Annotated in this window: 54 protein-coding genes (2 of these 54 only partly in view); 33 read left to right on the forward strand and 21 right to left on the reverse strand. The window is 64.5% G+C overall.

Going from position 1 to position 57,043, the window contains the following annotated elements:
• On the forward strand, positions 1–199 hold the 3' end of the coding sequence (locus U5782_RS08720) for an ABC-F family ATPase (protein ID WP_322043405.1). The gene continues 1,394 nt to the left of window position 1, outside the view; 199 of the gene's 1,593 nt are visible here — the last part of the coding sequence; its start codon lies off the left edge, out of view; the stop codon is at positions 197–199.
• Between the two features lie 101 nt (positions 200–300).
• On the opposite strand, the gene U5782_RS08725 is transcribed toward U5782_RS08720, so the two are convergent.
• Positions 301–1,044 carry a hypothetical protein gene (locus U5782_RS08725; protein WP_322043406.1) on the reverse strand — a complete coding sequence of 248 codons (744 nt, stop codon included), beginning with the start codon at positions 1,042–1,044 and terminating at the stop codon, positions 301–303.
• 183 nt (positions 1,045–1,227) lie between these two features.
• Between U5782_RS08725 and U5782_RS08730 the strand changes: the two genes are divergently transcribed.
• From U5782_RS08730 to U5782_RS08740, 3 genes are all read left to right on the forward strand, one after another.
• A complete protein-coding gene (locus U5782_RS08730) occupies positions 1,228–2,661 on the forward strand; it encodes an aldehyde dehydrogenase family protein (RefSeq protein ID WP_322043407.1) in 1,434 nt (477 codons plus the stop codon).
• A 171-nt stretch (positions 2,662–2,832) separates the two neighbouring features.
• Entirely contained in the window at positions 2,833–4,023 is a 1,191-nt protein-coding gene (locus U5782_RS08735) for a nitronate monooxygenase family protein (protein ID WP_322043408.1), read from the forward strand.
• A gap of 84 nt (positions 4,024–4,107) precedes the next feature.
• Positions 4,108–4,767 (forward strand): OmpW/AlkL family protein, encoded by a 660-nt coding sequence (locus tag U5782_RS08740; protein WP_322043409.1) that lies wholly within the window; start codon positions 4,108–4,110, stop codon positions 4,765–4,767.
• Positions 4,768–4,877: 110 nt separating this feature from the next.
• On the opposite strand, the gene U5782_RS08745 is transcribed toward U5782_RS08740, so the two are convergent.
• On the reverse strand, positions 4,878–5,081 hold the full coding sequence (locus tag U5782_RS08745) for a DUF1289 domain-containing protein (RefSeq protein WP_322043576.1): 204 nt from the start codon (positions 5,079–5,081) through the stop codon (positions 4,878–4,880).
• A gap of 620 nt (positions 5,082–5,701) precedes the next feature.
• Here U5782_RS08745 and U5782_RS08750 point away from each other — a divergent pair.
• The 4 genes from U5782_RS08750 to U5782_RS08765 all read left to right on the forward strand — a co-directional run bounded on the left by U5782_RS08750 (position 5,702) and on the right by U5782_RS08765 (position 9,845).
• Positions 5,702–6,802: a polyamine ABC transporter substrate-binding protein gene (locus tag U5782_RS08750; protein WP_322043410.1), complete on the forward strand. Its 1,101-nt coding sequence runs from the start codon at positions 5,702–5,704 to the stop codon at positions 6,800–6,802.
• A 135-nt stretch (positions 6,803–6,937) separates the two neighbouring features.
• Positions 6,938–8,098, forward strand: coding sequence for an ABC transporter ATP-binding protein (locus tag U5782_RS08755; protein WP_322043411.1), 1,161 nt, complete (start codon positions 6,938–6,940; stop codon positions 8,096–8,098).
• Positions 8,095–9,030 (forward strand): ABC transporter permease subunit, encoded by a 936-nt coding sequence (locus tag U5782_RS08760; RefSeq protein WP_322043412.1) that lies wholly within the window; start codon positions 8,095–8,097, stop codon positions 9,028–9,030. Before U5782_RS08755 ends, U5782_RS08760 begins: the two co-directional genes overlap by 4 nt.
• A complete protein-coding gene (locus U5782_RS08765) occupies positions 9,027–9,845 on the forward strand; it encodes an ABC transporter permease subunit (protein WP_322043413.1) in 819 nt (272 codons plus the stop codon). The genes U5782_RS08760 and U5782_RS08765 overlap by 4 nt, the downstream gene beginning before the upstream one ends.
• An 88-nt stretch (positions 9,846–9,933) precedes the next feature.
• Here the strand turns inward: U5782_RS08765 and U5782_RS08770 are convergent, their stop codons facing one another.
• Entirely contained in the window at positions 9,934–11,352 is a 1,419-nt protein-coding gene (locus tag U5782_RS08770; protein WP_415914274.1) for a methyl-accepting chemotaxis protein, read from the reverse strand.
• Positions 11,353–11,567: 215 nt separating this feature from the next.
• Here U5782_RS08770 and U5782_RS08775 point away from each other — a divergent pair, with 215 nt between their 5' ends.
• Entirely contained in the window at positions 11,568–11,705 is a 138-nt protein-coding gene (locus U5782_RS08775) for a hypothetical protein (RefSeq protein WP_322043414.1), read from the forward strand.
• A 92-nt stretch (positions 11,706–11,797) separates the two neighbouring features.
• The gene (locus U5782_RS08780) at positions 11,798–12,568 is read left to right on the forward strand and encodes a class I SAM-dependent methyltransferase (RefSeq protein WP_322043415.1); all 771 of its coding nucleotides are present in this window, start codon (positions 11,798–11,800) and stop codon (positions 12,566–12,568) included.
• Between the two features lie 21 nt (positions 12,569–12,589).
• Here U5782_RS08780 and U5782_RS08785 read toward each other — a convergent pair whose 3' ends face one another.
• From U5782_RS08785 to U5782_RS08800, 4 genes are all read right to left on the reverse strand, one after another.
• A complete protein-coding gene (locus U5782_RS08785; RefSeq protein ID WP_322043416.1) occupies positions 12,590–14,068 on the reverse strand; it encodes an NAD(P)/FAD-dependent oxidoreductase in 1,479 nt (492 codons plus the stop codon).
• 117 nt (positions 14,069–14,185) lie between these two features.
• Positions 14,186–15,370 carry a tetratricopeptide repeat protein gene (locus U5782_RS08790; RefSeq protein WP_322043417.1) on the reverse strand — a complete coding sequence of 395 codons (1,185 nt, stop codon included), beginning with the start codon at positions 15,368–15,370 and terminating at the stop codon, positions 14,186–14,188.
• Positions 15,371–15,473: 103 nt separating this feature from the next.
• Positions 15,474–16,154, reverse strand: coding sequence for a PspA/IM30 family protein (locus U5782_RS08795; protein WP_322043418.1), 681 nt, complete (start codon positions 16,152–16,154; stop codon positions 15,474–15,476).
• 388 nt (positions 16,155–16,542) lie between these two features.
• Positions 16,543–17,139, reverse strand: a complete 597-nt coding sequence (locus U5782_RS08800; RefSeq protein WP_322043419.1) for a hypothetical protein — start codon at positions 17,137–17,139, stop codon at positions 16,543–16,545.
• 659 nt (positions 17,140–17,798) lie between these two features.
• Between U5782_RS08800 and U5782_RS08805 the strand changes: the two genes are divergently transcribed.
• Complete coding sequence (locus U5782_RS08805; protein ID WP_322043420.1) at positions 17,799–20,312, forward strand: penicillin-binding protein 1A; 2,514 nt, start codon at positions 17,799–17,801, stop codon at positions 20,310–20,312.
• 386 nt (positions 20,313–20,698) lie between these two features.
• Here U5782_RS08805 and U5782_RS08810 read toward each other — a convergent pair whose 3' ends face one another.
• Positions 20,699–20,902, reverse strand: a complete 204-nt coding sequence (locus U5782_RS08810; RefSeq protein WP_322043421.1) for a hypothetical protein — start codon at positions 20,900–20,902, stop codon at positions 20,699–20,701.
• Between the two features lie 35 nt (positions 20,903–20,937).
• On the opposite strand from U5782_RS08810, the gene U5782_RS08815 reads away from it, so the two are divergent.
• Genes U5782_RS08815 through U5782_RS08825 form a run of 3 tightly spaced genes read left to right on the forward strand, consistent with a single transcriptional unit; the run spans position 20,938 to position 21,996 of the window.
• Positions 20,938–21,102 (forward strand): hypothetical protein, encoded by a 165-nt coding sequence (locus tag U5782_RS08815; RefSeq protein ID WP_322043422.1) that lies wholly within the window; start codon positions 20,938–20,940, stop codon positions 21,100–21,102.
• A gap of 7 nt (positions 21,103–21,109) precedes the next feature.
• A complete protein-coding gene (locus U5782_RS08820) occupies positions 21,110–21,286 on the forward strand; it encodes a hypothetical protein (protein ID WP_322043423.1) in 177 nt (58 codons plus the stop codon).
• On the forward strand, positions 21,283–21,996 hold the full coding sequence (locus U5782_RS08825) for an Imm52 family immunity protein (protein ID WP_322043424.1): 714 nt from the start codon (positions 21,283–21,285) through the stop codon (positions 21,994–21,996). The genes U5782_RS08820 and U5782_RS08825 overlap by 4 nt, the downstream gene beginning before the upstream one ends.
• 414 nt (positions 21,997–22,410) lie before the next feature.
• On the opposite strand, the gene U5782_RS08830 is transcribed toward U5782_RS08825, so the two are convergent.
• The 4 genes from U5782_RS08830 to U5782_RS08845 all read right to left on the reverse strand — a co-directional run bounded on the left by U5782_RS08830 (position 22,411) and on the right by U5782_RS08845 (position 28,908).
• On the reverse strand, positions 22,411–22,833 hold the full coding sequence (locus U5782_RS08830) for a hypothetical protein (RefSeq protein ID WP_322043425.1): 423 nt from the start codon (positions 22,831–22,833) through the stop codon (positions 22,411–22,413).
• Between the two features lie 281 nt (positions 22,834–23,114).
• Complete coding sequence (locus tag U5782_RS08835) at positions 23,115–24,650, reverse strand: efflux transporter outer membrane subunit (protein ID WP_415914275.1); 1,536 nt, start codon at positions 24,648–24,650, stop codon at positions 23,115–23,117.
• The gene (locus U5782_RS08840; RefSeq protein WP_322043426.1) at positions 24,647–27,805 is read right to left on the reverse strand and encodes an efflux RND transporter permease subunit; all 3,159 of its coding nucleotides are present in this window, start codon (positions 27,803–27,805) and stop codon (positions 24,647–24,649) included. The genes U5782_RS08835 and U5782_RS08840 overlap by 4 nt, the downstream gene beginning before the upstream one ends.
• Complete coding sequence (locus U5782_RS08845) at positions 27,802–28,908, reverse strand: efflux RND transporter periplasmic adaptor subunit (RefSeq protein ID WP_322043427.1); 1,107 nt, start codon at positions 28,906–28,908, stop codon at positions 27,802–27,804. Before U5782_RS08845 ends, U5782_RS08840 begins: the two co-directional genes overlap by 4 nt.
• Before the next feature lie 414 nt (positions 28,909–29,322).
• Here U5782_RS08845 and U5782_RS08850 point away from each other — a divergent pair, with 414 nt between their 5' ends.
• A complete protein-coding gene (locus U5782_RS08850) occupies positions 29,323–29,955 on the forward strand; it encodes a TetR/AcrR family transcriptional regulator (RefSeq protein ID WP_322043579.1) in 633 nt (210 codons plus the stop codon).
• A 19-nt stretch (positions 29,956–29,974) separates the two neighbouring features.
• Here the strand turns inward: U5782_RS08850 and U5782_RS08855 are convergent, their stop codons facing one another.
• The 5 genes from U5782_RS08855 to U5782_RS08875 all read right to left on the reverse strand — a co-directional run bounded on the left by U5782_RS08855 (position 29,975) and on the right by U5782_RS08875 (position 34,855).
• A complete protein-coding gene (locus U5782_RS08855) occupies positions 29,975–30,196 on the reverse strand; it encodes a DUF2795 domain-containing protein (protein ID WP_322043428.1) in 222 nt (73 codons plus the stop codon).
• A gap of 177 nt (positions 30,197–30,373) precedes the next feature.
• A complete protein-coding gene (locus U5782_RS08860; protein ID WP_322043429.1) occupies positions 30,374–30,634 on the reverse strand; it encodes a hypothetical protein in 261 nt (86 codons plus the stop codon).
• 302 nt (positions 30,635–30,936) lie between these two features.
• Positions 30,937–32,682, reverse strand: a complete 1,746-nt coding sequence (locus U5782_RS08865) for a ClcB-like voltage-gated chloride channel protein (protein ID WP_322043430.1) — start codon at positions 32,680–32,682, stop codon at positions 30,937–30,939.
• 154 nt (positions 32,683–32,836) lie between these two features.
• Positions 32,837–33,571: a glutathione S-transferase gene (locus U5782_RS08870; protein WP_322043431.1), complete on the reverse strand. Its 735-nt coding sequence runs from the start codon at positions 33,569–33,571 to the stop codon at positions 32,837–32,839.
• 210 nt (positions 33,572–33,781) lie between these two features.
• Entirely contained in the window at positions 33,782–34,855 is a 1,074-nt protein-coding gene (locus U5782_RS08875) for a YeiH family protein (RefSeq protein WP_322043432.1), read from the reverse strand.
• A 112-nt stretch (positions 34,856–34,967) separates the two neighbouring features.
• Between U5782_RS08875 and U5782_RS08880 the strand changes: the two genes are divergently transcribed.
• The 8 genes from U5782_RS08880 (at position 34,968) to U5782_RS08915 (ending at position 42,869) form a co-directional block, all read left to right on the forward strand.
• On the forward strand, positions 34,968–35,936 hold the full coding sequence (locus tag U5782_RS08880) for a LysR family transcriptional regulator (RefSeq protein ID WP_322043433.1): 969 nt from the start codon (positions 34,968–34,970) through the stop codon (positions 35,934–35,936).
• A gap of 160 nt (positions 35,937–36,096) precedes the next feature.
• Positions 36,097–36,891, forward strand: coding sequence for a TIM barrel protein (locus tag U5782_RS08885; protein ID WP_322043434.1), 795 nt, complete (start codon positions 36,097–36,099; stop codon positions 36,889–36,891).
• Positions 36,892–36,952: 61 nt separating this feature from the next.
• On the forward strand, positions 36,953–37,930 hold the full coding sequence (locus tag U5782_RS08890; protein WP_322043435.1) for a sugar kinase: 978 nt from the start codon (positions 36,953–36,955) through the stop codon (positions 37,928–37,930).
• 121 nt (positions 37,931–38,051) lie between these two features.
• Positions 38,052–39,335 (forward strand): MFS transporter, encoded by a 1,284-nt coding sequence (locus U5782_RS08895; RefSeq protein ID WP_322043436.1) that lies wholly within the window; start codon positions 38,052–38,054, stop codon positions 39,333–39,335.
• A 40-nt stretch (positions 39,336–39,375) separates the two neighbouring features.
• The gene (locus U5782_RS08900; protein WP_322043437.1) at positions 39,376–40,341 is read left to right on the forward strand and encodes a D-glycerate dehydrogenase; all 966 of its coding nucleotides are present in this window, start codon (positions 39,376–39,378) and stop codon (positions 40,339–40,341) included.
• Entirely contained in the window at positions 40,338–41,399 is a 1,062-nt protein-coding gene (locus U5782_RS08905; protein ID WP_322043438.1) for a substrate-binding domain-containing protein, read from the forward strand. The genes U5782_RS08900 and U5782_RS08905 overlap by 4 nt, the downstream gene beginning before the upstream one ends.
• 144 nt (positions 41,400–41,543) lie before the next feature.
• Complete coding sequence (locus tag U5782_RS08910; RefSeq protein ID WP_322043439.1) at positions 41,544–42,353, forward strand: YhfC family intramembrane metalloprotease; 810 nt, start codon at positions 41,544–41,546, stop codon at positions 42,351–42,353.
• Between the two features lie 150 nt (positions 42,354–42,503).
• Positions 42,504–42,869, forward strand: coding sequence for a DUF3022 domain-containing protein (locus U5782_RS08915; RefSeq protein ID WP_322043440.1), 366 nt, complete (start codon positions 42,504–42,506; stop codon positions 42,867–42,869).
• A gap of 64 nt (positions 42,870–42,933) precedes the next feature.
• On the opposite strand, the gene U5782_RS08920 is transcribed toward U5782_RS08915, so the two are convergent.
• Together U5782_RS08920 and U5782_RS08925 are read right to left on the reverse strand one after the other, a co-directional pair.
• On the reverse strand, positions 42,934–43,368 hold the full coding sequence (locus U5782_RS08920) for a PGDYG domain-containing protein (RefSeq protein ID WP_322043441.1): 435 nt from the start codon (positions 43,366–43,368) through the stop codon (positions 42,934–42,936).
• 212 nt (positions 43,369–43,580) lie between these two features.
• Positions 43,581–44,138 (reverse strand): Spy/CpxP family protein refolding chaperone, encoded by a 558-nt coding sequence (locus tag U5782_RS08925; RefSeq protein ID WP_322043442.1) that lies wholly within the window; start codon positions 44,136–44,138, stop codon positions 43,581–43,583.
• A 246-nt stretch (positions 44,139–44,384) separates the two neighbouring features.
• On the opposite strand from U5782_RS08925, the gene U5782_RS08930 reads away from it, so the two are divergent.
• Positions 44,385–44,849, forward strand: a complete 465-nt coding sequence (locus tag U5782_RS08930) for an Lrp/AsnC family transcriptional regulator (protein ID WP_322043443.1) — start codon at positions 44,385–44,387, stop codon at positions 44,847–44,849.
• 199 nt (positions 44,850–45,048) lie between these two features.
• Positions 45,049–46,164: a saccharopine dehydrogenase family protein gene (locus U5782_RS08935; protein WP_322043444.1), complete on the forward strand. Its 1,116-nt coding sequence runs from the start codon at positions 45,049–45,051 to the stop codon at positions 46,162–46,164.
• Between the two features lie 10 nt (positions 46,165–46,174).
• Here U5782_RS08935 and U5782_RS08940 read toward each other — a convergent pair whose 3' ends face one another.
• Positions 46,175–46,759: an AAA family ATPase gene (locus U5782_RS08940; RefSeq protein ID WP_322043445.1), complete on the reverse strand. Its 585-nt coding sequence runs from the start codon at positions 46,757–46,759 to the stop codon at positions 46,175–46,177.
• Positions 46,756–46,899 carry a cytochrome bd-I oxidase subunit CydX gene (gene cydX, locus U5782_RS08945; protein WP_322043446.1) on the reverse strand — a complete coding sequence of 48 codons (144 nt, stop codon included), beginning with the start codon at positions 46,897–46,899 and terminating at the stop codon, positions 46,756–46,758. Before cydX ends, U5782_RS08940 begins: the two co-directional genes overlap by 4 nt.
• 257 nt (positions 46,900–47,156) lie before the next feature.
• Here cydX and U5782_RS08950 point away from each other — a divergent pair, with 257 nt between their 5' ends.
• The 8 genes from U5782_RS08950 to U5782_RS08985 all read left to right on the forward strand — a co-directional run.
• On the forward strand, positions 47,157–47,627 hold the full coding sequence (locus tag U5782_RS08950) for a hypothetical protein (protein ID WP_322043447.1): 471 nt from the start codon (positions 47,157–47,159) through the stop codon (positions 47,625–47,627).
• Between the two features lie 257 nt (positions 47,628–47,884).
• Complete coding sequence (corA, locus tag U5782_RS08955; protein WP_322043448.1) at positions 47,885–48,862, forward strand: magnesium/cobalt transporter CorA; 978 nt, start codon at positions 47,885–47,887, stop codon at positions 48,860–48,862.
• A 158-nt stretch (positions 48,863–49,020) separates the two neighbouring features.
• A complete protein-coding gene (locus U5782_RS08960; protein WP_322043449.1) occupies positions 49,021–49,986 on the forward strand; it encodes a sugar ABC transporter substrate-binding protein in 966 nt (321 codons plus the stop codon).
• A gap of 334 nt (positions 49,987–50,320) precedes the next feature.
• Positions 50,321–51,976, forward strand: a complete 1,656-nt coding sequence (locus tag U5782_RS08965; RefSeq protein WP_322043450.1) for a sugar ABC transporter ATP-binding protein — start codon at positions 50,321–50,323, stop codon at positions 51,974–51,976.
• The gene (locus U5782_RS08970; RefSeq protein ID WP_322043451.1) at positions 51,973–53,010 is read left to right on the forward strand and encodes an ABC transporter permease; all 1,038 of its coding nucleotides are present in this window, start codon (positions 51,973–51,975) and stop codon (positions 53,008–53,010) included. Before U5782_RS08965 ends, U5782_RS08970 begins: the two co-directional genes overlap by 4 nt.
• 190 nt (positions 53,011–53,200) lie before the next feature.
• Positions 53,201–54,250, forward strand: coding sequence for a LacI family DNA-binding transcriptional regulator (locus U5782_RS08975; protein WP_322043452.1), 1,050 nt, complete (start codon positions 53,201–53,203; stop codon positions 54,248–54,250).
• 146 nt (positions 54,251–54,396) lie between these two features.
• Entirely contained in the window at positions 54,397–55,296 is a 900-nt protein-coding gene (rbsK, locus tag U5782_RS08980) for a ribokinase (RefSeq protein ID WP_322043580.1), read from the forward strand.
• Between the two features lie 213 nt (positions 55,297–55,509).
• On the forward strand, positions 55,510–57,043 hold the 5' portion of the coding sequence (locus U5782_RS08985; protein ID WP_322043453.1) for a methyl-accepting chemotaxis protein. Its footprint extends 245 nt past the window's final position; the window shows 1,534 of its 1,779 coding nt (coding positions 1–1,534); its start codon is at positions 55,510–55,512; its stop codon lies off the right edge, out of view.

A 57,043-nucleotide genomic window follows, 5' to 3' on the forward strand; every position in this document is an offset into this window, starting at 1 on the left:
CAACCACATGGACATGGAATCGATCGAGTCGCTGCAGATCGCACTCGAAAAGTTCGAAGGCACGCTGATTTTCGTGTCGCACGACCGTGAGTTCGTGAACGGTCTGGCTAACCGCGTGATCGAGGTGAAGACCAACGGCACGATCAACGACTACAGCGGCAACTACGAGGACTTCCTCGCGAGCCAAGGGCTGCAGTGATTGGCGCTTGGCTGATCCACGTGATCGGAGCGTGAAATGAAAATGGGCGACGCGAAAGCGTTGCCCGTTTTGTTTTGGTACGCCCGCGTGGGCGCGTTAGCTCAGTCGGTGTACTGCATGCTCTTGGGTACACTGTACTTGCCGTTCTTGTATTCGAGCGTGAAGCTCGCACGTTTCGCCGACTTGGAGATGTCGTACTTGCAGTCCCCGTTCTGGACCACATTGACGCTCTGCGAGGATTTTTCCGTACCCTTCAGAACAACAAAGCCATCCTTGCCGGCAGTTCCCAGGTCGAGCGAGCGCGTCGTGTTGCTGAAGGTGCCTTCGCAATTGCCGTCCCACTCGCCGCCCGAATCTTCCACGATCAGACGATCGACGACCGTACGCAGGCTCTGGCCATCGATCACGTAAAGGCTCAGTGCCGTTTGCCCGAACGGATTCACGCGCGACGAGTTTTCATGTGACACGCGCACGCCGAACGCACGATTCTGCGGCGTGAGTTGATAGCGCGCGGTGTCGATCGTCAGGCCGGAGAATCGAACAGCGTCGTAGGTAAAGGCCGACTTCTGGAACTGATGCGCGATGACCGTGCCGCTTGCCGTATCGGCGACCAACACTTCGAGATCGTCGGTGCCCGTGTCGTCGTTGTTGCCCTTCTGCGGCAACGGGAGTGCGGCGATCGTCAGCGCCTCGTTCGCGGGCCAGACCTTGCAGGCCGCGTGCTCCGTATCGAGCGTGCGGCCCGGATGCAGTTGCGTGGTCCACTTCTGGAGGTTGTCTTCGCAACCTGCGTGCGCGAAGAGCGGCGTAAGACCAACGGCGAGACAAAGCAGGGTGCGTTTCATGGAGCACGAAGGCGAGTAAAGGAGCGCGTGAGTATAAGGGTGCGACCAAAACCGCCGCGCGAACCTGCTCAAAACCTTCCGTAAGCGTCAAGCACGCTAGAATGGTCGATCACCGCGTCCCCTGGCCGAATAGCTGGAATCGACGCCCGGACGCCTACACACACGGAGACAGGAGCACCACGCATGAAACAGTACGACCAGCTCTATATCAACGGCCAATGGGTCGCGCCGCAGGGTAAGGGCACGATCGACGTATTCGACTCGGGCACGGAAGCGGTGATGGGCCGCATCCCCGAAGGCAATGAAGCCGATGCCGAAGCCGCCATCGTCGCCGCGCGCGCCGCATTCGGCGCATGGGCCGCGACGCCCGCTGCCGAGCGTGGCGCGTATCTGCAAAAAATCGCCGACAACCTCAAGGCCCGCACCGACGAACTCTCGCAATTGATCGCGGGCGAAGTGGGCATGCCGCTCAAGCTCGCACGCGCGATCCAGGTGGGCGGCCCGGTCTACAACTGGAGCGCCTACGCGAAGCTCGCGAGCGAATTCCAGTACGAGGAGCGGGTTGGCAACTCGCTCGTCGTGCGCGAGCCGGTGGGCGTCGTCGCGGCCATCACGCCGTGGAACTATCCGCTCAACCAGATCACGCTCAAGGTCGCCGCCGCGCTCGCCGCAGGCTGCACCGTCGTGCTCAAGCCGTCCGAGATCGCGCCGCTCAATGCCTTCGTGCTGGCCGAAGCGATCCACGAAGCAGGCTTGCCCGCCGGTGTCTTCAACCTGGTGAGCGGCTACGGACCGGTCGTGGGCGAACTGATGTCGCGCCATCCCGAAGTCGACATGGTGTCGTTCACGGGCTCGACCCGCGCGGGCAAGCGCGTCTCGGAAGTGGCCTCGGCGACCGTCAAGCGCGTGGCGCTGGAGTTGGGGGGCAAGTCGGCCTCGGTGGTGCTCGACGACGCCGATTTCGCCGCCGCCGTGAAGGGCACCGTCGGCGCGTGTTTCCTGAACTCGGGGCAGACCTGCTCGGCGCATACGCGCATGATCGTGCCCGAATCGCGCTACGAGGAAGCGCGCGAACTCGCCAAGGCAGCCGCCGAAGCCTACACCGTCGCCGATCCGCGCGACGAGAAGGCCAAGCTCGGGCCGCTGGCCTCGAAGGTCCAGCAGGAGCGCGTGCAGCACTACATCGAGCGCGGCATTGCCGATGGCGCTGAACTCGTGACGGGCGGCGCGTGCATGCCAGAAGGCCTGACGAAGGGCTTCTTCGTGAAGCCGACCGTGTTCGGCCGCGTGCCGCGCGACGCCGCGATTGCCCAGGAGGAAATCTTCGGCCCGGTGCTGACGATCCTCACGGCCAGGGACGAGGACGACGCGGTGGCGATCGCCAACGATTCGCTCTACGGTCTGGGCGGCGCGGTGTGGGCGGGCAGCGACGAGCGCGCGATGCGCGTCGCACGCCGCATTCGCACTGGCCAGATCGACATCAATGGCGGCGCATGGAACATGGCCGCGCCGTTCGGCGGCTACAAGCAGTCGGGTCACGGCCGCGAGAACGGTGTCTACGGCCTTGAGGAATACCTCGAATACAAGTCAATGCAGTTCAAGGTGCCGAAGGCCTAAGCACATAAAACGATCGCACCTTGCAAATGTTTTGGTGCGACGTCTTGATTTTCATCATTGATGGGGGAGCCATGACTGGCTCCCCCATTTGCTTTTGACAAATATCAATGCCGCATTAGGGCCCCGCGCGACCATAAGCGTTTTGTCATCGACAACGCAAAGCGGGTCCACATGTTTCCTGATCATTTATTCGCGCCGCTCCAACTTCGTGGCCGTCAACTGCTGCCCATCGTGCAAGGCGGCATGGGTGTCGGCATTTCCGCGCACCGGCTCGCGGGCAGTGTCGCGCGCGAGGGCGCGCTCGGCACCATCGCGAGCATCGACCTGCGCCATCATCACGCCGATCTCGTCGAGCAATGTCGCGCCGATTCTCGCCATGAGACGCTCGCGCGCGTGAATCTCGTGGCGCTTGGCCGCGAAATCGACGCCGCCCGCAAGCTGGCCAACGGCCACGGCATGATCGCCGTGAACGTCATGAAGGCGGTCAACGCGCATGCGGACTACGTGCGCGCGGCCTGCGAACACGGCGCCGATGCCATCGTCATGGGCGCGGGCTTGCCGCTCGATCTGCCCGATCTCACCCAGGGCGTGGATATCGCACTGATCCCGATTCTTTCCGACGCACGCGGCGTCTCGCTGGTGCTCAAGAAGTGGATGAAGAAAGGGCGCTTGCCCGACGCCGTGGTGCTCGAACATCCGGCGCACGCGGGCGGTCACCTTGGCGTCACCGATCTCGCCGATATGGGTAACGAGCGCTTCGGCTTCGCGCGCATCTTCGAAGAACTCGACGGCGTGTATGGGACGCTCGGCATCACGCACCGCGACGTGCCGCTCATCGTCGGGGGTGGTATCAACAGTCATGAGGCCGTGCGCCGCTGGTTGCAGGCGGGCGCCGATGCCGTGCAGGTGGGCACGCCGTTCGCCGTGACGGAAGAGGGCGACGCGCATCCGAACTTCAAACGCGTGCTCGCCGACGCCCAGCCCGAGGACATCGTCGAATTCGTGAGCGTGACAGGCTTGCCCGCGCGTGCCGTGAAGACGCCGTGGCTCGATCGTTACCTGCGCAACGAATCGCGCATCCGCGCGAAGATCGGCCAGGTCAAGAACGCCTGTCCGACCGGGCTCGAATGTCTGTCCGTGTGCGGCTTGCGTGACGGCATCGAGAAGTTCGGGCACTTCTGTATCGATACGCGTCTTGCGGCGGCGCTGCGCGGCGATGTGAACAATGGCCTGTTCTTCCGCGGGCGCGAAGCGTTGCCTTTTGGCAACGCCATCCGCTCCGTAAGAGACCTTCTGGAGCTGCTTTTGACGGGTTCTGCGCGACCTGCGGTCGCACATCGGGCGGCATTCGCGCTCACGTGATTCGCATCAAAAATTGAATGCCCCCTGCCTCGGAGAATTCGCAGTGTCTTGCGAATCACCGCGGGAAAAACAGGGGAATTCACCATGAAAAACCACACGAAGAATACGAAGACCATCGCGGCCGTCGCCGCTACGCTCGCGCTCGCACTTGGCGCGACCTTCGGCTCATCGGCCGTGCAGGCGGCTACGCCCGACACGGGGATTTACGCGGGCGACTGGCTCGTACGTCTACGCGCGATCAGCATCATGCCGCAGGTGGGCACGAACGGGACGCTCACCACGCTCAAGGCCGACGTCAACAACGCCATCGTGCCGGAGCTCGATTTCACCTACATGGTGACGAACCACATCGGCGCGGAACTGATTCTTGGCACGTCGCGCCATCAGGTCACGTCGAGTCTCGGCGCACTCGGCGGCGTGGGCGTGCTGCCGCCCACGCTCCTGCTGCAATATCACTTCAATAACGCCGGCGTATTCCGGCCATATGTGGGCGCAGGCATCAACTACACGCTGTTCTACAACAACGGGCTGCGCGCGGGCGGCCAGCCCATCTCGATCGACAACCATAGCTTCGGGCCGGCGCTGCAGTTCGGCTTCGACTATCAGATCGCGAAGAACGTGTTCCTGAACGCCGACATCAAGAAGATCTGGATGCGCACGGGCGCGTCGCTCAACGGTTCGTCGCTGGGGACGCTCTATATCGATCCGATCATCGTCGGCGTGGGCGTCGGCATGAAGTTCTGAGCGGATCGGGTACAGCCTGATTGCGCACGGTCGCGCCCAATTGCGTCCGATTGGGAGCGAATACGTCGAACGCCGGCTTGCCCGGCGTTTTTTACGCGCGGTGGCCGGCTTCAGGCGTCTTTACGCTGAAAGCGCATGGCCGAGCCTTCGCGCTCGATACGGTTCCAGATGGTGCGTTTTTCCTCGTCGCTCAGGAAAACCCAGTTGGAAACTTCGCCCGCGGTGCGGCCGCAGCCTTTGCAGATGTCGTCGAAGAGCGTGGAGCACACGCCGATGCACGGGCTGTCGGGAAGGTCGTGAAGATTGGATGCCATCGATATGTCTTGGGGCGGGATGACCGGGAGCGAGAAGGGCGTGCCGGTCGGGCGGAAAACACCCGCTATGTTAACCGATTCGCGGAGGCGGCCATCTCCCGACCCGCGCTTGGCCGATGCAGCCGTCGTGACAAGGATGACCACGACGCCGGGCAACGGCCCCCGGATGCCCCGGCGGTCAACGCGCCCGTCCGTCGCCGATGCAATCCGGATCGACGGAAATCCGCGGCCGCACACACGCCGTCGCGCGAATGTTGCGCCCACCGTTTTTTTTGTGGACAGGGACGCTCAAACGGCTAAAATTGCGCGCGATTTATCGACTGGCACGATCGTCCGCATGGATCGTCACTGGCCGCAGCAAGGGGCCGGGGCCTGTTCCGTTTGTGCGACAGGCGGGCGTTCTTTTTTGTCGCCTGGCGCGATTGATGGTAGGTTCGGTAAATTCTGGGGGCCGCACCGCGCGCGAAGCAGGCGGCAAACCCAGGCGGTAAACAACAAGCAGCAAACAAAAGGCGACGGCCGGCGATAGCCGGCAGCTCGAAAGGCGGAACACGGCCTGAAGTACACGCTGACCATCAGCTCAAGCAGCTCCAGCGGCAGGCCAGAAAACGGAGAACGGGATGAAGCAACGGGTTTTGGCGAAACTGGCTGTGCTCGCACTGTGTGCGGCGCCGTGGGTCGCATCGGTGGCAAAGGACACGCAACTGAACGTGTACAACTGGTCCGATTACATCGCCAAAGACACGATTCCGAACTTCCAGAAGCAGACCGGCGTCACCGTCAAGTACGACAACTACGACAGCGACGACACGCTGCAAGCCAAGCTGCTCGCGGGCAATTCGGGCTACGACATCGTTGTGCCGACGACCAATTACGCGGGCAAGCAGATCGCCGCCGGCATCTTCTCGCCGCTCGACAAGTCGAAGATCCCCAATCTCAAGTATCTCGATCCGCAACTGATGGCGCTCGTCGCCGGCGCGGATCCGGGCAACAAGTTCGCGGTGCCCTGGGCCTACGGCACGACGGGTCTCGCCTATAACGTCAACAAGGCGCAACAGATCCTCGGCAAGAACGTGCCGCTCGACAACTGGGACATCCTCTTCAAGCCCGAGAACCTCTCGAAGCTGAAGGCCTGTGGCGTGTCCGTGCTCGACGCGCCGGACCAGTTCTTCGCCGCCGCGCTCCACTACATCGGTAAGGATCCGCTCTCGACGAATCCGGACGACTATCGCGCAGCGCTCGCGATGATGAAGAAGATCCGTCCGTACATCACGCAGTTCAACTCGTCGGGCTACATCAACGATCTGGTCGGCGGCGATATCTGCTTTGCCTATGGCTGGTCGGGTGACGTCGTGATCGCGAAGCACCGCGCGATCGACGCGAAGAAGCCGTTCAAGATCGAGTACTACATTCCGAAGGGCGGCGCGCCGATCTGGTTTGACGTGATGACCATCCCGAAGGATGCGCAGCACAAGGATGCCGCTTACCAGTGGATCAACTACATCGAGACGCCGCAGGTTCACGCAGCGATCACGAACGCCGTGTACTACCCGAGCGCGAATGCGGAAGCCCGCAAGTACGTGGACAAGGACATCGCGAACGATCCGGCCGTGTACCCGCCGCCGGAAGTGCTCAAGACGCTGTTCCTGCTCAAGCCGCTGCCGCCGGAAATCCAGCGCCTGCAGACGCGTCTGTGGACCGAATTCAAGTCGGGCCGCTAACGCGCCCGGCCGCGTAATTTCCGCGTAGTTGCGGATTCGTAATGCGCTTTACCCCAAGCCCTCGGCACGTGCCGGGGGCTTTGTTCGTCAACCCCGTCAAGGTAATACAGTCAGAAAGGCAGGGCAGAGAGAATCATGAGTGACCAGTCGAGTGTGCCGGCCGCTACCGGCGCGCTGCCTACGGGCTTTGCCGCGAGCGATGCCGCCGCGGACAACTTCGTGCAGGTCGTCGATGTCGTCAAGAAGTTTGGCGACACGACGGCCGTCAAGGGTGTCAACCTGTCGGTGAAGAAGGGCGAGTTGTTCGCGCTGCTAGGCAGTTCGGGCTGCGGCAAGTCCACCTTGCTGCGCATGCTTGCCGGTCTGGAAACGATCACGTCGGGCAAGATCCTGATCGACGGCGAAGACCTCGCCGCGCTGCCGCCGTATCGCCGCCCGGTCAACATGATGTTCCAGTCGTATGCGCTCTTTCCGCATATGACGGTGGAATCGAATGTCGGCTTCGGGTTGCGTCAGGAAGGCGTGAAGAAGGCCGAGTTGAAGGAGCGCGTCGCGCACACGCTCGAACTCGTGCAGATGTCGCGCTTCGCCAAGCGCAAGCCGCATCAGCTCTCCGGCGGCCAGCAGCAGCGCGTCGCGCTGGCGCGCTCGCTCGTCAAGCGGCCGAAGCTGCTGCTGCTCGACGAGCCGATGTCGGCGCTCGACAAGCAGATTCGCCAGCGCACCCAGATCGAGCTGGTCAACATTCTCGACAAGGTCGGCGTCACCTGCATCATGGTCACGCACGACCAGGAAGAGGCGATGACGATGGCGGGGCGCCTCGCCGTCATGAGCGAAGGCCAGATCGTCCAGCTCGGCACGCCCAACGAGGTCTACGAGTATCCGAACAGCCGCTTCTCGGCGGAATTCATCGGCTCGACCAATCTGTTCGACGGCAACGTGGTGGAAGACGAACCGGATCACGTATTCGTCGAATCGACGGAACTGCCCGTGCGTCTCTACGTGAACCACGGCATCACCGGACCGCTCGGCATGCCCGTGACGATCTCGGTGCGCCCCGAGCGTATCTCGCTCACGCGCAAGCCGCCCGAAGGCACCTTCAACTGGGGCAAGGGCGTGGTCAAGAACATCGCGTACATGGGCGGCTACTCGCTTTATCACGTCAAGCTCGAGTCGGGCAAGATGGTGGTCGCGAACATGTCGAGCCTCGCGCTCTCCGAAATCGATTCCCCGACCTGGGAAGACGAAGTCTATGTGCGCTGGAGCGCCTCGGCCGGCGTGGTGCTGACGTCATGAGCACGCCGACTTTCAAGGACATCCTGCACTGGCCGGTGAAGCGCTTCAACCTGACCGGGCGCACCGCCGTGGTGGCGGGGCCGTTCTTCTGGCTGCTGCTGTTCTTCCTCGTGCCGTTCATCCTGGTGGTGAAGATCAGCTTCGCCGACCAGCAGCTCGGCATTCCGCCGTACACGGAACTCACATCGTTCAGCGATGGGGTCTGGCACATCGCGCTCGACCTGTCGCACTATGCGTTCCTGTTCCAGGACAGTCTGTACTTCGCGACTTACGTGAATTCGGTGGTCGTGGCGGCGATTTCGACGCTGCTGTGCCTGCTGATCGGTTATCCGATGGCGTACTACATCGCGCGCTCGAATCCGGCCACGCGCAACGTCCTCATGATGGCCGTGATGCTGCCGTTCTGGACCTCGTTCCTGATTCGCGTGTACGCATGGATCGGCATCCTGAAGAACAACGGACTGCTGAACAATTTTCTGATGTCGACCGGCATCATCCATACGCCTATCGAGCTGTATCACACGAACACGGCCGTTTATATCGGCATGGTGTATTCGTACCTGCCGTTCCTCGTGATGCCGCTTTACGCGCACCTCGTGAAGATGGATCTCACGCTGCTCGAAGCGGCCTATGACCTGGGCGCGAAGCCGTGGCGCGCGTTCCTGGAAATCACGCTGCCGCTCTCGAAGAACGGCATCATCGCGGGCTGCCTGCTGGTGTTCATCCCGGCGGTGGGCGAGTACGTGATTCCGGAGCTGCTCGGCGGCGCGAACACGCTGATGATCGGCCGCGTCATGTGGAACGAGTTCTTCGATAATGCCGACTGGCCGATGGCTTCCGCCGTGACCTGCGCGATGGTGTTGCTGCTGCTCGTGCCGATGGCCATGTTCCAGCACTTCCAGGCGAAGGAAATGGAGGGCCGCGGCAAATGAAACCGAATCGCGTACTGCAATTCATCGCGCTCGGCCTGGGCTTTGCGTTCCTCTATATCCCGATCGTCAGCCTGATCGTCTATTCGTTCAACGAGTCGCAACTGGTGACCGTGTGGACGCATTTCTCGACGCGCTGGTATCAGGCGCTCGCGACCGACGACGAACTGATCGCCGCCGCGTGGCTGTCGCTGCGCATCGGGCTGATGACGGCGTTCGCCTCCGTCATCATCGGCACGTGGGCGGGCTTCGTGCTCGCGCGCATGCGCAACTTCCGCGGTTTCACGCTCTACACGGGCATGATCAATGCGCCGCTGGTGATTCCCGAAGTGATCCAGGGGATCTCGCTGCTGCTGCTGTTCGTGGAAATGGGCAAGCTGCTCGGCTGGCCCGCGGGGCGCGGCGTGTTCACGATCTGGATCGGCCACGTGATGCTCTGTATCTCGTACGTCGCCATCATCGTGCAGTCGCGCGTGCGCGAGCTGAATCCGTCGCTCGAAGAGGCGGCGCTCGATCTGGGCGCGACGCCGTTCAAGGTGTTCTTCCAGATCACGCTGCCGCTGATCTCGCAAGCGCTCGCGGCAGGCTGGCTGCTGTCGTTTACGTTGTCGATCGACGACCTCGTGCTGTCGGCGTTCCTCTCGGGCCCCGGCTCGACGACGCTGCCGCTCGTGGTGTTCTCGCGCGTGCGCCTCGGCCTGAATCCCGAGATGAACGCGCTCGCAACGCTCTTCATCGCCGTGGTGACGGTGGGCGTGATCGTCGGCAACTACTTCATGCAGCGCGCCGAGCGCAAGCGTATGGCGATGGCGGTCTGACGCTTCGCCTTTGGCAAAGTGGCATGAAAAGCGGCGTGTGGGCTTCGGTCCACACGCCGTTTTGCTTTGGCCGCCTTGAACGACACACTCAGAGCCGATAGCCCATGCGAAAGCCGCCCCAGTGCCGCCCGTTCACGAAGATTGGCGCGGACGCGTCCTTCATCATCGCAAACTGGCCGCCGCCCATGTCGCGCCGATAGGTTTGCAGCAGGAACGTCTTGGTGTGCGAGCCCGCCGAGATGCCGGTGCGGTCGCCAAAGATGCGGCGATTGCGGCAATTCGCGGCGTTCCAGAGCGCATCGGCCCCTTGCGGATGCGAGAACTTGCGGTTGTGCGTGGGAATGTAGCCGCGCGGATCGATAGCCGCACAAAACGCGACGCGCTCGTCGAGTGCGAGCAGCGGCTCGAGGATCGCGGGCAGCACGCGGTCTGTGAAGGCGGTGAAGCGGGTCGTATGTTGTAGCGGATTCGTATTCGGCACCGGCGCGTAGTGGCGGTCGAACAGATCGGCCTCGGCAATTTCACCGCGTGCGATGGCCGTCTCGAACAGCTTGCCGACCTGCGCCGCCGCGCGCTGCACGGCGTCGACAAAGCGCGTGTCCTCGGTCTCCACGCCGGTCGCGGCCGAGAGTTCGATCAGCGTTTCCGACACCGTGAGCAGCTTGCCGAGCTGGTCCTTCGCCTGCGCGAAGTTGCGGCTCGAATCCTCGACGCCATTGGCCATGTCGCCGACCTGCGCTTCCAGACCGTCGCATTGCGTCTCGATTTCGGCGCTCAATTCGGCGATCTGGCCCGCGTGCGCGTCGAGTTGCGTGATGGCGTCGCCGGTGCTGTGCACCGCCTCGCCGATCGTGCGGGTGCCTTCGCGCACGCGATGCGCGCGCGCTGTGTTGTCCGCGCCTTCCACGATCAGTCGCGCGGTCTGCTGGGTGAGTTGTGAGAGGGTGCGCTCGATCTGACCGGTCGCCAGCGCGGTCTTCGCCGAGAGGTTCTTCACCTCGGAGGCGACCACGGCGAAGCTTTTGCCCATCTCGCCCGCGCGCGCGGCCTCGATGGCGGCATTCAGCGCGAGCAGTTGCGTCTGCCGCGCGATCAGCGAAATTTCCTCTGAGACCTTCGATACATGCTCAAGCGCGCTCTTGAGTGCGCCGATCTGGCTTTCGATCACGGTCACGCCTTCCACCAGGCCGTGAATGTCGTCGAGCGAACGGTCGATGGTTTGCTGCGACGCCTGTACGGTGGCGGCAGTCTGCGCGCTAACCTCGCGCATGGCGCGCGCGGCGGCGGCGATCTGGTGATTCCCGGTGATCGTGTGTGCCGCCGACTCGCGCAGCGCCTGGCAAACGCCAACCTGGTGCTGCACTCGCGCGGCCACGGCGTCGACATTGCCGGATACGTCGCAGATTTCGATGCCGAGACGCCCCGCCTGCGCGGCGATATCGCCGACGATCGAAGCCGATTTGCCGGCGCGGCGGCGGCCGCGCCAGGTCATGCGCAAAACTGTCATTGGGTGTCTCCTCCATGCCATTCGCGACTTGTCATCCGGTCGTCGCAGGCTGGGAACAGAAGGTGCGTGCGAACGCCGGGATTTCATCTTGTTTACGGCGGGAGGGCGAGACCACTTTAGCGTGACCAGGCGACGAGGCGCTATGATCGGGGTAAACGAGGGCGCGCTTGTCGGGTGCATCGGTCACGGCAGACGCCCCTCGCAGCGGGAACACAATGATCGACGCGATTTTGCAGGAGGGCGCCATTTCAGTCATCTCGGCGCTTTGGCAACAACTGATCCAGCTCTGGGAGCTGATCGTCATGGTCTGCCGTTTTCTGTTGGGGCTGCTCAGGCTGCTGGGCGGCGCCTGAAAACAGGCGGGCCGACGGGGAGCGGTGCGTTCGCGAGGGCGTGCCGCAATAAGTTTGACGGCTCGAACTCGGGCACGACAAGAGGGCAGACGATGATCGACGATTCCACCCGGCGTTTCACCGACCGGGTCGCAGACTACGTGAAGTACCGTCCGAGCTATCCGCGCGAAGTGGCGACCTTCGTGCACGTCGAATGCGGTGTGGCCCCCGCCGCAAGCGTCGCGGACATCGGTGCGGGCACGGGCATTTCCTCGAAGCTCTTTCTCGATGCGGGTCATCCGGTCGTGGCCGTCGAGCCGAACGCCGCAATGCGCGAGGCCGCCGACCACTGGCTCGCCGGCTATCCGCGCTACCGCAGCGTGGCGGGCACGGCCGAAGCCACTACCTTGCCCGACGCGAGCGTGGACCTCGTGACGGCTGCGCAGGCTTTCCACTGGTTCGACAAGGCGGGCGCGCGGCGCGAGTTCGCGCGCATTCTCAAGCCGCGCGGCAAGATCGTGTTGTTCTGGAATAGCCGGCTGCTTAAGGGTTCGGTGTTTCTCGAAGGTTACGAGGCCTTGCTCCAGCGCTTTTCCACGGACTATGCGAGCGTCGCCGAAAGCTATCCCACCGACGACGCCATGGCCGACTGGTTCGGCGACGGCTTCGAGCAAAAGACCGTGTTTCCGAACGCGCAGTTGCTTGATTTCGATGGGCTGAGCGGGCGGCTGGCTTCGTCGTCGTATGCGCCCAAACCCGGCGATGCGCGTCACGAGCCGATGTTCGCGGCGCTGCGCGAACTGTTCGACGCGACCCAGCAGGACGGTCGCGTGAACTTCGCCTACGAGACGCGCGTGTTCGCGGGCAAACCGCTGCGCGCCTGAGCCCGCGTCAGCAACCGTGAATCAGCGGCCGAACTCGTAATCGCTCGCGCGCACGCGGCGCGTCTGGCGCCGGAAGCTGAACGTGAAGCCCGGCCACAGCGTCGTGACCTTGCCACTGCGGGTCTGGTAGTAGCTGTGGCAGCCCGAAGTCCACACAGTGCGTTGCAGTTGCGCCTGAAGCCGTTCGTTGAACGCGCGCTGCACATCCGGGCGCACGCTCATCGTGCGTGCGCCCCGGCGTTGCAGCACGCGGATGCAATCGGCGATATAGCGGATCTGCGACTCGATCATGAAGATCATCGAGTTGTGGCCGAGCGCCGTGTTCGGCCCGATCACGAAAAAGAGATTCGGAAAGCCCGCGACGCTCGTGCCGAGAAACGCCTCGGGACCGTCGCGACGCCAGGCCTCGCCGAGATCCGCGTCGTCCACGCCGCGCACGCGAAAGGGCGCATCCACGTCGTTGACCTGAAAGCCGGTGCCGCAAACGATGGCATCGAAGGCATGATGCACGCCATCTGCCGTGACGAGCCCGTCGGCGACGATTTCCCGGATCGGTTCAGTCAGGAGTGCGACGTTCGGCTGCGTGAGCGCCGGCAGGTAGTCGCTCGACAACAGTACGCGCTTGCAACCCAACGTATAGTCGGGCGCGAGCTTCGCGCGCAGCACTGGGTCCTTGACCTTGTGCGCAAGATAGTTGCGTGCAAACTTCATCGGCGCATTGAGCAGGCGCTGATTGACGACGAAGCCTAGCGCCCGCGATTCGTGCTGCCAGTAGATCGCCGCGCGTGCGAGACGCTGCGCGAACGGGATATGCCTATAAATCCAGCGCCGCCGTGCATCAATGGCGCGATCGCGGCGCGGCATGATCCACGGCGGGGTGCGCTGGAACACCGTGAGCTGCGCGACGCGCGGCTGGATGCGCGGCACGAACTGGATCGCGCTCGCGCCCGTGCCGATCACGGCCACACGCTTGCCTTCGAGTGCGTAGTCGTGGTCCCAGCGCGCCGAATGAAAGACCTTGCCCTCGAAGCGATCGAGCCCCGCGATGTCGGGCAGGGCAGGGCGCGAGAGAGGGCCATTGGCGGCGATCAGCAGATCGGCTTCGACCGTCTGCATCGCACCGTCACGCTCGATCTCCACGATCCACACCGCGCGCGCCGCATCGAAACGCGCCCCGCACACGCGCGAGCGCCACGCGATGAAGCGCTCGATGTCGTACTTGCGCGCGCAATGCTTGAGGTAATCGAGAATTTCGCGCTGGGGCGCAAAGGTGCGCGTCCAGTCGGGGTTCGGCTCGAAGGAAAATGAATAGAGGTGCGAAGGAATGTCGCAGGCGGCGCCGGGGTAGGCATTGTCGCGCCAGGTGCCGCCGAGACTGCCAGCGGCCTCGTAGATCGTGAACGATTCGATCCCCATGCGCCGCAGTTGAATCGCCATGCCGATGCCGGAAAAGCCGCTGCCGACGATCGCGATGCGCGGCGTGCCCGCGTGAGTGGCCATATCAGTATGGTTCGAGAATGATTCGAAATGTCAGGCGCCGACGATGCAAAACGGGCTCCACAAGGGAGCCCGTCTGATCTGGCCGGCGGTGAACAGCGTGGCCGTTCCCGGCTACGCTCAGGAGTTCCAGTCGTCCGAGGAACTGTCGTTGCTGCCCATATCGACCCCGCCACCCGAGCCGTCGTCCCAGTTGTTGGAGCCCTGGCCGAAATCGACGCCGCCATCGTTGTTGCCGCCGCGGCGACGGTCGTCATCGCGGTCGACGATCACGTCGCGTTCGACCACGCGGTCACGTCCTGAATTGAGCGCTTCGCCAAGCAGCACGCCGGTCAGCAGCCCGCCCATGCCACCCATGCCGCCACCGCCTTGCTGGACGATGACCTGCGGTTGCTGTTGCGGCGGGTACTGAGGCGGATATTGCGGCTGACGCCCGAACGCCGCATCGGCTTCGCGCGCATAGGAGGAATCGCCGCCGTACGAACCCGCGGGCGCGGCGCTCTGCGCGTTCGGATCGGGACGTCCTTCGGCCCGCGCCTTGAGGCTCGCGAGCTGGCGTTCGAGGTCTTCGATCTCGTAGGGCGCCACGGGGCTCGTGCTGCCCGAAAGCTTTTCGACCACGCTGCGCAGCTGCGCCTCGAATGCTTCGACATCTTTTTCGAGCGCCTCATGGCCAGGCACGGTCGAAAGCTTCACGTCGAGCTTGAGCGAGCGTACGGCATTGAGCAGATCGGTGGCGCGCTTGAGCTGGTCGCGACGGTCGTCGCCGGCCTTGGCGTCGTCGTTCGACTTCGCGCGGCGCAGCGTCCAGCGCAGCACCAGTGCAATGCCGATCACGACAATCGCGATGCCGATCCACATGCCCATACCAGGACCGTGTCGCTGCGGCGCAGCGGCCATCGCCATCGCGGCGGGTGCCGCCGTGGGCGCCTGCTGCGCGAACGGATTGCCCGTGCGGGTCGTGTTCGTGGCGGCAGCGCGCGTGGCGTCGGAGCGGATCTTCGCCTCGACCTGCGCGAAGCGCTGCGGCTGCGTGAAGCGGATCTGCGGATCGAGCGATTTTGCCTGCTCGACCTGAGTGAGGGCGTCGGCGTAGCGGCCTTCGCGGTTGAGCACCTGCGCGTACAGATAGTGCGCGCGGGCGTTATCGGGGTGCGCCTGCAGAACCTGGGTGAGGCCCGAGTCCGCACGTTGCCAGTCGCCTTGCGACATCGCGGATTCGATCTGCTGCACACTCGGCACGGCGAACGCCGCGCCGCTCACGAGGGCGAGCGAGGCGAAAACAGCGACAAGAAACTTTTTCATGTTGCAGGCCGGGCGGCTTGTCGCCCGTCTCCATGACATACGTTACGTGGATGCGGCGCACCGACGACTGAGCCGCCGCGCCGCATCCGTCACGCACGGCGCGTTACTGCGCCGGCGTATTGAGCTGCTTTTTCAGGGCTTCGAGGCGGTCGTCCACCGACGGACCCTTGTTGAGCGCGGCGAGCTTGTCTTCGAGCGCCTTGCCGCTCGCATTGTCCGCCGAATTGAGGCGGGCGTCCGAGCGGGCGTTCGACAGGTTCACCTTGTCTTCGAGCTTCTGGAAGTCCTGCGCAAGATTCTTGCCGCCAATGCCGCCGAGCGCAGTGGCCGCGACATCCTTGGCCTGGGCGATCTGCTGCTTCGCCTGGAGGATGTTCGAGCGTGCGTTCAGGTCGTTACGGCGCGAACGCATGTCGTCGATCTGCTGCTTCAGTTGATCGACCGACGGTTCGAGCTTGGCGAGCTCGCCAGCGAGCGCGTCGCGTTCCGCTTCGGCCGTCGACTGCGCGCCGAGCGCTTCGCGGGCGAGCGCTTCGTCGCCCGATTGCAGGGCGCGCTTCGCGCCGTCTTCGTACTTCTTCGCCTTGTCGGCGGCCACATCGCGCTTGCTTTGCTGCATCGCGACCTGGGCCTGAATCTCGACCAGCGCGTTTTCGGCCTTGGCAATGCTGTCGTCGAGTTCGCGCACGATCTGGCGCGCGTCGCGCGACGGGTCTTGCACGGAATCGGCCGCGTCATTCAGGAGACCCTTGACCGTGCGAGAGATGGAGTCGAAAAGCGACATGGAATTCCTCCGGAGTAATGAGATCGGCCCAATGGGGCCGCCATGCGTGCGTACGGGCCGCGCTGGCGTGACGTTGCTGGGTGCGATCACTCGCTTCAGCTTACGCCGCTTTGCGCTGGCCGCGCATGCAGCGCGAAAATCGGGGCGCTTCGGGCAATTGCAATAGCCGCGCGTGATACGTGTTTGAAAATGACACGCCATGCACGATGGTATGGCTTGCGTTACCCAGGCGGACTAAGACCTTACATCAACGTTTCGATCGTTTAGCCAGATTTAGCCCGCCGCAGTGCTCGCGGATATTACACCACGGGGTCTCTTAAAAGGGACTTAAAGCCCCCGCGTGCGCTGCGCCACGCATCGCGCGCAAGAAGCGCAACTGGAACGCGTATCAAGCGAATTTGCCGCCTTCAGGCGCGGAGTCGCTACCCTGCGCGTCATCTTCATCCGCTACGCGCTGAGAGCGCGTGAAGGGCGATCCGTTGAGTGGCGGCAACGGAGCGCCATCGCGGAAATGCTCGCTAGCCGCGGCAAGCGCATCGTGCTTTTCGGATTCGGATTCTGCGTCTGATTCTGCAGCGTGGGCGTCGGCGGACAGGCGCGCGACGGCCTGGGCCAGTTCGTGCTCGGCGTGGTTAGGTGCGGGTTCGGCTGGTGACGCATCAGTCGACGTCACGTTTCCCGTTTCGTCCGCCGCCTGAGATTGCTCGGCTTCCGTCCCTGCGTGGCGCAGCCCGGCGCCACGGCCCACACGCAAAGGCTTTGCCGCCTTGCGCAGCACCTGTGCGAGCGCATCGGGCGCGCGTGGCGCGTTCAGCCGGTCGACGATGCTCGCGGCCTTCACCTGGTCGCTCGTCGCGCTGAAGGCGATCACGGCGCGCCGCATGAGCTCGCTGACGCTGATGCCGAGCTCGTCGGCCGTGGCGGAAATCGCGCGCTTCTGGGCGGGCGTGACGAAGACGACGATGCGTTCGCTGGGCTTGTTCATGATCGGCTGACCGGGCAGTCGGCGTCGATTCGACGTTGAATCGGCTTCGAAGTGAACGTGGGTCCGACTCGCCGGTGGAGCGCAAGGCTGGCGAGCCGAGCAGGGCATGCAGCAATTAAACATCATAAGACGAGACGCGCGCGGTGCAACGCAAAGATGCGCGTGTCGGCAAGCCATGTGACGCAACAATGTATCGCGCATAAGGGTAATGACCGCGCATTACAGGGGAAAGTCGCCATCCTTCTGGATATTTTCTCCGCAGAACACCGTAGATGGCGCAAGGTGCCGTCACGATCACGAATTAAAGAGGGCCGCAAAGCGCAGTCCAGGAAACTCTTACAAAAAAAGCGCGACCGCCCGTGCGTGATTTATTTAGAATGCGCTGTTACATTTCGCGTGACCGCCTTGTTCAAGGGCTTTGCGCGAAAGGTTACTGAAAGAGTGACCACGCGACGGCGCGCCTCATCCGCGCGCCACGTGACCGGACGGGGGCGTAGCCGGTCACGCCGCGGCATCGCACTCGGGGTGCGATGTCGTCCACGCCGCTATTGGCGCCATGACGCCATGATCAGATCTATGCGCGCTTTCGTGTGCAGCTGTTCCGTGCACCGATCGCGCTCAGCCAGGGCGCAGTACCTGACGCGCCAATCATTCCAGTCATGCCTATCATCAAACGACCGCCTTCACCGCAATACCCGAACGACGATCGGGAACCCTCCTTCAACAACGGACGCCAGCCGCAGCGCAACGACGATTCACGTCCCGGCTCGCGCAACGAACGCCCGCGCAAGCGCTCCATCGGCTCGTCGATCGCACTCGGATTCGTCGGCCTGATCGCCACGCTGTGCGTCGTCGGTGCGCTGATCGTCGGCTACGCGCTTGTCGTGATGGGACCGCAGTTGCCCTCGCTCGACGCGCTCACGAACTATCAGCCGAAGGTGCCGCTGCGCATCTACACGGCCGATCACGTGATGATCGGCGAGTTCGGCGACGAGCGTCGCCAGCTGGTGCGCTTCGAAGATATCCCCGACGTGCAGAAGAAGGCCGTCCTCGCGATCGAGGACTACCGCTTCTACGAGCACGGCGGCGTGGACTTCGTGGGCATCCTGCGCGCCGGTGTGGCCGACCTGATGCATGGCGGCGCTTCGCAGGGCGCGAGCACGATCACGATGCAGGTCGCGCGCAACTTCTTCCTTTCGAGCGAGAAGACCTACACGCGCAAGATCTACGAAATGCTGCTCGCCTACAAGATCGAGCGCGCGCTCACCAAGGACCAGATCCTCGAGCTGTACATGAACCAGATCTATCTGGGGCAACGCGCCTACGGTTTCTCGGCGGCGGCGCGGGTGTACTTCGGCAAGGATCTCAAGGACATCACGCTCGCCGAAGCGGCGATGCTCGCGGGCCTGCCCAAGGCGCCCTCGGCGTATAACCCGATCGTCAATCCGCGTCGCGCGAAGATTCGCCAGGAATACATTCTCAAGCGCATGTCCGACCTGGGCTACATCACCCAGGCGCAGTACGAAGAAGCCGTGAAGGAACCGCTGCACACGCGCACCGCCGGCACCGAGTACAGCGTGCACGCGGAATACGTCTCGGAAATGGTGCGTCAGATGATGTACGCGCAGTACAAGGACGAAACCTATACGCGCGGCCTCACGGTCACCACGACCATCGATTCGGCCGACCAGAACGCCGCCTACGCCGCCGTGCGCAAGGGCGTGATGGACTACGAGCGCCGTCACGGCTATCGCGGCCCGGAAGGCTTCGTGCAACTGCCCGCGGCAGGCGACGACCGCGACCAGGCGATCGACGACGCGCTCACCGATCACCCCGACAACGGCGACATCATCTCGGCCGTGGTCACCGAAGCGGGTCCGAAGTCGGTCACGGTGCAATTGCTCGACGGCACCTCGGTCAACATCACGGGCGAGGGCCTGCGCTTCGCGGCGTCGGGTCTGTCGACGCGCGCATCGGCCGCGCTGAAGATCCGCCCGGGTTCGATCGTGCGCCTGATCGCCGACGAGAAGAACAACTGGCAGATCACGCAGTTGCCGCAGGTCGAAGGCGCGCTCGTCTCGCTCACGCCTCAGGACGGCGCGATCCGCGCGTTGATCGGCGGCTTCGATTTCAACAAGAACAAGTTCAACCACGTGACCCAGGCATGGCGTCAGCCGGGTTCGAGCTTCAAGCCGTTCATCTATTCGGCCTCGCTCGAAAAGGGCCTGGGACCGGCGACCATCATCAACGATGCGCCGCTTTACTTCCCGCCGAGCACCCCTGGCGGCGACGCCTGGGAGCCAAAGGACGACGATCAGCCCGAAGGCCCGATGCCGATGCGCCTCGCGCTGCAAAAGTCGAAGAACCTCGTGTCAATCCGCATCCTGTCGTACATCGGCACGAAGTACGCGCAGGACTATGTGACGCAACGTTTCGGCTTCGACGCGGACAAGACGCCGCCGTATCTGCCGATGGCGCTGGGCGCGGGCCTCGTCACGCCGCTGCAGTCGGCGGGCGCGTATAGCGTGTTCGCCAACGGCGGTTATCGCATCAACCCGTACTTGATCGCCGAAGTCGACGATGCGCATGGCCAGCCGGTCTCGCGCGCGCAGCCGCTCGTCGCGGGCCAGAACGCGCCGCAGACGCTCACGCCGCGCAACGCCTACATCATGAACAGCCTGCTGCATTCGGTGGCGACGGCGGGCACGGGTGCAGGCACCAACGTCCTGCATCGCGACGACCTCCAGGGCAAGACGGGTACGACCAACGATGCGCACGACGGCTGGTTCGCTGGCTACCAGCGCAACCTGGTGGCGGTGGCGTGGATGGGTTACGACCAGCCGAAGAGCCTCGGTAGCCGCGAGTTCGGCGCGCAGCTCGCGCTGCCGATCTGGGTGGAGTACATGAGCAAGGCGCTGCGTAGCATTCCGCAGGAAGAGCCGCCGATGCCGGCCGGTATCACGACGATCGGCAGCGAGCTGTATTACTCGGATATGACGCCGGGTGCGGGCTTCGTCTCGGCGATCGGCATGGACTCGGGCGTGCCGGCAGGCGCGGCCAGCGACGCCAGCGGCGCGACGGGCAGCATGGGCCCGGGCGGGATGACGCCGCCTAACGTCACGTCGAGCGAGAAGCAGCAGATCATGGATCTGTTCGAATCGAACAAGCCTTGACGGATGCTTCGGGCTGCCTGGCAGCCCGCAGGATTGTGTTGATCACAATCTCGAACACGGCACATCGGCAACGATGTGCCGTGTTTTGCTTTGAGGCCTCGATTTCCTTTGTGCAACAAGCACTTGGGTGGGTTGCCCAGGGCTTTTCCACAGGGCCTTCAACAAAAACTGTGGACAACGAGCTCATCGTCCACGGCTTGCCGTTCGTCACGACCTGCTGCTGTGCGTGATGGGTGGAAAGGGCACACCCGGTGGCAGCACATCGGGACCCGGATCGCACAGCGTCGGACACGCATAGCCCTGGGGCATTTCGCCCGCCTGATTTTCCCTAACGACTACACACGTGAAGAGCTGGCGTAGTACATCGTGACGCTTAATGCTCAAGCTTACGATGTTGCCGAGCAGACCGCGAAGCTCAAGGCGCGCATCCGGGATGCTTGAATCGCACTTGTTATTCCGTCGATGCCAACGCGTTCGAGCAGGAGGCAACGCGGATTTCCGGACAGCAGCCGAAGCCCTGGAAAGGTGAAGATGGAGCGAAGGTCCTGAGTAAAGGCGACCCCGCTATCTGCATCGAATGTCTTGTTCACGCCGCCTCGGATGGCGCCATCACCCTGGAGCGTTCGTGATTCCCGGCTCAGTCAATGAACAACTCCGGCAATACCGGAAACGCTACTACAGCGGCCACGTGCTCGCACTGGTTGATGGACTTCAGTATCAGCAGCAAGCCGGCCGGCAGCTTACGCCCGAAGATGACATGGTGGTTTCGAAAATCGAAGCCCGCTTATGACGGAAGAATGGATCAAGCCACAGAGCAAAGCGATGTTGTTGTTGCCAATCAGCCGACCAGCCTATATTGGTATTTCATGCAAAAAAATTTTTACGCATGGGCTACCGCGGAATTTGGCGGGAAAGGTCTTCCGATAACTACGGAATATTTGCCAATGCCAACACCAGGAAATAGACAGCCATGAGTAGTTACGATGACGATATTCTTGATGTTGAATTGAAGCTTACGTTTCGACTAAAGAATTCTCCGATGTCATCTCGCCCCAAACAATGCGAAGACGTTTGGCGATTTGCACAGTCGTTAGAGCGCAGCGGTTTCGACATGAATCAATGGTTTGTAATGGGCGATCCGAACGCCCCCGCGTTTGCTATCGCTGGACCGTCTGATTTTCTCATTGACTCCTTCTCTGACGGACCGAATTTGTCCTCCAGTCGTACCCATATATGGAATGGAAAGGAAGGGAAGGGCGGTGCTGGATTCGGCGCAACCTATGATTTGAAATGGTTATCAAAATTTGAATTCAGAGCGGACGGCTTCGGTTGCTTACGTTCTTATGAGCATGTTGCCAATCTCGTTGAAGGAGCATTAGGAATCTGGCCGGGTCTGTTGGTGCAAGTTGGTCCCTACGCGTATTCCACAAGCGAGAAGGTATTTCGTGACCGTCCTGGCGTCGGCTGGATGCTCTACCTGCCACACGTCCTGACACCCGCACGGGTTCCCGAAGCGCGCGCCCTGATTCCGGTCATGCGCGACGGCGCACAACCAGGCACGATCATTGTCAGCGTTACGGATGAAATGTTCGATGTGAACAACCGCGCTCACGTCAAGGTGGCAAACGATATCGAAATCCGCCTTGCAGACCAGGACCTGTTACCGAGATTCGTTGATCTCTAAGGTTGTGTGATTGCCCCGCTTTTGCGGGGCTCGTCATTCGGGCGTGAGCCTCATCTACCGAAGAAGAATCAGAGCGTGTGATTCCTGACTGCAGTCGCCCATCGTCAATCGTTGGCTTACATCTTTTACAGGACACATGTTTAATATGTAGACCGTCCCCGCCAGGGGGAACGGGGGAATGCCTTTTTTCCCCTCACGTGGCCCGCAAAGCCTTGTGCCAAGGGGTTCAGCGCCGTGGGTGAAAGGTTACCCACAGCTTTGCCAACAAAATCTGTGGATAAAGCCAGGCGCATGTCCGATGCTCCGTTGTCCACAGTTTTTGTTGGCAGCCCTGTGGGTAACCTTGGGAGAGCGAAGCTAACTGACTGATCTGCAAGCGCTTGTCCGTGGGAGGCTCAGATCGGGCAGCATGCATCAAAAGGCGTCGTCGTATCGCACTCCGATGGTTTTCCCATGCGCGGCGCCCGAGTACGTGATTGCCCAGTGTGCGAGCCATGCGCCGGTGAATGCACCGAGCGCGTCGGCAAACAGGTCCTTGTATGAAAAACCATCGGTGCGGCAGGTGCCGTCGAGGGTTTCCTTCACCAGTCCGGGCACCGTGCCGAGCAGCGCGCCGTAAATCACCGGATGATCCGTGTCGCGCATCATCCAGCCACCCAGCGCGCCGAACGGTGCGGACACACCGAAGTGCTCCAGCTTGTCCGTGCCGACCCAGCTATCGCCGGTCTGCAACCGGAAGCCGCCGTGCGAACCGGAACAGTCAAAACTCGCGTGCGCCGTGGCGCTGGCCAGTAGCAGTAGTGCGGCGCAAACGCCGCTCTTCGGTACGAGTGGCATGATTGGTGCGGTCGAAATTGCTGAGGTTGTCGTTCACGGCTGCCGTGCGGTCCCGTACGGCAGCCGTTTCTCTCCAGATAAGCCGATCGAGTTTTATATAGAACTGCGAATTAATTTAATCGCCTATCCTCGATTCGCGACCGAGTGTATCAGCAAAGTCCTAAAAATACGTTTGAGATCTTTCTGTCAGGAAGTGCGCGAAATCTGCCCTTGGAAAAGGCGTCTCAGGATCGCAGAAGGAAACCGCCGTGCACACCTTGCATGTGCACGGCGTCGATGACTCAGGGCGTCGAGCCTTGTGCGGGCGTGCTGGTACTCGCCGCATTCGTGCTGTCGCCAGGCGGCGGATTGCCCATCGCCTGGAACAGCGCGGCCGTATCCGAGAGACGTGCGCCGCGATAGCGGATCGCATCGAGACTCGCGTTGCGCCACTGCTGCTCGCTCTGCCGCACCGCGTAGTAGGGCACCGCGCCCAGCCCGTAGCGCGCATGGGTCTCGTCGTACACGCCTTGCGCGGTCTGCGCCGAGGTGCTGGCCGCGTCGAGCGCCTGCGCGTCGTGTTCCAGTGCGGCCAGGCGGTCGGCCACGTCCTGGAAGGCTGCCAGCACGGTTTGTTTGTATGACGCGTTGGCGGCGTCATACGACTGGAGTGCCGCGCGGCGCTGCGCGAGCAGGGCGCCGCCGTGAAAGATCGGCTGCGTGAGCGAGGCGCCGATCGCCCAGAGCGCGCCCACGCCCGACGTCGCCACCGGCCAGCTGAAGCCGCCCTGGCCGAGCCCCGCGGAAAGCGTGATGCTCGGGAACATCTGCGCGGTGGCTGCGCCTACGTCGGCGGCGGCAGCGAGCAGTGCTGCGCTGGCTGCCTGGATATCGGGGCGCGTCTTCAGCAGTTCCGACGGCACCACGACCGGCACCTGCTGCGGCAGATGCAAGCTCGCGAGATCGAGATCGGGCGGCGCCTGGTCCGGCGTGCGGCCGAGCAGCACCGCAAGCGCGTGGCGCATCGCCGCCGCCTGCTGTTGCAGCCCGGGCAGATTCGTCGCGAGCGCCGCCGCACTCTGCTGGGCGTTGAGCACGTCGGTATGCGAGACAGCGCCTAGCGCATAGCGCTTTTGCAGATCGTCGGCTTGCGCATTGGCGATGGCGATGAGCCGCTGCGTCGTGTCGATCTGCGCATGCAGCGTGGCCACGCCTAGCGCGCTCGCGACGATATTCGCGGCCAGCGCGCGGCGCGCCGCCTCGTACTGGAACGCCTGCATGTTCACGCGCGAGGCGAGCGCCTCGTTGTTCAGCCGCGAAGCGCCGAAGATATCGAAGGAGTAATGCACCTCGACGAGGCCCGCGAACACGTCGTAGTGAAGCTTGTCGATGCCCAGTTGCGGAATGCCGGGCGCGCGCTGGCGCTGCGCGGTGCCGATCGCATCGACGGTCGGCAACAACGTGCTGCCGATCTGGCCGCGCAACTGCTCGCGCGCGCCTTGCAGGCTGTGATCGGCGGCGGCGAGATTCGGGCTGTTCGCGAGGCCTTCCTCGACCAGCGCATCGAGCGCGGGCGAGTCAAACTGCGTCCACCACTGCGGCACCGGCTGCGCGCCGACTGCGAACTGCTGGGCGACGCCTTGCGCAGCCACCGTCTGCTCCGGCTGCGGGGCGGCGCCGTAATGCGCGGGTTCAGGCATCGCGGGCGGGGTGCCAGCCGGGCCCCATGCGCAGCCGCTCATGAACAGGACCGCGAGCGCAGCCGTGCAGGCGGCACGCACACGCGTAGTTGGCCAAGCGAAGGGTTTCATCGGCGCGGCGTGATTCGTGATGCTCATGATGCGTTCTCCGCGTTGGGGCGCGCCGCATCGCTTTCGCTGCTGCGCACGCGGAACGCCGCTGCATAGAGCGCGGGCAGGAAGAACAGCGTGAGCACCGTCGCGCTGGTGATGCCGCCCATCAGCGCCGTGGCCATCGGCCCGAAGAAGTTCGAGCGCACCAGCGGAATCAGGGCGAGCACGGCGGCGGCGGCCGTCAGGATGATCGGACGGAAGCGCCGCACGGTCGCACCAACGATCGCGTCGAAGCGTTTGTGCCCGGCGCGGATGTCACTCTCGATCTGGTCCACGAGAATCACGGAGTTACGCATTATGATGCCGAACATGGCAATCACGCCGAGCAGCGCGACGAAGCCAAACGGCTCGTGAAAGACCAGCAGCGCGATCGCCACGCCGATCAGCCCGAGCGGCGCGGTGAGCACGACCATCATCACGCGCGAGAGGCTTTGCAACTGGATCATCAGCAACGTCAGCACGGCGATCATGAGCACGGGCAACTGCGCGAAGATCGACGCCTGGCCTTTCGCGCTTTCCTCGACCGAGCCGCCCACGGCGATGCGATAACCCGTCGGCAGATCGGCGCGGATCGTTTCGAGCTGCTTTTGCAGCGTATGCGTCACGTCGATACCCTGCGCACCGCGCCGCACATCGGCCTGCACGGTGATGGTCGGCTGCCGGTCGCGCGCCCAGATCACGCCATATTCGAGCGTGTTCTCGAGATGGCCGATCGCACCGAGCGGCACCGGGCCGTTCGGCGTCGGCATCGCCAGCGCGAGCATATGGGCCGGATCGACGCGCTCGCTAACAGGCGCGCGCAGGTCGACGCTGATGAGCTTGTCGCGCTCGCGGTACTGCGTGACCGTGTAGCCCGAGTAGGTCATTTGGAGGAAATTGGCGACGTCCTGCGAAGAGATATTGAGCGCGCGGGCCTTCTGCTGGTCGATCGCGAAGTGCAGTGAGCGCTCGGCCGGTTCGTCCCAGTCGAAGTTGACGTTCTCGGTGCGCGAGTCGGCGCGCATCAGCTTCGCCACGCGATCGGCAATGCCGCGCACGGTGGCGATATCGTCGCCGCTCACGCGGAACTGCACGGGATAGCCCACGGGCGGGCCGTTTTCGAGCCGCGAGAGGCGCGTGCGAATCGCCGGGAAGTCGTTGCGCAATTTCGTTTCCAGCCAGTCGGCCAGCTTCTCGCGATCTTCGACCGACTTCGCGGTAATGACGAACTGCGCGAAATTGGGCTGCTGCAATTTCTGGTCGAGCGGCAGATAGAAACGCGGCGCGCCGGTGCCGACGAAGTCGATCGAATGGTCGATTTCCGGACGGCCCTTGAGCGCATCTTCGAGCCGCTTCGTCTGGCGCAGCGTGGCGTCGAACGATGCACCCTCGGGCAGACGCACGTCCACGAGCAATTCGGGCCGGTCGGAACTCGGGAAGAACTGCTGGGGAATCAGCGTGAAGCCCGCGAGCGCGATGAAAAACAGCACGACGGTCACAACGAGCACGACGATGTGACGCTCGATGCACCAGCCCACCCAGCCGCGCAGGCGGTGATAGAAGCGGGTGTCGTAGATATCGTCTTCGTGATGCTCGCCGGGCGCGGCATTCGGATCGGGTTTGCGCTCGGGCAGCAGGCGATAGCCGAGCAGGGGAATCAGCACAACGGCGGCAAACCACGAGGCAATCAGCGCGATCGCCGACACCTGGAAAATCGAGCGCGTGTATTCGCCGGTGCTCGATTTTGCGAGCACGATGGGCAGGAAACCGGACACCGTGACCAGCGTGCCGGTGAGCATCGGAAACGCCGTGCTCGTATAGGCGAACGCGGCGGCGCGCGTGCGGTTCCAGCCCTGCGCGAGCTTCACGGCCATCATCTCGACGGAGATGATGGCGTCGTCCACCAGCAGGCCGAGTGCGAGCACCAGCGTGCCGAGCGAGACCTTGTGCAAGCCGATATCGAACAGATACATCACGAGCGAGGTGATGGCGAGCACGATCGGAATCGTGATGACCACGACCATGCCGGTACGCACGCCGAGCGACACGAGACTCACGACCAGCACGATGCCAACCGCTTCGGCCACGGCTTCGACGAAGTCGTCCACCGAGTGCGAGACCGCGTCGGGCATGCTCGACACTTCCACGAGCTTCAGACCCGCGGGCAACTCGCGGCGCAACTGGTCCACGCGTTCATCGAGCGCCTTGCCAAGCCGGATCACGTCGCCGCCCGGCTGCATGGTGATGCCGACGCCGAGCACGGCCTTGCCCTGGAAGCGCATCTGCGTCGCGAGCGGGTCGTCGTAGCCGCGCCGGATCGTGGCGACATCGCCTAGCCGGAAACTGCGGCCGTTCACGCTGATGAGCGTGTCGGCCAGCGCCTTGAGGTCGGTGAACTGGCCGCTCGGGCGTACGAACACGCGGTCGTCGGCGGTGGTGAGCGTGCCGGCCGCCGCAACGCTATTCTGCGCGCCGATCGCCTGACCGATCTGGGTCGGCGAGATGCCGAGGCGCGTGAGCTGCGCGTTGGCGATCTCCACATAGACACGCTGGTTCGGGTCGCCGAAGTAATCGACCTTGCCGACGTCCTTCACGCGCAGCAATTCTTCGCGCAGGTTGTCGGCGTAGTCGCGCAGTTGGGCGGGCGAGAAACCGTCGCCTTCGAGCGCGTAGATATTGGTGTAGACGTCGCCGAACTCGTCGTTGAAGAACGGACCTTGCACGCCTTGCGGCAGCATCGGCGCGATATCGCCGACTTTCTTGCGCACCTGATACCAGGTCTCACGCACCTCGGAAGCCGGGGCCGAGTCCTTCATCGTGAAGAACACCAGCGATTCGCCGGGGCGCGAGTAGCTGCGCATATAGTCGATGTACGGCGTCTCCTGCAACTTGCGGCCGATGCGGGTCGTGACTTCGTCCTCGACCTGGCGCGCGCTCGCGCCCGGCCAGAAGGTCTGGATCACCATCACGCGAAACGTGAAGGGCGGATCTTCGGACTGCGAAAGACGTGTGTACGAGAGCGCGCCGAAGATCGTCGCCAGCGCGATCACAAACGTCACCAGCGCGCGGTGGCGTAGCGCCCAGGCCGAAAGATTGAAGCGGCCCTCGTCGTGATCGGCGCCGGGGCCGTGGTCGAGGTTGGGGTCCTCGCGATCGCTCATGACGCGAAGTCCTCGGGATGCAGCGGCGCGACCGGGCGCACCTTCTCGCCCACGCTGACCGTGTGCACGCCTTGCAGCACGATGCGATCGCCATCCTTGAGACCGTCCGTGACCGTAATGGTGCGCGCGTCGTAGCGCGACACGCTGATACGGCGCAGTTGCAGCACGTTGTCCGCGCCTTGCACGATCCAGAGCGCGGGTGCGTTGCCGTCGTGGAAGAGGGCGGTGGCGGGGATCGTGAACGCGCTGGTTGCCGTGCCTGCTGTGCCATTAGCCGTCGCGCTGGAGGCGAGGGCGATGTTGGCCGTCATGCCCAGGCGCACATCGGCGTCCGGATGTTCGAGCGTGAGCTTCACGCGCCAGGTGCGGCTTTGCGGATCGGCCGCCGCGCCCAGTTCGCGCACTTTAGCCGTATAACTGCGGCCAGGCAGCGCGGGCAGCGTGACTTGCGCGGTGTCGCCGGGATGCAGTCCAACGATGGCGTTTTCCGGCAGATCGCTCGCCACGTCCACCTCGCCGGTCCAGGCGAGTTGATAGACGGCCTGGCCGGCCTGCACGTTCTGGCCGGTATCGGCGTTCTCGGCGGTGATGACGCCCGCGTGATCGGCGACGAGCTGGGTATAGCGACGCTGATCCTGGGCGAGCGCAAGCTGCTGCTTCGCCTGGTCGCGCTGTGCGACGGCCGATGCATAAGCGTCCTGGGTCTGCTCGAACTGCGCGCGCGCGATCAGGTTGGCCTGCGCCTGGGCCGTGTCGCGGTCGAGTTGCTGTTTCGCGAACACGTAGCGATGCTGCGCAGCGTCGTACTGTGCCTGGGCGCTCGCGGCGTTCTTGTCGTAATCGCCGGCATCGAGGCGCGCGAGCACCTGGCCGGGCTTGACGGCATCACCCAGGCGCACGTTGCGCTCGATGATCTTGCCGTTCACGCGGAACGATAAGGGCGTGCTATTGCGCGCCTGCACTTCGCCCGGGTAGGTGCTGGAGGGACCACTCTGATCCGGATGCACGATCATCGATACGACCGGGCGAGGGTCGAGCGCCGCTTCCTTTTGCTTGCCGCATGCGGCGAGGCCGGCGAGGGCGCAAAACGCGACGGTACCCATCAGGCGCACCAGCCTCGGCGCGGGGGACTTCGACGGCGGAATTTCGACGACAGCTCTGGACTGACTGCGCACCCTGCTCGATGCGCCACGACCGCAACGATTCACATAGACCTCGACACGCTTGGAACGCACGCGCGCCGGGCCCGCGCGCGCGTATCGCTCGCGCCGGGCCTGTCGCGCCGCCGCTGAGTCCGCCCGCTCGCCTGAAAAGGGCCTGCGGGGCGCGGGGCGCGTGGATGTCTCCTCCTTCGTGCACCGTCCGGTCTCAGATCTTCTTGTGAATTCTAATACAGTGGTGTATCTGAATACATGAATGAATCCGAGGAAAGATTCAGTGCTAGACTCCCGCTACCATCGATCCATGCCGACGGCATAATCGCGGCAGAAAAAACTCTATTCCCACACCGTTCCGCCATGACGCGCCAAGCCACTCCGCGCACCCGACTCACCCGCGAGCAGAGCCGCGACCAGACGCGCGAGCGCCTGCTCGATGCCGCTCGGGCGCTGTTCATGACCAAGGGCTTCGTGAGCGCGAGCGTGGAAGACATCGCGCAGGAAGCCGGCTACACGCGCGGCGCGTTCTATTCGAATTTCGAAAGCAAGGCCGAGCTGATGGTGGAATTGCTGCGGCGCGATCATGAGGCGATGGAAGTGGATCTGCGCGCGATTTTCGAGACCACCGCGTCGCGCGAGGTCATGGAGGCGCGCGTGCTCGCCTTCTACAGCCGTCTGCCGCAGGACAACAAGATGTTCCTGCTGTGGGTGGAGGCCAAACTGCTTGCGGCGCGCGATGCGCGTTTTCGCACACGCTTTAACGCTTTCATGAAGGAAAAACGCGAGCGCCTCGCAGCCTATATCGAGGAATTCTCGGCGCGCGTGGGCACGCCGCTGGCGATCGCGCCGGATCTGATGGCGCTCGGCCTGATGGGACTGTGCGACGGCGTGCAATTCCTGGCCACGGCCGATCCGCAGCATGTGACGCCGCAGGTGGTGGAAGACGTGCTTGGCCGCTTCTTCGCGCGCGTGGTGTTCGGCCGCGACGCCTGAACCGTACGCGCGACGGGCCTCAGATACCGAGGCCAGGACCGTAGTTGCTGCCGATAAGACTCGTGACTGAAGCGACGTCGCGATAGTCCTGCTCTGGCATCCCATCGAGGATCGCGAGCACCTCGTTGCTCGCGCCGGCATTACGGGCCGCCTCTACGAGATCGTCCTTATTCGCGGGCCAGCGCACTTCGCGCAACACGTCGGAGAACTGGAGGTCGATGGGCTCTTCGGGGACGGACATGCGCAATATCCTCGGCGCGGCGAGCGCGTTTAGACTGAAATTGGGCGGAAACCAGAATGGAAAGGCATTAACGGCCCCTGGAGGCCGTTGGCGTCGCCGCTCAAGCATACACAAACCCTGCGCCGCGCCGCCGTTGCGTGCACAACGGACAGCGGGGTGGGGGAAGCACGACGACGTTCAGGTCTGCTGATGCAGATCCGGGCTTAGCGTGCGATCCAGCCTGTGCGACTTCGGCAGCGTCAGGTACTGCCAATGCTGCACGCCCGTTGCGCTCGGCACTTCGGGCGCGGGCGGCGCCACCGGCACGTCAGCCATGGGCGAACGCACTGCCGTCACAGGGGCGCTGGCACGGTCGATCTGGGCGTCCTGCGTGCGCACCGGTGCAGCGAAGCACGATGCCGACAACAGCACAGTGGTCAACAGCGTCGAGGTTTTCATTGCTCGACCTCCTTTCCTCATGCGGCCCGAGGGTCGCAGCAAGTGCCGTGCCGTGGCGGTCAGGCTGACCGGACGAGGCAGGGCGGCCGCGAGCAGGAAGTCGCCAGAAAACAGCGCAAGCTGCGCGGCTCACCGCCTGGCGTGCGGGGAAAGCGGCCGACAGGGCCAAAAACACCGCCTGTCAGTGCGCACGCGCGAGCGAGAATTCCATAATGGCAGCAAATGCGGTCACACGTCTCGAACGCGCGTGCTTTTTTGATTTATCACAGGAAATCAATAACCTACGCGTCGAATCTGGCCCCTCATCGCTCCGGCGTCATGCGCTGATACGCATCGAGTAGCGAAGTCTTGTAGACGACCCCAGCCAGCCGCGGCTGCTGCGCACTTTCGATCACGGGCAGACGCTCGCCCTGGAACGACATGAAGTGCTGCAGCGCCACCGCGAGCGGCATATCGGGCGTCAGCACGTCGAACGATGCCTTGAGGTAATCGCAGGCGTGTTTGTTCGAGGTGTCGCGTTTCTGGAGCAGATCGTTGGTGATATCCGCCAGCGCGACCGCGCCCAGAAAGCGCCCCGTTTCGTCGGTGACGTAAAGATATTTCACCGGATATTCGAGGAACACACGCGTCATGTCCGCCACGGTCGCGTCGGCGCGCACGACGGTGTCTGCGGGCCGGATCAGCTCGCGCATCTGTGTGGCGCGCAGGCGCAGACGCTCGGCCTCTTCCCGGTTGCGATGCAGGGTGATTTCATACATCGACTTCGTGCCCGTCGCGCGCGCCACGAAATAAGCCACGACACACGAAAGCATCAGCGGCAACACCACCTGATAGCTCAGCGTCATCTCGAAGATCATCAGGATCGCCATGAGCGGGGCCTGGGTCGCGCCCGCGAGAAACGCGCCCATGCCGACCATCGCATAGGCGAACGGCGCCGAGGTACCGTGCGGCCACAGCGCGTGCATGCCCTGACCGAACAGGCAGCCCAGCACCGCGCCCATGAAAAGCGTCGGCGTGAAGACGCCGCCTACCGCGCCCGAGCCCACCGTCGCGGCCGTCGCGACCAGCTTGAAGACCAGCACGGTGGCCAGCGCCGTCCAAGTCCAGGGCGAATGCAGGATCGAGTTCACGACGCTATAGCCGTTGCCCCACACTTCGGGCGTCCACACAGAGAGCACGCCGCAGACGAGCCCGCCCAGCGCGAGCTTCGCGGGCAGCGGCAGCTTGAGGCGGCCGAATCCCGCCTTCGTCACGTCGAGCAAGGCGAGAAAACGCGGCGCAAGCACGCCGCACAGGATGCCGAGCGCGACGAACAGCAGCACCTCGACGCCCGTGACGGGCGGAAACACCGGCATCTCGTACGGCGGCTTGTAGCCGGCGAACTCGCGCATGGTGATGTTGGCCACCACCGAGGCGACGACGATCGGCCCGAAGCTCTCCATGACAATCGCGCCCAGCACGATCTCGGTCACGAAGAATGCGCCCGCGATCGGCGCGTTATAGGCCGACGTGATACCGGCCGCGGCGCCGCAGGCCACCAGCAGGCGCAGTCGCTGCGGATCGAAGTGAACCCAGCGGCCGATCAGCGAGGCGGCGAGTGCGGCGAGTTGGACCATCGGCCCTTCGCGGCCGATCGAGCCGCCGCTCGCAATCGTGAATAGCGACGAGACGCTGCGCCACAGGCTCTTGCCGACCGGCATGACGCCGTCGCCGATCGCCACGGCTTCCACGTAGTCGGTGTGGATCGGCTTGTTGCCGCCGCCTTGCGAACTGCGACGGCCCATCAGCAACAGACACCCCGCGACGAAACCACCCGCGGCGGGTAACCAGATGCGCGTGTGCCAGGGCAGACGCCGCGCCATCTCGACGAAGCTGCCCTCGCTGCCGGTGAAGAGAATCTGCAAATGCGCGATGCCTTCGCGAAAGAGGACGGTCGCAAATGCCCCGGCCACGCCGACGATCACCGACCAGATCAGCATCGTGTGAGCGTCGGAGAGGCGAAAGAGGTCGCGGGCGCGGGTGCGCAGTTTCAGCAGGAATGACAGCACGGCAGGCGGGCAGGTTGATCGGTTGAGGAAAGCCGCACGCGCAAAGCGTGCGGCGTGAGCGGTGCAGGCAAAGGAAAACGCAAAGCCGCGGCGCGCCAGACGGCGGCCGCTCGAATCGTTGGGTGACGCAGTGCGCCGACGCGCAGCCGCGAATTCAGCGTACCGCGCGATCGAGTTCCGGATAGTGGCGGAAGATCCCGGTCTCGTTGAACGCCAGCCGTCGCTCCGACTTGAGATACGCCGCGATGTTCGGTCGCCCGGCCACGGCGTCGTGCAGCGCGACCACATGCGGATAATGGTCGGCGAAATGCTTCGTCGCTTTTGGAAACGCGTAGCGCAGGCCCTCGACGATCTGAAAAATCGACAGATCGACATAGCTGAGCGTCCGGCCGACCATGTGCTGTGGGCCATCGGGATTCTGCGCGAGCACGCGCTCGAAATAGCTCATGAACTTCGGGATGCGATGCTGGATGAAGTCCTTCGAGCGCGCCTTCGCCTCGTCCTTCTGGTCTTCGTAGTAAAGGCCGCTGGCGATCGGATGATGAGTGTCGTGCACCTCGGTCACGAGGTCCGCGATCGTCAGTTGCAGGCCGTTCGCAACGATGCGCAGCCTCTCGTCGCGCGGCGCGAGATTCAGCTTCGGGCCGAGATAGAACAGGATGTTCGCCACGTGCGGCACGATCAGCTCGCCGTCCTTGAGAAAGGGCGGCGCGTAGGGCGGATACGGCCCCTCGCTCTCGAGTTCGGCCATCATCGCGCCGATCCCTTGTCCTTCCGACTTCTCGCCGCGCGCGACATCCACATAGGGCGCACCGGCTTCCTCCAGCGCGAGCCGCACGAATTCGCCGCGTCCTTGCAGGCCGTCCCAGTAATACAGTTCGTATGCCATCGGTCGTCCCCTTGATCGGATCGGACAGTATGGGCCGCAACCGCCGCGCCTGGTTGCTGCGTGCCGGGCGCTCGACCGGGCCCGCAGAATCCTGCGCGGAAACGCAAAAAGCCCCGCCTGGGGCGGGGCAAACGACCGGGCGAACCGGTACGTCTCTCAAGCGATGTTTTACGCGGTCTCGGGCCGCTAGACGTCGTGACATTCGCAATCTCAGCCGAACAGGCGTTGCACACCCCAGGTGATCGCGAGGCCGCCGAACACCAGCCACACGTAGAGAATGAAACCCGTGGTCAGCGCACGCGGACCGGCCTGGCGAATCTGCGAAACCCGCGTTTCGATACCCAGCGCCGTCATGGCCATGGTCAGCGCAAAGGTGTCGAGCAGGTTGAGCGTCGAGGTGGTCGCTTCCGGCAGCACGTGCAGCGAATTCACCACTACGAGCGCAAGGAAGCCGAGCGCGAACCAGGGTACCGCGAGCTTGCGTGCGCCTTGTTGCGCGTTACCGCCTTGCTTTGCGCTGCGCGCCGAGCGGTTGAGCCACACGCCGAGCGCCAGCAGCACCGGCACGAGCAGCATCACGCGGGTCATCTTGACGATGGTGGCGATGTGCGTGGCTTCGGGGCTCACGTTGCTCGCCGCGCCTACGACCTGCGCGACTTCGTGAATCGTGCCGCCGAAGAAGAGGCCCGCGCCGACGGTGTCGAGGTGCAACCAGCCCGCACGGTAGAGCAGCGGATAAAGAAACATCGAAAGCGTGCCGAACAGCACCACGCTGCCCACCGCCATCGCGCTCTTGTGCGGCTTCGATTGCAGCGTCGATTCGAACGCGAGCACGGCAGCCGCACCACAGATCGCGCTACCGGCGGCCGTGAGAATGGCCGTATCGCGGTCGAGCTTCATGATCTTCATGCCGGCCCAGGTGCCGATCACGAGCGTGCTGACGACGATCGTCACCGATTCGACGAGGCCCGGGACGCCCACCTGGGCGATTTCCTGAAGGCTCACACGCAGCCCGAAGAAGGCCACGGCGATGCGCAACAACTTGCGCGCGGAGAAGTTGACGCCGGCCGCCCAGCTTTCGGGCATCGTGTCGGGCAGCAGATTGCCGTAGATCGCCCCGGCGACGATGCCGACGATCAGCGGGCTCAGGCCCAGATTGGCGATCGCGGGCAGGGCCGCGAGGCGGGTGACGGCGAAGGCGAACAGCGCGACGAACAGCACGCCGTTGATCTGGCCGCGTGTCGAGAGCGACGGGTGCGCAAGCGTGGACGACGGAGTGGACATGGCAGTGGGTGTTCCGATCTGGTACGAATGTGCTAATCCTAATTTAGATATAACGATATGAAAAATCGTCATTTGCGAAGTAGAATATAAGTCAACCCTATAGTTCATCGCGATGACCCCGGAACAACTGATAACGTTCGCCGCCGTTGCCGAGCACCGCAATATCAGCCGCGCGGCGCTCGCGCTGCATCTGTCGCAACCCGCCGTCTCGGGGCAGCTACGGCTGCTTCAGGAGGAGTTCGGCGAGCCGCTGTATCTGCGCGACGGGCGCGGCGTGCGCCTCACGCCCACTGGCGAGCAACTGGCCGCTTACGCAGAGCGTCTGCGCGAGCACTGGCGCGACGCGCTGGCCTTTCGCGACGCGCTGCGCGGCCTCGAGCGCGGCACGCTCCGTATTGGCGCGAGCACGACGCCCGCGAGCTACCGGCTGCCGTATCTGGTGGCGGCATTTCATCGGCGTTATCCGGACGTGAAGCTGGAAACGATGAGCGGCAATACCGCCGACGTCGTGGCGATGCTCGGCGAACTGGATATCGCGCTGGTGGAAGGGCCCGTGGGCGCGCAACTGCCCGCCGATTGCGCGGTGCATCCGTGGCACGAGGACGAGATCGTGGCGATCGTGCCGCGCGGCCACGTTCTCGCGTCGTCGACAGAATCCGGTGCAGCAAGCTCGCCCGACACGCAGCGCTGCGACCTTTCCGCGTTCGCCGACCAGCCGCTCGTGCTGCGCGAAGACGGCTCGGGCGTGCGGCAACTGGTCGAGCGTGCCTTCGCGCGCGCGGCCGTGCCGATGCGCGTCGCCCTTGAGATCGCGGGCGTGGAGGGCGTCAAGGAGGCGGTGCGCGCGGGCATGGGGATAGGCTTCGTCTCGGCGATGTCGATGCGTCACGAGGACGGCGCCTTGCGGCAAGTCCGCATCGGGCCCGAGCCGCTCGCGCGGCGGTTTTCGATCGTGGTGCCGCATGCGGGCGCGGCTTCGCGCGTCGCCCAACGGTTTCTCGAGCTTTGCCTGCTCGATGCGCCGGGCGAGGGCGCCAACGGGCAGGACAACCCGGCGGTCGGAACAAGGTTCCCGCCTTGATTTAGGGGATTTCCACAATGGCGCCGGCCGCTGGGTCGGCGCAACATGCCGCCATTAATGAGGTCGAACAAGCGCGAAGGCGCTTTTTTTCGACCCCGATTTGGAACCGGTTCCAAGCTATTTTCAGGCATTGATAACCGGCAGTAACAGGAACATGACGATGGCGGAAGTAGCAATTGTGGCGAGCGCGTTCGGCGCGGGATCGATCTGGCGCGACGGCCACGCGGCGTGGTTCGGCGCGACGAAAGTAGCAGGTGCCTGCGCGTTCGAGGTACGGCGCGAGCTGATGCATGACGCCGATGCGCAACCCGGCGCGCTGCGCGCACTCGGCACAGCGCTTGCGGCTTCGGGCCTGTGGCCCGTCTGGTCGACGCCCGACACGCTCTACGGCGACGATGGCGCGCTCAACGAGGCCGCATTGCGCGAGGCTGTCGATTGCGGCCGCGCGCTGGGCGCGCGTTTCGTCAAATTCCAGCTCGGTGGTTTCGCGGGCGACGCACACGTCGCGCGGCTCGCAACGGTTCTCGAAGAACTCGGCGTGAAGGGGCAAGCGGGGCAAGACGGGCACGGCCCGCGCGTGGTGGTCGAAAACGGCCAGCTCGAACAGGGCGGCAAACTCGCACAGTTCACCGCGTTGTTCCGCGCACTGCGCGCGGCAGGCGAGGACAAGCTGATCGGCATGACCTTCGATATCGGCAACTGGCAGTGGACCGGCGAGGCCCCGCTGATGGCGGCCGTCGCGCTCGCGCCGCATGTCGAATACATCCATTGCAAGGCGGTCGAGGGCGAGGGCGCGCGACGCTTCGCCTGTGCGCCCGCCGCCGACGATCCGCTGTGCCGCGCCGCGCTTGCGCGCCTGCCGTCGGACGTGCCGCGCGGCATCGAGTTTCCGTTCGTCGAAGCACGCGTGCACGAAGACGCCGCGCGCTACGTGGCGTGGCTCGCCGCAGCCTGACGCCCCTCCGGTCACTAAAACGCTCGCGCCCCCGAATTCACTTTTTGCAGGAACGCATTCCATGACGCATTCACTCGATGTCATCACCTACGGCGAGGCCATGGCGATGTTCGTGGCCGCCGAAACCGGCGCGCTCGCCGACGTCGCGCATTTCACGAAGCGCGCCGCGGGCGCGGAGCTCAACGTGGCGACGGGCCTCGCGCGTCTGGGCTTCAAGGTGGGCTGGATGAGCCGCGTCGGCGACGATTCGTTCGGCCGCTTCGTGCGCGGCGTGCTCGCGCAGGAAGGCATCGACGCGCAGTGCGTCGAGACCGACGCGCGCTATCCCACCGGCTTCCAGCTCAAGTCGAAGACCGACGACGGCAGCGATCCCGCGGTCGAATACTTCCGTCGCGGCTCGGCGGCAAGCCACCTGTCGATCGGCGACTTCAAGCGCGGCTACGTGCTGGGCGCGCGCCATCTGCACCTGAGCGGCGTGGCGCCCGCGATTTCCGCGACCTCGTGCGAACTCGCCTTCCTGCTCGCGCGCGAGATGCGCGAAGCGGGCCGCACGATCAGCTTCGATCCGAATCTGCGCCCCACGCTCTGGGGCTCGGAAGCGGAGATGGTCGCGACGCTCAACGAACTCGCGCGCTTCGCCGACTGGGTGCTGCCGGGCGTCAACGAAGGCCGCATCCTCACGGGCTCCGACGATCCCGAGTTGATCGCACGTTTCTATCTGGAACGCGGCGCGCGCGGCGTGATCGTCAAGCTGGGCGCTGAAGGCGCGTACTTCGAAACCCACACGGGCGAGCGCGGCCACGTAGCCGCGCAGCGCGTGGAGAAGGTGGTCGATACGGTTGGCGCGGGCGATGGCTTCGCTGTGGGCGTGGTGAGCGCGCTGCTCGAAGGGCGAGCGCTACCGGATGCCGTGGCGCGCGGCAACCGCATCGGCGCGCTCGCGGTGCAGGTGATCGGCGACTCGGAAGGGCTGCCCACGCGCGCGCAACTCGACGCGCTCGAAGCCCAGAACATCAGCACGACCCAGGCCGCCGCCTGAGCAGGACTCAAGCAAGAAGGGCGCGCGGGTGGGGAACACCCGCTGCGCCCGACATTCAAGCCGCTTTGCAAGAAATGGCACGAGGTTCGACGACCGCACGTGCTGCCGACAGGAGACACCGATGACCTCAACCTCGCTTGCCCCACGCCGCTGGTGGGCGATCATGCCGATCGTGTTCATCACGTACAGCCTCGCCTATCTCGACCGTGCGAACTACGGCTTCGCGGCGGCGGCGGGCATCAACCGCGATCTGGGGATCAGCCCCGCGCTGTCCTCGTTGATCGGCGCGCTGTTCTTTCTCGGCTACTTCTTCTTCCAGCTCCCAGGCGCGGTCTATGCCGAGCGCCGCAGCGTGCGCAAGCTCGTGTTCGTGAGCCTCCTGCTGTGGGGCGGTTGCGCCTCGCTCACGGGCGTCGTCAGCAACATTCCTTCGCTGATGGTGATCCGCTTCGTGCTCGGTGTCGTGGAAGCGGCGGTGATGCCGGCGATGCTCATCTACATCAGCAACTGGTTCACGAAGAGCGAGCGCTCGCGCGCCAATACCTTCCTGATCCTCGGCAATCCCGTCACGGTGCTGTGGATGTCGGTGGTGTCGGGCTATCTGGTGCATAGCTATGGCTGGCGCCATATGTTCATCGCCGAGGGTGTGCCCGCGGTGGTGTGGGCCGCGTGCTGGTGGCTGCTGGTGCGCGACAAACCCGCGCAGGTCAGCTGGCTCTCGAACGACGAAAAGCGTGCTCTCGACGCCGCTTTCCGTGCCGAGCAAGCCGCGATCAAGCCGGTCAAGAACTATGCCGAAGCGTTCCGCTCGCCCGCCGTGATCCTGTTGTGCGCGCAATATTTCTGCTGGAGCATCGGCGTCTACGGTTTCGTGCTCTGGTTGCCGTCGATCGTGAAGAACGGCTCGGCGCTCGGCATGGTCGAAACGGGCTGGCTCTCGGCAATGCCGTATCTCGCTGCTACCATCGCGATGCTCGGCGCCTCGTGGGCCTCGGACAAGCTCAACAATCGACGCGCCTTCGTGTGGCCGTTCCTGTTGATCGGCGCGATGGCGTTCGCGGGATCGTACGCACTCGGCACGACGCACTTCTGGACCTCGTACGCGTTGCTGGTGGTGGCGGGCGCGGCGATGTACGCGCCGTATGGTCCGTTCTTCGCGATCGTGCCGGAACTGCTGCCGAAGAACGTCTCCGGCGGGGCGATGGCGCTGATCAACAGCATGGGCGCGCTCGGCTCGTTCGTGGGCTCGTACGTGGTCGGCTACCTGAATGGCGCGACCGGCACACCTGCGGCATCCTACGCGTTCATGAGCGCGGCGCTGCTGGTCTCGGTGGGACTCACGCTCGCCGTGAAGCCGCGCCGCGACGATGCCCCTGGCTATGCCGCGCACGCGCATGGAAAATAACGCATCTGAATCGAACAGAAACAACGGAAACAGCGGACCTATGAAGCAGAAAATCGTTGCCTACAAGACCTTGCCCGCCGATGTCGCCGAGTATCTGCGCGAGCATGCCGAAGTCGTGTTCGTCGACGGAAGCGACACGGCAGCGTTCAGCGCCGCGCTCAAGGATGCCGACGGCGCGATCGGCGCGAGCATCAAGATCACGCCGTCGATGCTCGACGGCACGCGCATCAAGGCGCTGTCGACCATTTCGGTGGGCTTCGACCAGTTCGACGTGCCCGACCTCACGCAGCGCGGCATCGTGCTCGCGCACACGCCCGATGTGCTCACGGAATCGACCGCCGACACCGTGTTCTCGCTGATCCTCGCGAGCGCGCGCCGCGTGGTGGAACTCGCGGAGTGGGTCAAGGCCGGTCAGTGGAAAGCGAGCATCGGCCCGACGCACTTCGGCGTGGATGTGCAGGGCAAGACGCTCGGCATCGTCGGCCTCGGGCGCATTGGCGGCGCGGTGGCGCGACGCGCGGCGCTCGGCTTCAACATGCAGGTGCTCTACACGAACCGCAGCCCCAACGAGACGGCCGAGCGCGAGTACGGCGCACGCCGCGTCGAACTCGACGAACTGCTCGCGGTCTCGGACTTCGTCTGCCTGCAGGTGCCACTCACCGAGGCCACGCGCCACATGATCGGCGCGGAGCAATTCGCGAAGATGAAGAAGAGCGCGATCCTCATCAACGCTTCGCGTGGCGCGACCGTCGACGAAAAGGCGCTGATCGCGGCGCTCGAAGCGGGCACGATTCACGGTGCGGGTCTCGATGTGTTCGAGCAGGAGCCGATCGACCCGGCTTCGCCGCTCTTGCGCATGCCGAACGTGGTGGCGCTGCCGCACATCGGCTCGGCTACGCACGAAACACGTCACGCGATGGCGCTCTGCGCGGCGGAGAACCTCGTCGCGGCGCTCGCGGGCACGCTGCGCACCAACATCGTCAACCGCGAGGTGATCGCGCAATGACGCTGGGGTCGAGCGGCCCGGCCGCTGAAACCCCCGCGCGCCGCGCGACGATCAGCGACGTCGCGCGCGAGGCGGGCACCGGCAAGACCAGCATCTCACGCTATCTGAACGGCGAATTGTCGGTGCTGTCGCCGGACCTGCGCGCGCGCATCGAAGCGGCCATCGAACGGCTGGACTACCGTCCTAACCAGATGGCGCGTGGGCTCAAGCGCGGACGCAACCGGCTGCTCGGCCTGTTGCTCGCGGACCTCGCCAATCCGTATTCGGTCGAAGTGCTGCAAGGCGTGGAAGAGGCCTGTCACGCGCTCGGTTATATGCCGCTCATTTGCCACGCCGCGAATGAAGTCGATATGGAGCGACGCTACCTGCAACTGCTCACGACGTATCGTGTGGAAGGGGTGATCGTCAACGCTCTGGGAGTGCGCGAGTCGATGCTCAAGCCTGTGGGCAGCGGCGGCATTCCGGCGGTACTGGTCGACCGCACGGTCGATGGCCTCGACGCCGACATGGTCGGCCTCGACAATGCGGCTGCCGTGCGCCAGGGCGTGCAGCATCTGATCGAGCGCGGCTACGATGATCTGGTGTTCGTCGTGCAACCGTTCGAGCACGTGAGCTCGCGGCGCGAGCGCGAGGCGGCGTTTCGCGCGGCCGCGCAAGGTCTCGCGGTCCATGTCGCATCGAATACGCACGTGCTCGATCTGCGCGAGGAAGCGGGCATCGCGGCTTCGCTCGCGGCGCTCGACACCCATCTGGCCGATGCGGCAAAGCGTGGCGCACGCTGCGCGCTGTTCGCGGCCAACGCGCCGGTCGCGCTGCGCCTCGCGCTGCATCTGAAGGCGACGCTCGGCGCGCAATGGCAGCAACAGGTCGCGCTGCTCGCCATCGACGACCCCGAATGGGCCGAACTCGCGGGCATCACCACGATCCGCCAGCCCACGCGCGAGATCGGCTATCGCGCCGTCGAGTTCCTGCACGAGCGTATTGAAGGCGCGGCGCCTGCCGCGCGCGCGGCAGCGTTTCCCGGCGAGCTGGTGGTGCGGGCGTCGACGCTGGGGTAACTCAGGACAACGTGCTGGCGAGCGTCCAGCCAGGGTGACACGCGCAGCCGAGGCTGCGCGATCGGCCCGTTTTCTGCGATGATGCGGGCTGCGGCGTGCGACTTGGATGATTTTGCTCGCATGCCGGACGTCTCAAGGAACCCCATGCACGTAGATCCGGTCACGCTTGTCTGCCTCTCTCTCGCGACGCTTTTCGTCGCCGTTCTGCCGATTTCCCTCTATCGCCGCCTGCGCCGGTCGTTCCGCTTCGACTGGCGCGACACCATCGCCGGGATCGCCGTGTTCGCGCTGTTCGCCACCGTGGTCGAGCGCGCGCTCAACGGTTTCGTGCTGCACGACAATGCGGCGACAGCGGATCTGCTGACCAATCCCATCGCGTTCGTGATCTATGGCGCGCTCGCGGCCGGCGTGTGCGAGGAAGTAGGGCGCTACATCGCCATGCGCATGCTCGCGCGGCGCGGCGGGCGTCTGCCCAACACCCCCCAGGACAGCACGGGGCTCGCGTATGGCATTGGCCACGGCGGCGCGGAGGCGTGGTTTGTCGGCGTGCTGGTGCAGCTTCAGTGGATCTTCTTCGCGGTGCTCGCCAATCGCGGCGGGCTCGACGAGCACTTGAGCAATCTCACGATGGATTCGGTGCTGCGCGTGCATCTGATCCTCGCCTCGCTGTCGCCGCTCCATGCGGGCGTGTTCGCGCTGGAGCGCACGGCGGCGTTCGTGTTCCAGATCGGGCTGTCGGTCATGATGTGGCGCGGCGTGCAGGCCGGGCGCAAGGCGATTCTGCCGATCGCCATCGTCGTGCATGCGCTCATCGACGTGCCTGCGGCGATGTTCCAGGCGCGCCTCGTGCCGCTCGTGGCCGTCGATGCGCTGTATGTGTCGCTCGCGATCGTGGCGGGTATCGTGCTGTTCAAGACCTGCGCCCCGCGCCGCAGCGAGCCTCGCGCGGCGTGAAGTGGCCTGATGCCGCCTGAATCTGCCTGAGTCGGCTTAAGCCTCGCCAGGATTCTCCAATTCCGGCCGCTACGGCACTGGCGCCGCGGCGGCCGCTCGGGTACGCTTCGGCGCTATCTCGAATCATCCTTATTTCCGGGCATCCGAGCGATGGAAGACTATCTGTTTGAATGTGCGAGTGCCGATATCGAGCAACTCGCACGCGTGATCGCCGATCTGTTCCCCGAGCAGACGCGATTTGCCGAACAACCCGCCGAAAACGGCTCGCCGTTGCTGGTCGTGCACTGGGTGGCGATGCGCATGGGCGCGGCCGCGCGCCGTATGACGCTCACGGTGGCGATCGCACCGGCGGCGCTGGCGCGCTATCGGGCGTTGCCCGCGCGCCTGCGCGGTCGCAGTTTCGCCGTGCTGCGCGCTTATGTGGAAGCGACGATCGGCTCGCTCGAAGAGCAGCACGCGAAAGGCGAGGAGACGCCACGCGACGTCACACTCGATTTCGACGAGGAATTTGCCTGAGGGCGGCGCGGGCATGACGCGGGCGCGTACGCCCGCGTCATCGAACTCGATCAGCTCGATCGGTTCAATCGGCCAGCCGATACACTTTCGCGAAACGCGCGGCCTTCACCACGCCATAGTCGCCGGGCGCGTACTGCATGACCCAGTCTCCAGCTACACCGCTAAGGCGGTCGCCGCCGGCCGAGCGCACGATCGTGAACGGCTCGTCCATGCGTCTGGCGAGCACGACGCTCGGGCGGTTGCGATAGGCGCCCGCCTCGCCATGTGCAAGCGCCGCATCGGCGGGCAGATACTTCGGATCGAAGCGTTCGCGCGAGACAACCCAGCGCTCGCCCGTGGCGCCGGTAATGATGGCGTCGCCCGGCGCGTAGCGGTTCGGGCCTTCGAGGCTCATCAGTTCGCCCGGCGCAGCGGCAAATTCGACGGTGACGGTTTCGTCCTTGACCACGCGTTGCGCGGCAGGATCGGCGGCGAGGTCGAGTTGGGTCAGTTCGATCATGGTGGTAGTGGCGGACTTGTGCCTGAAAAGGCATCGATTGCGTATCGTTGCATATCGACGCGAAAAACTGCCTGAAATATAGGCTCAAGCTTCAGCCAATACAAACCGGCAACACAAAAGCAAGACGGCCGGGCAATCGTGCCCGGCCGTCTTGCGGTCCGCTAGCGTACCTTGAAATCGCGCGCCGCGCGAGCGGCGCTTGGGGCTAGCCCTTACTGCGCAGCCGGTGCGCTTGCGGCGTCACCCGTCGCGGCAGCCGGCGCCTTGGCCTTCGGCTTCGCCTTGTGCTTCGGATGCGCTTCACCCTTCGCGCCGTGATCCGGGTGGCGGAAGGTCGTGTCCGCCAGCTTCTTCTGTTCCGGCGAGAAGCTCGTGTAGAGCGGCTCGAAGGCCGTCACGAGCTTCTGCATGTCGTCGGCGTGGGCCTGGGTGATCTGGGCGTACTGCTTCATATCGTCGAGCGCGTTACGCTGCGCTTCGCCTTCCACGCGCTGCTTGTAGAGATCAGCCATGGTCTGGCCGTTGCTGCGCATCACGTCGGCGAACGTCTTCCATTGCGGCTCCTGCTCGGCCGTGATTTTCAGCGCCGAATGCAGATAGGTGATGCGTTCTTCCACGCGTTGCTGATGCTGTGCGGCGCGCACATCGGCGCTCGATGCCGCGGCGGCGGCAGTGGTGGCGGCCGGTGCTGCGGTCTGCGCGACGGCGCCTTGCGCGAAGGCGGCGCTCATCGTGAGCGTGGCGGCAAGGATGACGAAAGCTTTCTTCATTGTTGCTCCTTGGATCTTCATTTCGTAGCTGATTTGTAGCTGCTTCGTAGCGAGTAGGTGCGCAAGACCAATCGGTCCAATCGGTTGCAGGCGATATTAGTACCACGTTATCGCGTCAATTCGACGGAGATGCGACAACTGCTTACAAACGAAACGCTCAGAAATAAGCTGAAACAGGTCACGTTGGGGGCGCTATGCGCGCGCGATAATGGCGCGATTCATCCCTGCTCCGGAGACCGCCCTACGATGAGACCACCACGCCTCGACCAACTCGATGACCTCGATCGCAGCCTCGTTGCGCTGCTTCAGGAAAACGCGCGCGAGAGCGTGGCGAATCTCGCGCGTCAGCTGGGTGTCGCGCGGACCACGGTGCTCTCACGCATCGAGCGACTCGAGCGCTCGCAGGTGATCGCGGGGTACGGCGTGCGCCTCGGCCAGGATGTGCTCGATGCGAGCCTTCAGGCGTGGGTCGGTCTGATCATCGCACCGCGTCACGGGCCCGATGTGCAAAAGCGTCTGGGCAAGATGCCCGAGGTGCAATTGCTCTGCGCAGTGAGCGGCGAATACGACTACGTTGCATGGCTTCGCGCTGGTTCGCCGGAGCGCCTGAACGAACTGCTGGACCAGATCGGCGGCATGCAGGGCGTCGAGCGCACGACGACCTCGATCGTGCTCGCCCGCAAGGTCGATCGCGGCACGGTAACGGGCTGATCCCCGTTGCCGGAACGACCGCCGTTTACGCGTTTTTTACCTGTTTTCGTCATTCTGACTAAAACCATCGTCGAAATGACGAAATTCGACGTCGAACCGCATCATTTTATGCCTATGATCTGATTTTGCACCTCCCTAGACTGTAGCCAGACGGGCGCGGCATGGCCCCTGACCACAAAACACGAAAAGGAGATGCAAGATGAAAGTCGCGATTGCAGGCGCCGGCCTGATCGGCCACACCATTGCACACATGCTGCGGGAAACCGGGGACTACGAAGTGGCCGCGCTCGACCGCGACGCGCGTGCGCTCGAAGGGCTCGCCGCGCAAGGCATCCCCACCGTGCGCGTCGATTCCGCCGATGCCGCTGCGCTACGGGGCGCACTCGAAGGCTATGACGTGCTCGTCAACGCGCTGCCGTATTACCTCGCGGTGAACGTGGCGTCGGCGGCGAAGGGCGCGGGCGTTCACTACTTCGATCTGACCGAGGACGTGCGCGCGACCCATGCGATCCGCGCGCTTGCCGAGGGCGCCGATCACGCCTTCATGCCGCAATGCGGTCTCGCGCCGGGTTTCATCGGACTCGCTGCGCATGCGCTCGCGAGCCGCTTCACGGAAATCCGCGAAGTGAAGATGCGCGTCGGCGCGCTGCCGCAGTTCCCCACCAACGCGCTCAAGTACAACCTCACCTGGAGCGTGGACGGTCTCATCAACGAATACTGCCAGCCCTGCGAGGCGATTCGCGATAGCCGCACGCAGTGGGTGCAGCCGCTCGAAGGTCTGGAGCATTTTTCGCTCGATGGCGTGGAGTACGAAGCATTCAATACCTCGGGGGGGCTGGGCACGCTCTGCGAGACGCTTGCGGGCCGCGTGGAATCGCTCGACTACAAGTCGGTGCGCTACCCGGGCCATCGCGCGCTGATGCAATTCCTGCTCGAAGATCTGCGTCTGTCCAGCGACCGCGACGTGCTCAAGTCGATCATGCGCCGCGCGATTCCTTCGACCGAGCAGGATGTCGTGCTGATCTTCATGACCGTCACGGGCATGCGTCACGGCCAGCTCGTGCAGGAAGTGTTCACGCGCAAGATCTTCGCGAAGACGGTGTGCGGCGTGCCGATGAGCGCGATCCAGATCACCACGGCGGGCGCGATGTGCGCGGTGCTCGATCTGTTCCGTGAAAAGCGTCTGCCGCAGGCGGGCTTCGTGCGTCAGGAGCAGGTGTCGCTGGAGGCGTTCCTTGCGAACCGCTTCGGTCAGGTCTATGAGGGCGCGACGCTCGATGCGCGTGCGCCGGTCGCGACAGCCGCCGTGGTGTAAGGCGGCGGTTTCAGTCTGCCCGCGCAAGCCGCTCTACGAGCGCGTCGTAATCGGCTTCGCTGGGCGCGCTCGTATCGAACACGATGAGGTCGTCCAGTTGCGCGCCTTCGGGTTCGAAGCGACGCTGGCGATAGTCGTCCCAGTGCGCGAGCTTCCAGGCATCGTCGGGATGGGCGCGCTCGACGATGCGCCGGTGCGCCGTTTGCTCGGCGGCGCGCACCCAGACCACGGCGAGCGTCACGTCATCCGCCACACCCAGCCAGCTTCGATCGAGCAGACGCCGTTCGCGCACCTCGCGCGACAACGGCCCGACCACGAGCACGCTCACGCCGAGCGCCAGATTCTCGCGCGCGGTATCGAGCAAGCCCTGATACTCGGGGTCACGCAGATGACGAAGAAAAAGCGGACTGTCGCGATCGTGCGGATCCTGACCGAGCGCCGTGAGCGTCGCGGCGCTGGTGCGTCCGTAGAGCGTGTCCTTGTCGAGCAGGCAGAACGGTTCGCCGCTCGCGCGGGCAAGCGGGGCGATCAGACGTTTGGCGAGCGAAGTCTTGCCGGTACCGGCGTGGCCGCAGAAAAAAACCAGCCGTGTCACGTAGGCTTGTCCCTTGTCTCACCGGGCTGCGCGCCGTCGTGGCCGTCGAAGAATCTGGCGTTGGCGTCGAGCCACATTACATTGATGATGCCGAAGCCGAGCGCCACGCCAATGCCGAGTATCCACGTGAAGTACCACATCGTCTGCGTCCTCCCTGGATCGACTGGATTATCTGGAACAACGGGATCAAGCGGCGCGATCGTATACCACGATCGTGCGCCAATTCCGCAAGGATATACCATCGCGCAAGGCGTGCCCGCAATGTGCGCCGCCCGGCGCGGCGGCCAGGCCGCGTGCGTATATCATGGGCGCTCGTGGGTCAGCCGTAAAAGATAGACAAAAGCCGCCAGACAAAGCCGACACATAAAAGCGAACCGTCACGAGGGGGAGAGCGCCCATGCCAATGCGCGTTTGCAGAGAGCGTCACCGTGCGCGCCGCAGCGCACTTGCTGTCGCGCTGGTCGCGGCCGCAGCGAGCGTGATCGCGCTGTCGCTAGGCGGCTGCGCCGAGGAAAGCGCGCCGCCCGTACCGTTCAAGGCGGTGCCGCAGGCGCGTGTCGTCAAGCCGGGCTACACCGAGCCGGGCGAAGGGCTCGTCGCCGTGGACGTGAGGCGCGAGCGTATCCGCGACGTCATCGTCAAATTCCGTGATGCGCATGTCTATATCGACGGCGAGGAGGTCAGCGACCTCATGGACGGCGAGCACGTCACGTTCTACCTGAAACCGGGCATTCACCGCATCGGCGTGACGACGCAATTCGATCCCGTCATCGAGCTGCGTTTCGTGGTCGATCCGCGCTACACGAATCTCGCGAGTGTAACGTTCGACAAGGATCATCGGATTGGTATCCGGCGCGTTGCCCGATAGGCCGGCTGCACGCGCCGCCTTCGAGCAGGCGGGGTGCAGAGGCGCATTGCGCTTTCACAACGCTTTCAATTGCAGGCGGCGAGGCGCTCCGCATCGCCCGGCACCACGCTTGCTCGATAGTTTGCGGAACTGCCGCGGCGCGTGAAGGTCGATGCAACGCTTACACTTGGCAACCGCTTTAACGTATCAACTCCAGTATCCACTTCAGGACAGGCGGCGCGCCTTCATGCCCGCGCGCCGCCGGGACGAATCCGAACATGCTCATCAATTGCGCCGCGTATCAGGGCGGCAAGAAACTGGCCGACATCGACGTCGAGGCCATCAGCGACTATCTGAAGAAGCCGGAATGCTTCGTCTGGGTCGCGCTCAAGGACCCGGACGCCGGCGAAATGGCCGCGATGAAGGAAGAATTCGATCTGCACGCGCTCGCCATCGAAGATGTAATGAACGGCAACCAGCGCCCGAAGATCGAGGAATACGGCGACACGCTGTTCTCGGTATTCCATACCATCGAAATCGATGGCGACGGCGAGATCATCACCGGCCAGGTCAATGTGTTCGCCGGACCGAATTTCGTGCTCTCCGTGCGCCACCGTGCGCAGCAGGGTTTCAAGGACGTGCGCGCGCGCTGCGAGCGCGAACCGGAACTGCTCAAGGAAGGCTCGGGCTTCGTGCTGTACGCGCTGATGGATAGCGTGGTGGATCGCTACACGCCGGTGCTCGAAGCGCTCTCCAGCGAGATCGAGGAGCTGGAAGACCGCATCTTCGAGAAGCACACGCTCGCGCAGTCGCGCGCCATCATCGAAGACCTGTACTCCCTCAAGCGCCGCCTCGTGATCCTCCAGCATCACATCACGCCGCTCGTCGACGCCGTGGGCAAGCTGGTAGGCGGGCGCATTCCGCAGATCTGCGCCGGCATGCAGGCGTACTATCGCGACGTGTACGACCACCTCGTGCGCGTCTCCAACATGATCGACGCGCGCCGCGAAATGATCGTCACGGCGATTCAGGTGAATCTCGGCATGATCTCGCTGGCCGAGAACGAGGTGACCAAGCGGCTCGGCTCGTTCGCCGCGCTGTTCGCCGTGCCGACCATGATTGCGGGTATCTACGGGATGAACTTCGAGCGCATTCCCGAGCTACATTTCAAGTACGGTTACGAGGTCTGCCTCGCCGTCATGGCGGCCATCGACGTGGTGCTGTACATCCTGTTCCGCCGCGGCGGCTGGCTCTAAGCGCCGCTGTCCGGTTTTTACTGCTTCAAGCTGCACCGCACGCTGCGGTGCAGCAGTCTTGACACCACGCCGGGCCCACGGAGAATGGGCCGCCAGTGAACGTTTGCGCATAACCAGAAATACGGCCCAGCCGGGCCAGACAACCGGAGACACCCTAGATGAACTCCCGCATTCGCCGTCGCGTTCTTTGCACTGCCGTCGCACTCGCCACCGTCGCCGCCACGGGCGGCCTGCCGCTTGCCGCCCATGCCCAGGCCGCCGGCCACAAGCCCAAGGTCGCGCTCGTCATGAAGTCGCTCGCCAACGAGTTCTTCCTCACCATGGAGACCGGGGCGAAGGACTACCAGAAGCACAATGCCAGCCAGTTCGACCTCGTCACCAACGGCATCAAGAACGAGACCGACACGGCCGCGCAGATCCAGATCGTCGAGCAGATGATCGTCTCGAAGGTCGACGCCATCGTGCTCGCGCCCGCCGACTCCAAGGCGCTCGTGCCCGTGGTGAAGAAGGCCGTGGATGCCGGCATCATCGTCGTCAACATCGACAACCGGCTCGATCCGGACGTGCTCAAGTCCAAGGACCTGAACGTGCCGTTCGTCGGCCCGGACAACAAGAAGGGCGCGCGCCTCGTCGGCGACTATCTTGCGAAGAAGCTGAAGGCGGGCGACCAGGTCGGCATCGTCGAAGGCGTGTCGACGACGACCAACGCGCAGCAGCGCACGGCCGGCTTCAAGGACGCGATGGATGCGCTCGGCGCGAAGATCGTCTCCACCCAGTCGGGCGAGTGGGAAATCGACAAGGGCAATGCCGTCGCCTCGGCCATGCTCAACGAATATCCGGACCTGAAGGCGCTCTTGTGCGGCAACGACAACATGGCGATTGGCGCTGTGTCGGCGGTGCGCGCGGCGGGCAAGCAGGGCAAGGTCTTCGTGGTCGGCTATGACAATATCGACGCCATCAAGCCGATGCTCAAGGACGGCCGTGTGCTCGCCACCGCCGACCAGTACGCCGCGAAGCAGGCCGTGTTCGGCATCGACACGGCGCTCAAGGCGATCAAGGAACACAAGAAGCAGTCCGAGCTTTCCGGCGTGGTCGAAACGCCGGTCGTACTCGTCACGAAGTAAGGCCGCAGGGACGCAAAATATGCATGCCGAATCGTCGGCATGCAGGATGGGGCCGGATGCTTTTGTGGCGTTCGGCCCGCTAACGTTTGCGAGCCATTTTCGGGTGGTTTGTGTGTAATAAACCGCTCAAGAAAACTTGTGCGCCGCCGTTATTTGTAGCGTGATGGCAGCGTGAGCGAATGCGCTGCCGAGGGTGTGCCGCCCCGATGGCGGCCACCGGATCGTGGAGAGGGCGGGCCAGCGCGCCATGCGCGCCGGCCGCGCCCTTTTTGTGCGGATCGTACCCAACGCCGAAGGCGGGCGAGGCAGCGACTACAGGATCGTGATGGAAGCAATGGCCACCGATGCACAGTCACCGGCATCCGCTCAAGGCGCGGTGCTGACGGTGACGGGCGTCGGCAAGACCTACGAGCAGCCGGTGCTCGCCGACGTCAGCCTCGCGCTGCGCGCGGGGGAGGTGCTTGCGCTCACGGGCGAGAACGGTGCGGGCAAAAGCACGCTCTCGAAAATCGTGGGCGGCCTGACCACGCCCAGCGCCGGCCACATGACGCTGATGGGCGAGGCCTATGCACCCGCGAGCCGCAAGGAAGCCGAAGCGCTCGGCGTGCGCATGGTCATGCAGGAACTCAACCTCCTGCCGACGCTGTCCGTTGCCGAAAACCTGTTTCTGAACCGCTTGCCGCGCGCGAAGGCGCTCGGCTGGACGGGCTGGATCGACCGCGCGCGCCTGCGCGAGGACGCACGCGCGGCGATGGCCCAGGTCGGCCTCGAAGCGATCGACCCGGATACGCCAGTGGGCGAGCTCGGGATCGGCCACCAGCAGTTGGTGGAGATCGCGCGCAACCTGATCGGCGACGAAGGGGCGCCCTTGCGGGTGCTGATCCTCGATGAGCCGACCGCGATGCTCACAGGGCGCGAAGTCGAGTTGCTGTTCGAGCAGATCGCGCGACTGAAGGCGCGCGGCGTGGCGCTCGTCTATATCTCGCACCGGCTCGAGGAAATCGAGCGCATGGCCCAGCGCGTGGCGGTATTGCGCGACGGGCGGCTGGTGCGCGAGGACGCGATGGCGAACCTCACGCCCGATCGCCTCGTCGCGTTGATGGTGGGCCGGGAGCTGGGCGAGCAGATCGACCTGGGCGAGCGGCGCATCGGTGCGCCGCTGCTCAAGGTGGACGGGCTCGGGCGGGCCAATGCCGTGCGCGATGTGTCGTTCGAAGTGCGCGCGGGAGAGATTTTCGGCGTCTCGGGGCTGATCGGCGCAGGACGTACGGAGCTGATGCGGCTGATCTACGGCGCCGATGCGAAGGACCGCGGCACGGTGGCGCTTGCGCCCGCGCCCGGCGAGCCGCCCGTCGTAGTGCGTATCGACTCGCCGGTGGATGCGGTGCGTCAAGGCATCGCGCTTATCACCGAGGACCGCAAGGGCGAAGGATTGTTGCTGCCGCAACCGATTGCCGCGAACGTGTCGCTCGGCAACGTGGGCGCCGTGTCGCGCTATGGCGTGGTGGATGCCGCGCGCGAGAACGCGCTGGCGAGCACGCAGATCGAGGCGCTGCGCATCCGCACGGCCGGACCCGGCCAGGCGGTGGGCGAGCTATCGGGCGGCAATCAGCAGAAGGTGGTGATCGGACGCTGGCTCGCGCGCCGGGTGTCGAGCGACGTGCGCGTGCTGCTGTTCGACGAACCCACGCGCGGTATCGACGTGGGCGCGAAATTCGATATTTATGCGCTGATGGGCGCGCTTGCGCGCGAAGGCCGCGCGCTGGTGGTGGTGTCGAGCGATCTGCGCGAGCTGATGCTGATTTGCGACCGTATCGGCGTGATGTCGGCGGGGAAGATGATGGCCGTGTTCGCGCGCGGCGAATGGACCCAGGACGCACTGCTCGGCGCGGCCTTCGCGGGGCATCGCGCTGAAGACGCGATGCTGGCCGATGCCGCCGATTTGCCCGACGGTGCACCAAAGGAAGGATCAGGAGGAAGCGCTTCATGACGAACCAACCGTTGCGCGGACAACCGACGCCGCCCGGCAACGAGCCGCAGGCCGGCGTCGCGCAGGTGGCGAGCGGCAAGCCCGCCGGCACGCGTTTCGGCCTGTCGAGCTATCTGGGCCTCGCGCTCGCGCTGGTCGCGATGATCGTCCTGTTCTCGCTGCTGAGTTCGCACTTCCTGACCTACGATACGTTCAGCACGATCGCGAACCAGATTCCCGATCTCGTCGTGATGTCGGTGGGCATGACCTTCGTGCTGATCATCGCGGGCATCGATTTGTCCGTGGGTTCGGTGCTGGCGCTCGGCGCCTCGGTGGTGAGCGTGGCCGCGCTCAAGTGGGGCCTGGGGCCGCTGCCTTCGGCGCTGCTCGGCCTGCTGGCCGCGGCGGCCACCGGCACGCTCACGGGCGCCGTGACGGTGGGCTGGCGCATTCCGTCCTTCATCGTGTCGCTCGGCGTGCTGGAGGCCGCGCGCGGCCTCGCGTACCAGATGACGAATTCGCGCACGGCCTATATCGGCGATGCGTTCGATTTCCTCTCGAATCCGATCGCGTTCGGCATCTCGCCCGCGTTTTTGATTGCCGTCGCGGTGATGGTGATCGCGCAACTGGTGCTCACGCGCACGGTGTTTGGCCGCTACCTGATTGGTATCGGTACCAACGAAGAGGCGGTGCGCCTCGCGGGCGTCGATCCACGGCCGTACAAGATCATGGTGTTCGCGCTGATGGGCGCCTTGTCTGGGCTCGCCGCGCTGTTCCAGGTATCGCGTCTCGAAGCCGCCGATCCAAACGCGGGCGTCGGGCTCGAGTTGCAGGTGATCGCGGCGGTGGTGATTGGCGGCACGAGCCTGATGGGCGGCCGAGGATCGGTGATCAGCACTTTCTTCGGGGTGTTGATCATTTCCGTGTTGGCGGCGGGGCTCGCGCAGATCGGCGCGAACGAGCCGACCAAACGCATCATCACCGGCTCGGTGATCGTAGTGGCCGTCGTGCTGGATACGTATCGCAGCAATCGGCGTAGCAAGCGCAGCAAATGAATAACAAAAGCAGCACCCGGTAGAACAGGCGGTAGGCAGGCTGCGGATCGGGCAGCCCGCGCACCGCTGCAATAAGAACGTAACGAGGGCGCGCCTGCGTGTCAGACCAGCGTGGGCGCCGAGAGCAATCGCCGTAGATACGGCGGCAGCAGTAGAAAAACGCGCAGGACGAAGCAGGAGCAACAGAAAAATGGCGACGATCAAAGATGTGGCCGCCGTGGCGGGGGTGTCTTTCACGACGGTGTCGCATGTGGTGAACAATTCGCGGCCCGTGTCGGCGGACGTGCGGACCAAGGTCGAGCGGGCGATCCGCGAGCTCAACTACGTGCCCTCGGCCGTCGCGCGCTCGCTCAAGGCGCGCTCGACGGCGACCGTCGGGCTGGTCGTGCCCAACGGCACGAATCCGTATTTCGCGGAGCTCGCGCGCGGCGTCGAGGACGGCTGCGCGCAGAAGGGCTACTGCGTGTTCTTCTGCAATTCCGACGACGATCCGGTCAAGCAGCGCAATTACCTGCGCGTGCTCCAGGAGAAACGCATCGACGGGCTGATCGTGGCCTCGGCCGGCGACGACGCCGTGCTCGCCGCGACGCTGGGCGACACGCGCGAGCCGATCGTCGTGGTGGATCGCAACATCGAAGGGCTCGAAGCCGATCTCGTGCAGATCGACCACGAGCGCGGCGCATGGCTCGCAACGCGCCATCTGCTCGAACTCGGCCACCTGAATATTGGCTGCATCACGGGTCCGATCTCGACCGCGGTGAGCGCGATGCGCATGCACGGTTTTCTGCGCGCGATGGCCGAGCGCGGCATCGAGATCGCGCCGGGCGCGATCGTCGAAGCGGACTTCTCTAGCCCGGGCGGCTATCGGGCGGCGGGGCAACTGTTCGACACCGTGCGTCCGAGCGCGATTTTCGCGGGCAACGACATGATGGGCATCGGCGCACTGCGCGCGGCTGCCGAGCGCGGCTTGCGCGTCCCGGCCGACTGCTCGATCATCGGCTTCGACGACATCGAGCTGGGCCATTTCACGTGGCCCGCGCTCTCGACCGTCGGTCAGCCCGTGCGTGCGCTCGGAGAAATGGCGGCGCTCACGTTGATCGAGCGGATCGGCACGGCCGAACGCGAGCGCAGCGCGCTGAAGGTGCGTCGGCGTGTGATGGCGCCGCAGCTGCTGCTGCGCGAGTCGACCGCGCCGTTGAGCGGTGATGACGAAGAACATTCGGAGTCGCTCGCAGCCTGACACGGCGGCACGCCAGCGCGCGGCGCGGCGATCGATGGAACCCCCGGGGCGACCAGGAGCATCCTGTGGTGACGAACGAAGCGAAGCGCGAGGACGCACAACCCGCCGGGCAAACGCAAGCGGGGCCGTCGCCCGCGCGCGTCGCCGTGGTCGGCAGCCTGAACATGGATCTCGTGGCGCGCGCACCCCGACTGCCGCGCGCGGGCGAAACACTCGCGGGCAGCGCGTTCAATCAGGTGGCGGGCGGCAAGGGCGGCAACCAGGCCGTGGCGGCGGCGCGGCTGGGCGCGCAGGTCGCGATGATCGGTTGCGTGGGCGCCGATGCCAACGGCGAGCGACTGCGCGCCGGTTTGCTCGCCGAGGGCATCGACTGCGACGCCATCGACATTTCACAGCAGGCGCCCACGGGCGTCGCGCTCATCGTCGTCGATGATGCGAGTCAGAACGCCATCGTCATCGTGGCGGGCAGCAACGGCGAAGTCACGCCGGCGACGCTTGCGCGTCATGAAGCCGTGATCGCAGCGGCGCGGGTCGTTGTCTGCCAGCTGGAGACGCCGCCCGATGCCGTGCACGCGGCGCTTGCGCTCGCGCACAAGCTCGGCAAGCTCACCATCCTCAATCCCGCACCGGCAACCGGGCCGCTGCCCGCCGCGTGGCTGCCGCTCGTCGATTACCTCGTGCCCAACGAACTCGAAGCGGCGACGCTCACGGGCCTGCCCGTGACGACGCCGGATGAAGCCGCGCAGGCCGCTCAGGCGCTACGTCTGGCGGGCGCGCGCAATGTGCTGATCACGCTCGGCGCCCAGGGCGTGTGCGCGTTACTGGAAGATGAGGCAGGCGCTGCGCGCCATTGGCCCACGCCGAAAGTCGCGGCCGTCGATACGACCGCGGCCGGCGATACCTTTGTCGGTGCGCTGGCCGCGCAACTGGCGGCGGGCGAAGCAGCCGGGGCGGCCATTCCGTTCGCGCTGCGCGCCGCTTCGATTTCTGTGACGCGAGCGGGCGCTCAACCGTCTATTCCAACGCTTGCCGACCTGCGCAGTTAAATGGTGCAGTTAAGCGTCCGCGGCATTGTCAAAACATTGAAAGTAACGGCGGGCAATTTGTAATTAATGCGCCACGTATTTTAATTATTTCTTCATACCATATAACTATTTCAAGTCTCTCAAACGTTTGCCGTAAACGAATTGGTAGCAGTTATCCGCAGTTATTCGTTTTCAGGGGCGGCAGCCTCCGCCTTCGGCAAGCACGGGAGAGTCATGAACAAGGGCATCAGTATCAAGGCGCGCATCGGCCTCACGATGGGTTTTCTGGCGACGCTCATCGTCGTCATCAGCATCGTGGGGCTGCTCGGCCTCACGCGCTCCAATGACGCGTACCGCGATACCTTCTCCAATCAGATGCCGAGCGGCCACGCCGTGAACATGGCCGAGATCTACGCGGCGCGCGAGCGTCTTGCACTCGACCGCGCAGCGTTCCAGATCGGCACGCCCGATGCGGCCGCCACGCTCGAACGCGCGCGCGCCATGCGCGGCGTCTCGGACGACTACTGGAAGAAATATCTCGACCTGCCGCGCGGCCAGGATGAAGACCGCCTCGCGCAGGAAGTGGCGGCCCGGCGCGACGCACTGCATCAGAACGCCGACAGCTTCGCCGCCATCGTGACGGCGGGCGACCAGACCAAGGTGATCGACGGCGCGAAGGCGCTGCAAGCCGCCTACGACCAGCTCTCGAAAGCCGACCTCGAACTGGACAAGCTGCAAACCGCACTCGCCCGGCAGGGCTACGACGAGGCGCAATCGGCGTTCGGCGAACTGCGCATTGCGGTGATCGCGGCGCTGCTGATCGGCATCGGCGCCTCGGTGTTTTCGTTCCTCGCGCTGCGACGCGCGATCTCGGAGCCGCTCGGCGAAGCACTCGGCGCGTTCACGGCGATCGCTGCGGGCGATCTGCGCCGCCCCGTCGTGGTGCGTACGCGTGACGAAATGGGTGAGTTGCTCGGCGGCGTCTCGCGCATGCAGCGCAGCCTGACCGACACGGTGCGCTCGGTGCGCGAAGGCGCGGAGTCGATCGCCACAGCCACGCGCCAGATCGCGGCGGGCAATATCGATTTGTCCTCGCGCACGGAAGAGCAGGCATCGGCGCTGCAGGAAACCGCGTCGAGCATGGAAGAGCTGACTGGCACCGTGAAGCAGAACGCCGAGAACGCCCGCCAGGCGAGCCAGCTCGCCGCCAGCGCCTCGGAAATCGCCAACAAGGGCAGCAGCGTGGTCAGCCAGGTCGTGGGCACGATGGGCGACATCAACCAGAGCTCCGCGAAGATCGCCGACATCATCACGATCATCGAAGGCATTGCCTTCCAGACCAATATTCTCGCGCTCAACGCGGCCGTGGAAGCGGCCCGTGCGGGTGAGGAAGGGCGAGGCTTCGCCGTGGTTGCGGGCGAGGTGCGCAGCCTGGCACAACGCTCGTCGGCAGCGGCCAAGGAGATCAAGGCGCTGATCGACAATTCGGTGGAACGTGTGCAGGCGGGCTCGGCCCTCGTGGACGAAGCTGGCCGCACGATGACCGAGATCATCGGCGCGGTACAGCGCGTGACCGATATCATGGGCGAGATCGCAGCGGCCTCCCAGGAGCAGTCGAGCGGTATCGACCAGGTGGCGCGCGCCGTCACGCAGATGGACGAAGTCACGCAGCAGAACGCGGCGCTCGTGGAAGAAGCCGCCGCCGCGGCGCAGTCGCTGGAGGATCAGGCAGGACGCCTGCGCGCCTCTGTGGCCGTGTTCAGCCTCG

This window comes from Paraburkholderia sp. J67 (assembly GCF_905220265.1).
In the GTDB taxonomy this organism is placed as follows: domain Bacteria; phylum Pseudomonadota; class Gammaproteobacteria; order Burkholderiales; family Burkholderiaceae; genus Paraburkholderia.

Coding starts and splice junctions, on each gene's coding strand:
- U5782_RS08785 (WP_322043416.1), bottom strand. CDS start 14,068: ATGGCCACTCACGCGGGCACGCCGCGCATCGCGATCGTCGGCAGCGGC.
- U5782_RS08745 (WP_322043576.1), bottom strand. CDS start 5,081: ATGGCATCCAATCTTCACGACCTTCCCGACAGCCCGTGCATCGGCGTG.
- U5782_RS08820 (WP_322043423.1), top strand. CDS start 21,110: ATGGATCAAGCCACAGAGCAAAGCGATGTTGTTGTTGCCAATCAGCCG.
- U5782_RS08845 (WP_322043427.1), bottom strand. CDS start 28,908: ATGGGTACCGTCGCGTTTTGCGCCCTCGCCGGCCTCGCCGCATGCGGC.
- U5782_RS08765 (WP_322043413.1), top strand. CDS start 9,027: ATGAAACCGAATCGCGTACTGCAATTCATCGCGCTCGGCCTGGGCTTT.
- U5782_RS08795 (WP_322043418.1), bottom strand. CDS start 16,154: ATGTCGCTTTTCGACTCCATCTCTCGCACGGTCAAGGGTCTCCTGAAT.
- U5782_RS08930 (WP_322043443.1), top strand. CDS start 44,385: ATGAGACCACCACGCCTCGACCAACTCGATGACCTCGATCGCAGCCTC.
- U5782_RS08835 (WP_415914275.1), bottom strand. CDS start 24,650: ATGAGCATCACGAATCACGCCGCGCCGATGAAACCCTTCGCTTGGCCA.
- U5782_RS08825 (WP_322043424.1), top strand. CDS start 21,283: ATGAGTAGTTACGATGACGATATTCTTGATGTTGAATTGAAGCTTACG.
- U5782_RS08860 (WP_322043429.1), bottom strand. CDS start 30,634: ATGAAAACCTCGACGCTGTTGACCACTGTGCTGTTGTCGGCATCGTGC.
- U5782_RS08900 (WP_322043437.1), top strand. CDS start 39,376: ATGAAGCAGAAAATCGTTGCCTACAAGACCTTGCCCGCCGATGTCGCC.
- U5782_RS08920 (WP_322043441.1), bottom strand. CDS start 43,368: ATGATCGAACTGACCCAACTCGACCTCGCCGCCGATCCTGCCGCGCAA.
- U5782_RS08780 (WP_322043415.1), top strand. CDS start 11,798: ATGATCGACGATTCCACCCGGCGTTTCACCGACCGGGTCGCAGACTAC.
- U5782_RS08950 (WP_322043447.1), top strand. CDS start 47,157: ATGCCAATGCGCGTTTGCAGAGAGCGTCACCGTGCGCGCCGCAGCGCA.
- U5782_RS08925 (WP_322043442.1), bottom strand. CDS start 44,138: ATGAAGAAAGCTTTCGTCATCCTTGCCGCCACGCTCACGATGAGCGCC.
- U5782_RS08850 (WP_322043579.1), top strand. CDS start 29,323: ATGACGCGCCAAGCCACTCCGCGCACCCGACTCACCCGCGAGCAGAGC.
- cydX (WP_322043446.1), bottom strand. CDS start 46,899: ATGTGGTACTTCACGTGGATACTCGGCATTGGCGTGGCGCTCGGCTTC.
- U5782_RS08970 (WP_322043451.1), top strand. CDS start 51,973: ATGACGAACCAACCGTTGCGCGGACAACCGACGCCGCCCGGCAACGAG.
- U5782_RS08875 (WP_322043432.1), bottom strand. CDS start 34,855: ATGTCCACTCCGTCGTCCACGCTTGCGCACCCGTCGCTCTCGACACGC.
- U5782_RS08775 (WP_322043414.1), top strand. CDS start 11,568: ATGATCGACGCGATTTTGCAGGAGGGCGCCATTTCAGTCATCTCGGCG.
- U5782_RS08885 (WP_322043434.1), top strand. CDS start 36,097: ATGGCGGAAGTAGCAATTGTGGCGAGCGCGTTCGGCGCGGGATCGATC.
- U5782_RS08805 (WP_322043420.1), top strand. CDS start 17,799: ATGCCTATCATCAAACGACCGCCTTCACCGCAATACCCGAACGACGAT.
- U5782_RS08740 (WP_322043409.1), top strand. CDS start 4,108: ATGAAAAACCACACGAAGAATACGAAGACCATCGCGGCCGTCGCCGCT.
- U5782_RS08800 (WP_322043419.1), bottom strand. CDS start 17,139: ATGAACAAGCCCAGCGAACGCATCGTCGTCTTCGTCACGCCCGCCCAG.
- U5782_RS08895 (WP_322043436.1), top strand. CDS start 38,052: ATGACCTCAACCTCGCTTGCCCCACGCCGCTGGTGGGCGATCATGCCG.
- U5782_RS08870 (WP_322043431.1), bottom strand. CDS start 33,571: ATGGCATACGAACTGTATTACTGGGACGGCCTGCAAGGACGCGGCGAA.
- U5782_RS08965 (WP_322043450.1), top strand. CDS start 50,321: ATGGCCACCGATGCACAGTCACCGGCATCCGCTCAAGGCGCGGTGCTG.
- U5782_RS08790 (WP_322043417.1), bottom strand. CDS start 15,370: ATGAAAAAGTTTCTTGTCGCTGTTTTCGCCTCGCTCGCCCTCGTGAGC.
- corA (WP_322043448.1), top strand. CDS start 47,885: ATGCTCATCAATTGCGCCGCGTATCAGGGCGGCAAGAAACTGGCCGAC.
- U5782_RS08960 (WP_322043449.1), top strand. CDS start 49,021: ATGAACTCCCGCATTCGCCGTCGCGTTCTTTGCACTGCCGTCGCACTC.
- U5782_RS08890 (WP_322043435.1), top strand. CDS start 36,953: ATGACGCATTCACTCGATGTCATCACCTACGGCGAGGCCATGGCGATG.
- U5782_RS08730 (WP_322043407.1), top strand. CDS start 1,228: ATGAAACAGTACGACCAGCTCTATATCAACGGCCAATGGGTCGCGCCG.
- U5782_RS08840 (WP_322043426.1), bottom strand. CDS start 27,805: ATGAGCGATCGCGAGGACCCCAACCTCGACCACGGCCCCGGCGCCGAT.
- U5782_RS08755 (WP_322043411.1), top strand. CDS start 6,938: ATGAGTGACCAGTCGAGTGTGCCGGCCGCTACCGGCGCGCTGCCTACG.
- U5782_RS08750 (WP_322043410.1), top strand. CDS start 5,702: ATGAAGCAACGGGTTTTGGCGAAACTGGCTGTGCTCGCACTGTGTGCG.
- U5782_RS08830 (WP_322043425.1), bottom strand. CDS start 22,833: ATGCCACTCGTACCGAAGAGCGGCGTTTGCGCCGCACTACTGCTACTG.
- U5782_RS08760 (WP_322043412.1), top strand. CDS start 8,095: ATGAGCACGCCGACTTTCAAGGACATCCTGCACTGGCCGGTGAAGCGC.
- U5782_RS08915 (WP_322043440.1), top strand. CDS start 42,504: ATGGAAGACTATCTGTTTGAATGTGCGAGTGCCGATATCGAGCAACTC.
- U5782_RS08770 (WP_415914274.1), bottom strand. CDS start 11,352: ATGACAGTTTTGCGCATGACCTGGCGCGGCCGCCGCCGCGCCGGCAAA.
- U5782_RS08935 (WP_322043444.1), top strand. CDS start 45,049: ATGAAAGTCGCGATTGCAGGCGCCGGCCTGATCGGCCACACCATTGCA.
- U5782_RS08905 (WP_322043438.1), top strand. CDS start 40,338: ATGACGCTGGGGTCGAGCGGCCCGGCCGCTGAAACCCCCGCGCGCCGC.
- U5782_RS08735 (WP_322043408.1), top strand. CDS start 2,833: ATGTTTCCTGATCATTTATTCGCGCCGCTCCAACTTCGTGGCCGTCAA.
- U5782_RS08880 (WP_322043433.1), top strand. CDS start 34,968: ATGACCCCGGAACAACTGATAACGTTCGCCGCCGTTGCCGAGCACCGC.
- U5782_RS08855 (WP_322043428.1), bottom strand. CDS start 30,196: ATGTCCGTCCCCGAAGAGCCCATCGACCTCCAGTTCTCCGACGTGTTG.
- U5782_RS08725 (WP_322043406.1), bottom strand. CDS start 1,044: ATGAAACGCACCCTGCTTTGTCTCGCCGTTGGTCTTACGCCGCTCTTC.
- U5782_RS08910 (WP_322043439.1), top strand. CDS start 41,544: ATGCACGTAGATCCGGTCACGCTTGTCTGCCTCTCTCTCGCGACGCTT.
- U5782_RS08975 (WP_322043452.1), top strand. CDS start 53,201: ATGGCGACGATCAAAGATGTGGCCGCCGTGGCGGGGGTGTCTTTCACG.